The sequence below is a fragment of the Flavobacterium kochi genome, assembly GCF_048286715.1.
Lineage (GTDB): Bacteria > Bacteroidota > Bacteroidia > Flavobacteriales > Flavobacteriaceae > Flavobacterium.
Genome location: NZ_JBLVPW010000019.1, coordinates 1 through 57,671, shown reverse-complemented (window position 1 = coordinate 57,671; position 57,671 = coordinate 1). Strand labels below are relative to the sequence as shown.

Annotated in this window: 57 protein-coding genes and 1 pseudogene; 23 read left to right on the top strand and 35 right to left on the bottom strand. The window is 34.0% G+C overall.

Annotated elements, in window-relative coordinates; genetic code table 11:
* The first annotated feature begins 79 nt into the window (after positions 1 to 79).
* Complete coding sequence (locus ACNQGH_RS16460; protein WP_417957121.1) at positions 80 to 1,357, top strand: replication-associated recombination protein A; 1,278 nt, start codon at positions 80 to 82, stop codon at positions 1,355 to 1,357.
* Between the two features lie 294 nt (positions 1,358 to 1,651).
* On the opposite strand, the gene ACNQGH_RS16455 is transcribed toward ACNQGH_RS16460, so the two are convergent.
* Both ACNQGH_RS16455 and ACNQGH_RS16450 read right to left on the bottom strand, forming a co-directional pair.
* A complete protein-coding gene (locus ACNQGH_RS16455; RefSeq protein ID WP_417957120.1) occupies positions 1,652 to 2,266 on the bottom strand; it encodes a hypothetical protein in 615 nt (204 codons plus the stop codon).
* Positions 2,267 to 2,305: 39 nt separating this feature from the next.
* Positions 2,306 to 3,064, bottom strand: coding sequence for an alpha/beta hydrolase (locus ACNQGH_RS16450; protein WP_417957119.1), 759 nt, complete (start codon positions 3,062 to 3,064; stop codon positions 2,306 to 2,308).
* A gap of 521 nt (positions 3,065 to 3,585) precedes the next feature.
* Between ACNQGH_RS16450 and ACNQGH_RS16445 the strand changes: the two genes are divergently transcribed.
* Both ACNQGH_RS16445 and ACNQGH_RS16440 read left to right on the top strand, forming a co-directional pair.
* Complete coding sequence (locus ACNQGH_RS16445) at positions 3,586 to 3,729, top strand: hypothetical protein (RefSeq protein WP_417957118.1); 144 nt, start codon at positions 3,586 to 3,588, stop codon at positions 3,727 to 3,729.
* A 25-nt stretch (positions 3,730 to 3,754) separates the two neighbouring features.
* On the top strand, positions 3,755 to 4,003 hold the full coding sequence (locus ACNQGH_RS16440; RefSeq protein WP_417957136.1) for a transcriptional regulator: 249 nt from the start codon (positions 3,755 to 3,757) through the stop codon (positions 4,001 to 4,003).
* A gap of 284 nt (positions 4,004 to 4,287) precedes the next feature.
* Here ACNQGH_RS16440 and ACNQGH_RS16435 read toward each other — a convergent pair whose 3' ends face one another.
* The 3 genes from ACNQGH_RS16435 to ACNQGH_RS16425 form a co-directional block, all read right to left on the bottom strand.
* The gene (locus ACNQGH_RS16435; RefSeq protein WP_417957117.1) at positions 4,288 to 4,719 is read right to left on the bottom strand and encodes a toxin-antitoxin system YwqK family antitoxin; all 432 of its coding nucleotides are present in this window, start codon (positions 4,717 to 4,719) and stop codon (positions 4,288 to 4,290) included.
* An 819-nt stretch (positions 4,720 to 5,538) separates the two neighbouring features.
* Positions 5,539 to 7,998 (bottom strand): tetratricopeptide repeat protein, encoded by a 2,460-nt coding sequence (locus tag ACNQGH_RS16430; protein ID WP_417957116.1) that lies wholly within the window; start codon positions 7,996 to 7,998, stop codon positions 5,539 to 5,541.
* Entirely contained in the window at positions 7,998 to 9,170 is a 1,173-nt protein-coding gene (locus ACNQGH_RS16425; protein ID WP_417957115.1) for an nSTAND1 domain-containing NTPase, read from the bottom strand. The genes ACNQGH_RS16430 and ACNQGH_RS16425 overlap by 1 nt, the downstream gene beginning before the upstream one ends.
* 211 nt (positions 9,171 to 9,381) lie before the next feature.
* Here ACNQGH_RS16425 and ACNQGH_RS16420 point away from each other — a divergent pair, with 211 nt between their 5' ends.
* The gene (locus ACNQGH_RS16420; protein ID WP_417957114.1) at positions 9,382 to 9,672 is read left to right on the top strand and encodes a DUF3892 domain-containing protein; all 291 of its coding nucleotides are present in this window, start codon (positions 9,382 to 9,384) and stop codon (positions 9,670 to 9,672) included.
* Positions 9,673 to 9,866: 194 nt separating this feature from the next.
* On the opposite strand, the gene ACNQGH_RS16415 is transcribed toward ACNQGH_RS16420, so the two are convergent.
* Positions 9,867 to 11,552, bottom strand: coding sequence for a UvrD-helicase domain-containing protein (locus ACNQGH_RS16415; protein ID WP_417957113.1), 1,686 nt, complete (start codon positions 11,550 to 11,552; stop codon positions 9,867 to 9,869).
* Between the two features lie 431 nt (positions 11,553 to 11,983).
* On the opposite strand from ACNQGH_RS16415, the gene ACNQGH_RS16410 reads away from it, so the two are divergent.
* The 3 genes from ACNQGH_RS16410 to ACNQGH_RS16400 all read left to right on the top strand — a co-directional run bounded on the left by ACNQGH_RS16410 (position 11,984) and on the right by ACNQGH_RS16400 (position 15,440).
* Positions 11,984 to 13,162, top strand: a complete 1,179-nt coding sequence (locus tag ACNQGH_RS16410; RefSeq protein WP_417957112.1) for a hypothetical protein — start codon at positions 11,984 to 11,986, stop codon at positions 13,160 to 13,162.
* Positions 13,163 to 13,182: 20 nt separating this feature from the next.
* Positions 13,183 to 13,797 carry a hypothetical protein gene (locus ACNQGH_RS16405; protein WP_417957111.1) on the top strand — a complete coding sequence of 205 codons (615 nt, stop codon included), beginning with the start codon at positions 13,183 to 13,185 and terminating at the stop codon, positions 13,795 to 13,797.
* Positions 13,798 to 14,246: 449 nt separating this feature from the next.
* On the top strand, positions 14,247 to 15,440 hold the full coding sequence (locus ACNQGH_RS16400) for an ATP-binding protein (RefSeq protein WP_417957110.1): 1,194 nt from the start codon (positions 14,247 to 14,249) through the stop codon (positions 15,438 to 15,440).
* A gap of 1,149 nt (positions 15,441 to 16,589) precedes the next feature.
* Here ACNQGH_RS16400 and ACNQGH_RS16395 read toward each other — a convergent pair.
* The 7 genes from ACNQGH_RS16395 to ACNQGH_RS16365 form a co-directional block, all read right to left on the bottom strand.
* Complete coding sequence (locus tag ACNQGH_RS16395) at positions 16,590 to 16,820, bottom strand: hypothetical protein (RefSeq protein ID WP_417957109.1); 231 nt, start codon at positions 16,818 to 16,820, stop codon at positions 16,590 to 16,592.
* Between the two features lie 185 nt (positions 16,821 to 17,005).
* Positions 17,006 to 17,755 carry a hypothetical protein gene (locus tag ACNQGH_RS16390; RefSeq protein ID WP_417957108.1) on the bottom strand — a complete coding sequence of 250 codons (750 nt, stop codon included), beginning with the start codon at positions 17,753 to 17,755 and terminating at the stop codon, positions 17,006 to 17,008.
* Between the two features lie 3 nt (positions 17,756 to 17,758).
* Positions 17,759 to 18,448, bottom strand: a complete 690-nt coding sequence (locus ACNQGH_RS16385) for a YjjG family noncanonical pyrimidine nucleotidase (protein ID WP_417957107.1) — start codon at positions 18,446 to 18,448, stop codon at positions 17,759 to 17,761.
* Between the two features lie 8 nt (positions 18,449 to 18,456).
* Positions 18,457 to 19,149: a RadC family protein gene (gene radC / locus ACNQGH_RS16380; protein ID WP_417957106.1), complete on the bottom strand. Its 693-nt coding sequence runs from the start codon at positions 19,147 to 19,149 to the stop codon at positions 18,457 to 18,459.
* Between the two features lie 26 nt (positions 19,150 to 19,175).
* Positions 19,176 to 20,846: a hypothetical protein gene (locus ACNQGH_RS16375; protein ID WP_417957105.1), complete on the bottom strand. Its 1,671-nt coding sequence runs from the start codon at positions 20,844 to 20,846 to the stop codon at positions 19,176 to 19,178.
* 11 nt (positions 20,847 to 20,857) lie between these two features.
* On the bottom strand, positions 20,858 to 22,213 hold the full coding sequence (locus ACNQGH_RS16370; RefSeq protein ID WP_417957104.1) for a UDP-N-acetylmuramate--L-alanine ligase: 1,356 nt from the start codon (positions 22,211 to 22,213) through the stop codon (positions 20,858 to 20,860).
* 58 nt (positions 22,214 to 22,271) lie between these two features.
* A complete protein-coding gene (locus ACNQGH_RS16365) occupies positions 22,272 to 22,967 on the bottom strand; it encodes a tetratricopeptide repeat protein (RefSeq protein WP_417957103.1) in 696 nt (231 codons plus the stop codon).
* Positions 22,968 to 23,111: 144 nt separating this feature from the next.
* Here ACNQGH_RS16365 and ACNQGH_RS16360 point away from each other — a divergent pair, with 144 nt between their 5' ends.
* Complete coding sequence (locus tag ACNQGH_RS16360) at positions 23,112 to 23,927, top strand: UDP-2,3-diacylglucosamine diphosphatase (protein WP_417957102.1); 816 nt, start codon at positions 23,112 to 23,114, stop codon at positions 23,925 to 23,927.
* 50 nt (positions 23,928 to 23,977) lie between these two features.
* On the top strand, positions 23,978 to 24,970 hold the full coding sequence (locus ACNQGH_RS16355) for a glycosyltransferase family protein (protein ID WP_417957101.1): 993 nt from the start codon (positions 23,978 to 23,980) through the stop codon (positions 24,968 to 24,970).
* Between the two features lie 58 nt (positions 24,971 to 25,028).
* On the opposite strand, the gene obgE is transcribed toward ACNQGH_RS16355, so the two are convergent.
* From obgE to hpt, 4 genes are all read right to left on the bottom strand, one after another.
* Positions 25,029 to 26,030, bottom strand: coding sequence for a GTPase ObgE (obgE, locus tag ACNQGH_RS16350; protein WP_417957100.1), 1,002 nt, complete (start codon positions 26,028 to 26,030; stop codon positions 25,029 to 25,031).
* 66 nt (positions 26,031 to 26,096) lie between these two features.
* The gene (locus tag ACNQGH_RS16345) at positions 26,097 to 27,371 is read right to left on the bottom strand and encodes a hemolysin family protein (RefSeq protein ID WP_417957099.1); all 1,275 of its coding nucleotides are present in this window, start codon (positions 27,369 to 27,371) and stop codon (positions 26,097 to 26,099) included.
* A gap of 182 nt (positions 27,372 to 27,553) precedes the next feature.
* Positions 27,554 to 28,141, bottom strand: coding sequence for an adenylate kinase (locus ACNQGH_RS16340; protein ID WP_417957098.1), 588 nt, complete (start codon positions 28,139 to 28,141; stop codon positions 27,554 to 27,556).
* Positions 28,142 to 28,153: 12 nt separating this feature from the next.
* The gene (gene hpt / locus ACNQGH_RS16335) at positions 28,154 to 28,684 is read right to left on the bottom strand and encodes a hypoxanthine phosphoribosyltransferase (protein WP_417957097.1); all 531 of its coding nucleotides are present in this window, start codon (positions 28,682 to 28,684) and stop codon (positions 28,154 to 28,156) included.
* A 217-nt stretch (positions 28,685 to 28,901) separates the two neighbouring features.
* Here hpt and ACNQGH_RS16330 point away from each other — a divergent pair, with 217 nt between their 5' ends.
* From ACNQGH_RS16330 to purE, 4 genes are read left to right on the top strand one after another with little or no spacing between them, the layout of a single operon-like run.
* The gene (locus ACNQGH_RS16330; RefSeq protein WP_417957096.1) at positions 28,902 to 30,059 is read left to right on the top strand and encodes a 5-(carboxyamino)imidazole ribonucleotide synthase; all 1,158 of its coding nucleotides are present in this window, start codon (positions 28,902 to 28,904) and stop codon (positions 30,057 to 30,059) included.
* 59 nt (positions 30,060 to 30,118) lie between these two features.
* Positions 30,119 to 31,405 carry an AAA family ATPase gene (locus tag ACNQGH_RS16325; protein ID WP_417957095.1) on the top strand — a complete coding sequence of 429 codons (1,287 nt, stop codon included), beginning with the start codon at positions 30,119 to 30,121 and terminating at the stop codon, positions 31,403 to 31,405.
* 4 nt (positions 31,406 to 31,409) lie between these two features.
* Complete coding sequence (locus ACNQGH_RS16320) at positions 31,410 to 32,003, top strand: HNH endonuclease family protein (protein ID WP_417957094.1); 594 nt, start codon at positions 31,410 to 31,412, stop codon at positions 32,001 to 32,003.
* A gap of 28 nt (positions 32,004 to 32,031) precedes the next feature.
* Positions 32,032 to 32,514, top strand: coding sequence for a 5-(carboxyamino)imidazole ribonucleotide mutase (gene purE / locus ACNQGH_RS16315; protein ID WP_417957093.1), 483 nt, complete (start codon positions 32,032 to 32,034; stop codon positions 32,512 to 32,514).
* A 326-nt stretch (positions 32,515 to 32,840) separates the two neighbouring features.
* Here purE and ACNQGH_RS16310 read toward each other — a convergent pair whose 3' ends face one another.
* Positions 32,841 to 33,512 (bottom strand): hypothetical protein, encoded by a 672-nt coding sequence (locus ACNQGH_RS16310; protein WP_417957092.1) that lies wholly within the window; start codon positions 33,510 to 33,512, stop codon positions 32,841 to 32,843.
* 215 nt (positions 33,513 to 33,727) lie between these two features.
* On the opposite strand from ACNQGH_RS16310, the gene ACNQGH_RS16305 reads away from it, so the two are divergent.
* The gene (locus ACNQGH_RS16305) at positions 33,728 to 35,755 is read left to right on the top strand and encodes a M3 family metallopeptidase (protein ID WP_417957091.1); all 2,028 of its coding nucleotides are present in this window, start codon (positions 33,728 to 33,730) and stop codon (positions 35,753 to 35,755) included.
* A gap of 212 nt (positions 35,756 to 35,967) precedes the next feature.
* Here the strand turns inward: ACNQGH_RS16305 and ACNQGH_RS16300 are convergent, their stop codons facing one another.
* The 5 genes from ACNQGH_RS16300 to ACNQGH_RS16280 all read right to left on the bottom strand — a co-directional run bounded on the left by ACNQGH_RS16300 (position 35,968) and on the right by ACNQGH_RS16280 (position 38,715).
* Entirely contained in the window at positions 35,968 to 36,120 is a 153-nt protein-coding gene (locus ACNQGH_RS16300; protein WP_417957090.1) for a helix-turn-helix domain-containing protein, read from the bottom strand.
* On the bottom strand, positions 36,065 to 36,271 hold the full coding sequence (locus ACNQGH_RS16295) for a hypothetical protein (RefSeq protein ID WP_417957137.1): 207 nt from the start codon (positions 36,269 to 36,271) through the stop codon (positions 36,065 to 36,067). Before ACNQGH_RS16295 ends, ACNQGH_RS16300 begins: the two co-directional genes overlap by 56 nt.
* A 25-nt stretch (positions 36,272 to 36,296) precedes the next feature.
* Entirely contained in the window at positions 36,297 to 36,476 is a 180-nt protein-coding gene (locus tag ACNQGH_RS16290; protein WP_417957089.1) for a type II toxin-antitoxin system RelE/ParE family toxin, read from the bottom strand.
* 207 nt (positions 36,477 to 36,683) lie between these two features.
* A complete protein-coding gene (locus ACNQGH_RS16285; RefSeq protein WP_417957088.1) occupies positions 36,684 to 37,679 on the bottom strand; it encodes an ATP-binding protein in 996 nt (331 codons plus the stop codon).
* A gap of 223 nt (positions 37,680 to 37,902) precedes the next feature.
* Positions 37,903 to 38,715, bottom strand: a complete 813-nt coding sequence (locus ACNQGH_RS16280) for a UbiA prenyltransferase family protein (RefSeq protein ID WP_417957087.1) — start codon at positions 38,713 to 38,715, stop codon at positions 37,903 to 37,905.
* 136 nt (positions 38,716 to 38,851) lie between these two features.
* Here ACNQGH_RS16280 and gcvP point away from each other — a divergent pair, with 136 nt between their 5' ends.
* The 8 genes from gcvP (at position 38,852) to ACNQGH_RS16240 (ending at position 49,300) form a co-directional block, all read left to right on the top strand.
* The gene (gene gcvP, locus ACNQGH_RS16275; protein ID WP_417957086.1) at positions 38,852 to 41,701 is read left to right on the top strand and encodes an aminomethyl-transferring glycine dehydrogenase; all 2,850 of its coding nucleotides are present in this window, start codon (positions 38,852 to 38,854) and stop codon (positions 41,699 to 41,701) included.
* An 88-nt stretch (positions 41,702 to 41,789) separates the two neighbouring features.
* Positions 41,790 to 43,136 (top strand): M48 family metallopeptidase, encoded by a 1,347-nt coding sequence (locus tag ACNQGH_RS16270; RefSeq protein WP_417957085.1) that lies wholly within the window; start codon positions 41,790 to 41,792, stop codon positions 43,134 to 43,136.
* A gap of 23 nt (positions 43,137 to 43,159) precedes the next feature.
* On the top strand, positions 43,160 to 44,707 hold the full coding sequence (locus tag ACNQGH_RS16265; protein ID WP_417957083.1) for a DUF6770 family protein: 1,548 nt from the start codon (positions 43,160 to 43,162) through the stop codon (positions 44,705 to 44,707).
* A gap of 354 nt (positions 44,708 to 45,061) precedes the next feature.
* The gene (locus ACNQGH_RS16260; RefSeq protein ID WP_417957082.1) at positions 45,062 to 46,120 is read left to right on the top strand and encodes a 3-oxoacyl-ACP synthase III family protein; all 1,059 of its coding nucleotides are present in this window, start codon (positions 45,062 to 45,064) and stop codon (positions 46,118 to 46,120) included.
* A 220-nt stretch (positions 46,121 to 46,340) separates the two neighbouring features.
* Entirely contained in the window at positions 46,341 to 46,865 is a 525-nt protein-coding gene (locus tag ACNQGH_RS16255; protein WP_417957081.1) for a class I SAM-dependent methyltransferase, read from the top strand.
* Positions 46,865 to 47,713, top strand: a complete 849-nt coding sequence (locus ACNQGH_RS16250) for a glycosyltransferase family 2 protein (RefSeq protein ID WP_417957079.1) — start codon at positions 46,865 to 46,867, stop codon at positions 47,711 to 47,713. Before ACNQGH_RS16255 ends, ACNQGH_RS16250 begins: the two co-directional genes overlap by 1 nt.
* Before the next feature lie 79 nt (positions 47,714 to 47,792).
* On the top strand, positions 47,793 to 48,542 hold the full coding sequence (locus ACNQGH_RS16245) for an MlaE family ABC transporter permease (protein ID WP_417957078.1): 750 nt from the start codon (positions 47,793 to 47,795) through the stop codon (positions 48,540 to 48,542).
* Positions 48,539 to 49,300, top strand: coding sequence for an ABC transporter ATP-binding protein (locus tag ACNQGH_RS16240; protein ID WP_417957077.1), 762 nt, complete (start codon positions 48,539 to 48,541; stop codon positions 49,298 to 49,300). The genes ACNQGH_RS16245 and ACNQGH_RS16240 overlap by 4 nt, the downstream gene beginning before the upstream one ends.
* A 13-nt stretch (positions 49,301 to 49,313) precedes the next feature.
* Here ACNQGH_RS16240 and ACNQGH_RS16235 read toward each other — a convergent pair whose 3' ends face one another.
* Together ACNQGH_RS16235 and ACNQGH_RS16230 are read right to left on the bottom strand one after the other, a co-directional pair.
* Positions 49,314 to 49,916, bottom strand: coding sequence for a SprT-like domain-containing protein (locus ACNQGH_RS16235; protein ID WP_417957076.1), 603 nt, complete (start codon positions 49,914 to 49,916; stop codon positions 49,314 to 49,316).
* Between the two features lie 22 nt (positions 49,917 to 49,938).
* On the bottom strand, positions 49,939 to 50,616 hold the full coding sequence (locus ACNQGH_RS16230; RefSeq protein ID WP_417957075.1) for an SDR family NAD(P)-dependent oxidoreductase: 678 nt from the start codon (positions 50,614 to 50,616) through the stop codon (positions 49,939 to 49,941).
* 134 nt (positions 50,617 to 50,750) lie between these two features.
* On the opposite strand from ACNQGH_RS16230, the gene ACNQGH_RS16225 reads away from it, so the two are divergent.
* Complete coding sequence (locus ACNQGH_RS16225) at positions 50,751 to 51,320, top strand: GNAT family acetyltransferase (protein ID WP_417957074.1); 570 nt, start codon at positions 50,751 to 50,753, stop codon at positions 51,318 to 51,320.
* A gap of 6 nt (positions 51,321 to 51,326) precedes the next feature.
* Here ACNQGH_RS16225 and ACNQGH_RS16220 read toward each other — a convergent pair whose 3' ends face one another.
* The 10 genes and pseudogenes from ACNQGH_RS16220 to ACNQGH_RS16175 all read right to left on the bottom strand — a co-directional run.
* Positions 51,327 to 52,304, bottom strand: a complete 978-nt coding sequence (locus ACNQGH_RS16220; protein WP_417957073.1) for a M28 family peptidase — start codon at positions 52,302 to 52,304, stop codon at positions 51,327 to 51,329.
* 59 nt (positions 52,305 to 52,363) lie between these two features.
* Positions 52,364 to 53,005 (bottom strand): hypothetical protein, encoded by a 642-nt coding sequence (locus ACNQGH_RS16215; RefSeq protein WP_417957072.1) that lies wholly within the window; start codon positions 53,003 to 53,005, stop codon positions 52,364 to 52,366.
* Positions 53,006 to 53,009: 4 nt separating this feature from the next.
* A complete protein-coding gene (locus tag ACNQGH_RS16210; RefSeq protein WP_417957071.1) occupies positions 53,010 to 54,044 on the bottom strand; it encodes a D-alanine--D-alanine ligase in 1,035 nt (344 codons plus the stop codon).
* Between the two features lie 11 nt (positions 54,045 to 54,055).
* The gene (locus tag ACNQGH_RS16205; RefSeq protein ID WP_417957070.1) at positions 54,056 to 54,766 is read right to left on the bottom strand and encodes an NRDE family protein; all 711 of its coding nucleotides are present in this window, start codon (positions 54,764 to 54,766) and stop codon (positions 54,056 to 54,058) included.
* Positions 54,754 to 55,242, bottom strand: a complete 489-nt coding sequence (locus ACNQGH_RS16200) for a DinB family protein (protein WP_417957069.1) — start codon at positions 55,240 to 55,242, stop codon at positions 54,754 to 54,756. The genes ACNQGH_RS16205 and ACNQGH_RS16200 overlap by 13 nt, the downstream gene beginning before the upstream one ends.
* A 1-nt stretch (position 55,243) precedes the next feature.
* The gene (locus ACNQGH_RS16195) at positions 55,244 to 55,633 is read right to left on the bottom strand and encodes a DoxX family protein (RefSeq protein WP_417957068.1); all 390 of its coding nucleotides are present in this window, start codon (positions 55,631 to 55,633) and stop codon (positions 55,244 to 55,246) included.
* Between the two features lie 10 nt (positions 55,634 to 55,643).
* Positions 55,644 to 56,153: a YHS domain-containing (seleno)protein gene (locus ACNQGH_RS16190; RefSeq protein WP_417957067.1), complete on the bottom strand. Its 510-nt coding sequence runs from the start codon at positions 56,151 to 56,153 to the stop codon at positions 55,644 to 55,646.
* 106 nt (positions 56,154 to 56,259) lie between these two features.
* Complete coding sequence (locus ACNQGH_RS16185) at positions 56,260 to 56,529, bottom strand: Crp/Fnr family transcriptional regulator (protein ID WP_417957066.1); 270 nt, start codon at positions 56,527 to 56,529, stop codon at positions 56,260 to 56,262.
* Between the two features lie 297 nt (positions 56,530 to 56,826).
* Positions 56,827 to 57,012 (bottom strand): annotated as a pseudogene (locus ACNQGH_RS16180) (zinc ribbon domain-containing protein); the annotation flags it as partial.
* A 3-nt stretch (positions 57,013 to 57,015) separates the two neighbouring features.
* A partial coding sequence (locus ACNQGH_RS16175) for an RNA-guided endonuclease TnpB family protein (RefSeq protein ID WP_417957065.1) occupies positions 57,016 to 57,671 on the bottom strand: 656 nt, incomplete at its 5' end.

Sequence of the window (57,671 nt, the reverse complement as noted above, 5' to 3'; positions counted from 1 at the left end):
CGCTTGAAATAGCGCCTAAGAAAAATAAATTTTGACAATCTCAGGCACATACACCTTAAAAAAATAGTAATTTTACAAAATGGAAGCACCACTTGCAGAACGCATTCGACCACTAAAACTAGAAGACTATATCAGTCAATCCCATTTGGTAGGACCAAGCGGATCATTGACCCAACAAATTTCAAAAGGAATTATTCCTTCACTTATTTTTTGGGGACCACCGGGGACCGGAAAAACGACTTTGGCACAAATTATTGCACAGGAATCAAAACGACCTTTTTATAGTCTGAGCGCGATCAATTCGGGTGTAAAGGATATTCGTGATGTTATTGAAAAAGCGAAACAAAGCGGTGGTCTTTTTACAGCAAAAAACCCTATCCTATTTATCGATGAGATTCATCGTTTCAGCAAATCCCAACAAGATTCATTACTGGCAGCTGTAGAAAAAGGCTGGATTACATTAATAGGCGCCACTACTGAAAATCCGAGCTTTGAAGTGATCCCTGCACTACTCTCGCGCTGCCAGGTCTATGTTTTAAATGCCTTTACAAAAGCTGATTTGGAAGCCCTGTTGGAGCGTGCCATGAAAACGGATGCCTTTTTGGCAACAAAAAATATTGTTTTGAAAGAAACAGAGGCGCTCTTGAGACTTTCCGGAGGTGATGGGCGCAAACTATTAAATATTTTCGAACTTGTTGTAAACGCCTCAAATGAGGCCGAGATTATAATCAGCAACGATCGTGTTTTCGAACTGGTGCAACAAAATACCGTATTATATGACAAAAGTGGTGAACAGCATTATGATATTGTTTCGGCTTTTATAAAATCGATTCGCGGAAGTGATCCAAACGGTGCCGTGTATTGGCTGGCACGAATGATTGAAGGAGGCGAAGATGTAAAATTTATAGCCCGACGCATGCTCATTCTCTCCAGTGAAGATATAGGCAATGCAAATCCTACCGCTTTTATTATGGCCAACAACACCTTTCAGGCTGTTACCACTATTGGCTATCCTGAAAGCAGAATTATATTAAGCCAATGCGCCATCTATTTAGCAACCTCTCCGAAAAGCAATGCGTCCTATCTTGCTATTGGCACTGCTCAACAACTGGTGAAACAAACGGGAGATCTACCGGTTCCCATTCATTTGCGCAATGCTCCCACCAAACTAATGAAAGAATTAGGATATGGAGAAGAGTACAAATATTCACACGATTTTGCCAATAATTTCGCGGAACAGGAATTTCTGCCAACGGAACTAAGCAACAAACCCATTTACATTCCAGGAAATAATTCTAGAGAAAACACTACCCGTGAATTCCTGAAAAATCGTTGGAAAAACAAATATGGCTATTAAAAGCAACAGCTAAGGCCTCAAAATAAAAAAGAGATTGCCTCTTTGTTTTTTTTATTTCATTGACGAGAGAATCGACAAACCACGACTTTTTCTTCATTGTTCTCAGACCCCGATCCGGCAAAATCGCACTGACCTGTCCAACACGGCCATTAGCCAATTCTATTCATTAACATCATGCAAGTTCTACAAAATACTATTGTGACTTGTTAATACAAGTGGTACAAAGAGGTTTCTATATAAGCTTCATACTAAAAGGTGATTATTATAAAATCATCAGGAAAGTGGATTCAGTTTTTATTTAATTTTTATTCCAACCCCCAATTCCAAGGCAATGTTATTAACATTACCATCCAAATAGGAGCTATTGGAACCTTTAATTGGCCAAGGATATAACGGTATATACATACGATAGGTAAAAAAATATTTTCCTAATCCTTTCTTTAAGCTATACATCAATCCATAATCCGGACTGAACGAACTGATTGCAACACTTACCTTTTTTAAATCTGGTGTTTCAACTGTTTCCTTAAAACTTGTATACCTGGCACCAGCCATTAGCAGGAATGAATATGAACTTCTTTTACTATAGCAGGTATAACCGATTCCAATTTTTTGATTTATAGAATAATTATAGTTCGTTTTTATTCCGTTAAAATCCCGCTGAAATGGATTGTTGATATTAAGAGAACTATGAGAGGCAAGCGCAAGATTGCTGTATGGATTCCATTGAACCAGATTTGAAATAAGAAAATCTGTTCCAAAATTAGTATGGATGCCAATAGCTGGCTCAATTGTTAATTGATCTGCTGTTATTTTTTTTTCTGTTACTTCAGGCATTTGCCTTTGAGCAAAACTATAGTTGCAAGCCAAAAGCAAACCAAGGAAGAATATTAAGTTTTTCGGTTTCATATAAAGAAGTGGTTGGTTTTTAAATATCATAGGTCAGCATTACCGGTTTTGAAAATAATAGTTCAGACCTTTGTCTATATTGGGATACTTCGAGCCATTATGATCCAGATTTTTTTCACTATTTTTCGTCAATTTAAGATTAGAATAGTTCTCACGAAGCGTTTGATAAAACGCCTCAAAAGGAGCTTGCATTCTACCGCTGTTTTCAGCTTCGCCTATCCCCATGAATACTAATTGCCTTCTATTCCTGTTAGTATCACGATTATCCTTTTCAAGTTGCAAAGCGACCAGATTGTCAAACCATAATGAAGGGCTGAGCATAATGTAGTTACCAAACACTTCGTTCTTCACACTAAACGCATAGACTTCAAATAAGCCTCCGTAAGAATGGCCCACAAGTACACGACTATCTCTTGTTGTATCCACGCTATAATTCTGCTCTATTTTAGGAATTATTTGGCTTTCAATAAAATGTAAAAACGCTGGACCACCGCCAGTTTTTGAACTGACTGCTGTAGGGGTATAATCGATGCTTCGATCCTTTCCATAGCCGATACTGACTACCAGCACATTATCAACGTCATATTTATCAGAAATTTCACCGCACTTTCTGGTTACAAAATCAAAATCCTCCTCTCCATCTAAAACATAGATTGTTGCATATTTTTCGCTTACTGGATTATAATTTACTGGTAAACCAACTTTTATAGTATATGACGCGCCATTATCGCTTGATTGTAAAATGAATTTTTCCGTCAAAACAGGATTGAATTCTTCATTGTCACATGCAGTCGACAAGCACACAAGAATTAGTATACTAGTAATTATCCATAGCTTTCCCGGTAACTTTACATTATTTTTCATGACTGTAATAGCATTTAATATTTAATAACGCAAAAGTAGAAGAGAAAACAGAGGAGGTGTTACATCACTTTGGGAATCCTTTATAGAATTTTGGGTTACATCTTCTGTAGGATGTAACTAAGAACATACTGTTTAAGAGCATCAAAACTCAATATAGAAAAATATTTCAAGGGTGCTTGTGGCTCCTCTGAATCCTTATAGGCCGTACATTATGGAAATAGCCCAGAAAAAACATTTTCCGTTTACTAAATTTTATATCTCTGTAACAACCACTGAGTCAAAAACAGATTTCAACTTTCTGCCCCAACCTTTTTCTATAACGCTTCCGTTATTACGTGCAGATTTGGAATCACCAGCGAACTGAATTACTTTTTTTAATACCTCACTTAGAGACTTGTTTGCATGACCTAATTCATCCAGCAAATAATCTGTATCACCTTTGCTACAATAGCAATATGGGTAACAAAAACAATAGTGAATTACTTGCTGGAGCTGTTGTTAATTTAATTCAATCTGGAATAAACGCTGGTTATTTAGCTAGCCAATTTAAAAACAAAAAGAGAAAGAAAAGGAGAAAAGCATTGTCTAATGCACAATAATTAAATTAAAAATCATTGTTATTTGGTGTTGGAACAAATGGGTGAGCATATAAAACTAGCTCGTAAACGTCGAAAATTGACTACCATAAAAGTATCAGAATGTGCTGATATTGCTCATTCTACTTTATACCTCATTGAAACAGGAAATCCAAGCGTAGCTATGGGAGCCTATTTTAATGTATTGCGTCTCTTAGGTTTACAAAACGACGTTTTAAAACTGGCAGCTGATGATGAATTAGGTCATAAACTTCAGGATCTTGCCTTATTAAAATAAAAACACTAAAAGAGCTAAAAAGGCTGGTACCAAAAAAGACATTTATGTTTATGCACGTTGGCAAAGTAGGCCTGAACCTAAACTAATCGGAATACTATCTGCTTTACTAGGAAAAGGTAAAAAAGATTTTAGTTTTGAATATGATAAGGATTAAATAAAAACCTAAGTCTGTTTTTGCAATTAAGCTTCCAAGATCGTATTTTGGCAATAAGAGAATGACATGTGTACATTGGAAGAATTTAAACTGTGAAAATAATATTTCGACGAGTATGCGTAATAATTTATCAGTCTTTCATAAAATCTAAACTATCAATAATTTTACCTTTTTCATAGGTTTTAATACTAAACAATCTTCCTTTATCATCATAATAATGCCAATTTCCAAAATAATACCAATGATCACCGTTTTTATCACTTTCGATTTTTGTGTAACCTTTTTTATTCAACTTCCCGTTTGGGTAATAATATCTAGTATTACAAACATCTTTTTTATATTTTTCTTTTCTAATCATTTTTCCATTATAAAAAAAATGCCAAGTCCCTTTTTCTAATCCTTTATGGTATTTTCCTCTAATTTCATAGATATAATCCAAAGTATCAATTGTTATCCATTTACCTTCTCTTTCATTATTTTTAATTTGATTAATTTTAGTTTTACAACTAAAAAAAAACAAACAGATAACAACAATGTTTAAAAATAATGGCCGATGAGTCATAACATTTTTTTTAACTCTTTATAAAAATCAAATTATCTAAAATTATCAAATGTCGAAAGTATAAAGAAGAAATGGAATGTAGGTACAGTAATAAAAATCTTTAACAAAGAAGGGTGTTTATAAGCAAAGTATGTTAAAAATTATAGATTGTTGAATACTTGTTTTGTATCTTCTTTCATCAGGTACAATCATTCATTATTTCTCAGATCCTCCATGTATATTTGAAAAGTCTGCTCGCCGGTATAACTTATGTTGCGCACGAGGCAAAAGAGTGTTTTACTAATAGTGCTTCAGGAAAACAGTACGGCAATAAAACACAGGAAGAATTGGAGTAAAGCACCACCTATGAAAGAAAAATAGAAAATATTTTAGAACAGTCAAATTTTTAGAGAGTCATCATAAACAATAAAAATTCTTCCCAGTCCTATATTGGAAACCATCGACTATAAACATCTAAAATCAAGGCGTAAATTGTACCTTTCATACAATGAAATATTTACGTAATAATAGTTAAAAATAAGATATTCAAATCACAATACTTTAAAACCAAGGTTTTTTTAATTTAAAAATTTACTTATTTAAAGATCTTCATTAACACAAACAATTTTATACTAATCTGCCAGAAATTCATTAGATTTTTCAAGATTACCTGCTGCCAAGAAAGAGGCTATCCGAAAAGTAATTTTCGGACAGCCTCAGTTTTTAGTGTTATAATACTATAAATAGTTGATTTTCTCTAAATGTCATATGAAAGAGCCAGCTAAACACATCGATACATTACACCTTCTTGGATTACTTTTTCTTTAATATCATATTTATTTAGTACTTTTCCATAATTTCCATTATCTTCCTTGCCGGTTCTCGTATTTCAACAGCTCGACTATTTAAATAGGCTTCAATATCCCTCTCACTTAATGCTTTTATTGCTACATAATAAGGTGCTAATACCGTTTCAAGGCCTTTGGCTTCAAGGATGCTTAGAAACCAATTACCATATCCTAATTTAATAACAACCGCACCAAAACGCCACCAATCATCTTGGGTAGAAACCGGAAGAGATTGTTCTACTTTATTAAATGCCTTTTCAAGATCTTCTTTTGCAATACCTTCATTTCTCTTATATAATTCAAATAGAGTTTTATTTAGCCAATAACTATCCGCAGTCATTTCATCAATTTCTAATTTGCTAAAATACTCATGAGCCTCAGCAAGCTTATTCATTTTGTCTCTATATAAGAATACTAAATTGTATTTTGGCATATTTGAATCTAATTGTAATTCGATTGCCTTTTTATATGCTTTTTCTGCTTTTTCATAATCTTGCAAGTGGTCTTGATATAGATTCCCTAAAACATTCCAAACAGCCGAATTATTTGGATTAAGTTCAATTGCTTTTAAATATGCTTTCTTTGCTTTATCATAATTATGCAAATTTAGCATATATAATACTCCTAAATTACCCCAAGCTTCTGAATCATTCGCATCCAATTCAACAACACTCAAATAAAGTTTTTCAGCTTCTTCATATTTTTTTAATTCTGAATGACAGAACAATGCTAAATTAAAAAGTGAATTAGTACAAGTTTTATCAATTTCTATTGCTTTTAAATAAGCCTCCTCAGCTTTATCATTAAGTAAAAATTCATGCCAATAAAGGTTTCCTAAATTATTCCAAGCTGCTCCAATTTTGTCATTTAATTCGATTGTTTTTAAATATGCATTCTTAGACTGTAGATTTTTATTTAAAATTTGATAGATATTTGCTAAATTAAACCAAGCTTCGAAATTCTTTTCATTTTTCCCAATCTCTTCTAATAAGTGCTTTTCAATATTTATATATTCTTGATTCTTTTGGTTATCTACATTTACATCGTTCTCTAAACCAAACTGTTCATAAATACTAGGATTTTCTTTTACTTCATCCCTTAAGTCTTTATGACATTTATCTTTAAGTTGTTTTTTTAAGTTTTTGTCTTTCACTACTTCTGCCATTCCAAAATTTAAAGTAATATGATTAAGACTTCGACTTTCTCTTAATAAACTGTTCATTGCAACAGTATGCAAATCGTCTCTATAAAAAGTTTCCAAAAACTTCGACAGACAATAAAGCTCTTTCTTTTGTCTGCGACTACTTCGACGCATTAAAAACCAAATATTAAAAAAACGTTCACTAATTTGATAGGCACTCCCTTTAGCTTTGTATGCATCTAATTTTTCAATCCAGCCTAATTCTACTAGTCTTTTTAATTGAGGAGAAAGCTGATTGTTTTCAAGTCTTGTTTCGGTCCTTAATTGTGCCAAATTCATTGGATCCCAATGCAAAGCTACTGCATCAACAATAATTTGCATTTGCACAGATAACTCTTCAAATCTTGCTTTGTACAGAGGTGTTATTTCATCTAACAACGCCTCTAGATCATCATTAATTTCTTTTGAAAATCCTTTTATAATAATCTTGAATAGTATTACAGCTGTTCGTGGATTTCCACCAGTAAGTTGATGAATCGTTTTTAGACGGGCTATCTCTTCATGAATATCTTTTAAAATTTCTTCTGCATTAGTAACCTTTGCTAAATTATTCAAAACTTCAAGAAGCTCTTCAAAACTCAACTTATTTAAGTAACTAATTTGAAAGGCATCATAAAAAGGCGCACCATAATTGTAAGTTTCTTCAATTTCTACAGCACTTGCCCCGACAAGAATTGGCGCATCATTTTGCATGAGCCATGCACGTAACGTATGTTGCTCATTTTTATCTAATCTATCAAAAATAAAGCTCATGTTATCAATTAACAATACAGCTCTTTTATTAATTTTTTTAGATATCTGAATCAAAAATTGGAATGCTTGCTTAGCTAGATCTTCTTCATCTTTAATATTCTCAAGCTCTTTAACTTTTGAATCAATTAATCTCACTTCATCTTTCTTTTTTAGTACCTCCAAAACATCTGCCATTGCATCTAAACTGTTTAACCAAAATTCAGATAGTTTATTTAAGTTGTATTGCTCTTCAGGAAAAAGTAATGGAATAAATTTAGAATTGTCTTTCCTCAATTCCACCTCTAACCTTTTCAACAAAGTACTTTTTCCCATCCCTCTTTGACCAATAAACAAATAGTGTTGCGGAATACTGCCTGGCTTTTCCTTATTGATTTTATCAATCAATAATTGAAAATATTTTTGCCGTACAACAAATAAACTTTCTACTGTTTTATCATCCAATCTCTGTGGATTGTATAGGCCTAATTGACTTAATGATATATGTTTTACTTTATCCATTATTTTGAAAATCTTTTATACCAAAAATCTCTTAAAAGAGGAGAGCGAAAACTATATTTTGACTCTTCTTCAATTATATAACCATCATTTTGCAACATATATAAAATCTTACTTAAAATTGGATCTGTTTTTTCTTGATCATTAACCTTAGTATTTAAGAACGATAAAAGCACACTTCTACTTTCTCCCTCTTTATTATTCGAAAGTCTTTTTAGCAATTCTCGTGCATAATTCTCTAGTTGATTATATTCGTTCAATCGTTCTTCCCAAGTATTAAGATGTTTCTCGCTTATTAACAAATTATAAGCTTCATCAACAGTTTTAATTGCAATTTCTTTATCTTCAACCTGCACTAAATGATAGAATTTAAAAAATAAAATCTGTAGAAAGTAAGGAAGTAACCAACCTAATTTATCTAATATATATTCAATTATTTCATCCGAAAGTACAATCTCATCTGATTTCGCTAATTCTTCCAACATTTTTTTTGCTTTATCTCTTTTAAAGGCTCCAATTGGATAAGGATCAACATCATTAAGAGTATGACTCAACTGATGTTGACTTGTAAAATTATCAATACCTACAGAACTACAAAATATCCAACGAATTTTAGTCCCAGAAATCTGTCTAAAACTTCGCAACCAATTTAAAAAGAACTCAGCGTTCCTCTTTCCATTAGTTGGATCGCTTTCCATAAAACTATTTAACAGTACAGTTACTTCGTCGACCATTATTAATGTATCTTCTCCATGATTTAGTAACTTTTTTAAATTATCATAAGAGTCTTCTTTGCCTTTCTGGTATTCAAAACTACCTTTTACACCAAATGCTTCTCCCGAAAGTTTAAATCCAGATAATACCGTTTCAATTAATTCAGAAGATTTGCCTTTTGTCTTTTCCCACCAATCTTGTTTCTGCAATTCTTTTATAAAAACTTTCAAAAATCCCTCCTCAGATTTAATTTCTTCTAAATTGATTTCCATTGAATTCCACCCAGCATCTTTAGCTTGTTGTATTACTTTTTTTGCTAAAGAAGATTTACCAACTCTTCTTGGAGCAGAAAGTACTATTGAATTTCCTTTCTGAATATGTTTCCATATATATTCTAATTCTTTTTCTCTCCCAAAGAAATTATTTCCCTCTACTGGAGAACCCGTTATATTGTCAATCATAATTATACATTTTAGACACGTAAATATATATACAAAATTGCATATATACAAAATTGCATATATTATTTTAACATAAAATTAAAACTAGGTTCTGAATAAGGCGAAATCTCACCATATGTCAATAATGGTATTAATTTGAGAGTTCCGGAAAACCGTACAAATGATGCAAAACTAAAAAATACATTTGGCTCTTAACTTTAAATATGCAATTATGGCATCATTACATGAGATCAGATGTATCAACAAATCTGACAGGACAAACATTCATGAAGGAATCGTGAATATCGGAGGCATTAATCCAGACGGAAACCGTTGGAAAATCAGCCAAACAGAGGCAATTTCTGCTATTGAATCCAACAAATGGAATTTTTACGTAGGGCAAGGAAACAGCAGGATTGACGTGATAATTGCAGTCAGCGAAGCAGGCTACAAGTACCTCAAGACTAAAAACGACACAAGTACAAACAATAATCTTCTGAGCCTGCCTGAATGTCCTGCTTAAACAAAAATTATTGACTATCGCAACCTGTTGTTCCTTTATAAGTGCTTCAACAATTTCAACAAACATTAATGCTTCTTAAACTAATTTAGGTTCGAAATTAAATTAAAGTATATTTTTCGGCCTGTAAAATCAATCCTATTACAAAACTAGCGTCAAATTAAAAACTATTACCCCAGATCTGGTTCATTATTTTATTATAGTGGTAAATTGTCAATATCTTCTCCTAGATCACAAATTTCATCTAAATCGATATCTTCTAACACAACAGCGTCATTTTTGTTAGGTGGACTTTCAGTCTGATAAAGATTTACTTCTGCTCGTGTAATAGCAACATATTTAAGACATTTTTCTTGATATAATTGCCATTCCAACATATTTTCTTTTTTATATGGTAATTCATCATAACCAATTATAAACACGTTTCTTTTTTCTAATCCTTTTGCTCTATGAATTGAAGACAATATCACAGAGTTTTCATCTTTACAATCCATTAAGTTTTCTATGTATTCAAATAAGTCATTCAATGTTTTAGCATTCTGATTATGAAAAAAACATGTTTCAAGGATATTAATACCATCTCCTAAACTTTCTAGTTTTTCATAATTAGCTGGATTATTACCTAGCTTACTTTCAGCACTTTTATATATCAGTTGTAAATGATCCGGCAACACTTCATAATATTTTTGACTATAGAGTTTGTTATTGTCTATTATATCCTTTAAAGATTTCAATATTTCATTTTTACCAATTATTTTACATTTGATATTATGATACAAAAGTTTGAAAACCACTTCAAACAAATTGTAATTATGTCTTGACAAAACAAAATCACCTTTTTGTATATGCTTGGTTATATCATCAAATTTTATCCTTGCGATCTTTGATTCAAAAGAATTAGTAGTGGTAATATCTGGTCTAATCTCTTTAGCTAATTCTACTATATCACTTGAACACCTAAAGCAATTTGTAAGTTTAAACATTTTAGGTTTAAAGAAAATTTTAATGTTATTAAAAGATTCTGGTGAAGCCCCTGCAAAACCATAAATTGATTGAAATGGGTCACCCACTGCAAAAAATCTTCCGTCTTTTTTGAGATATTTTGTTATAGTTTTTAGTTGAGCATTTGATAGGTCCTGACATTCATCAACAAATACAACATCAAATAGATCTGATGAACGTAGCTTAAACTCACAAGGTAAAAAAATCATGTCTGCATAGTCATAGACACCTAATAATTTTGCCTTTATATTTCCATCAGATATAGCCAGTTCTACCAATTTTCTATATAGCTCCAATAGTTGGGAATTATTTGTGTCAATATCTATAGCATATTTTTCTACCAATTTTTGAAAGACACTTTCACCTTTTGCATAGCTTAATGTATATCTTAACAGATCAATTAATCTATAATAATTTGAATAAAATGTTTTATAAAAAACATCCGGCTCTTCTTTTTTTTTCTCTTTGTAGTATATCCCCTTTATTTCGTCAAAATACTTTGTGAATTTCGTGGATTCTTCATAGTTGTTATCTTTATCTTTTTTTAATTTTTCATTTAGAATATTATAATATTTTGACTTATCAAGATTAGGATTTCTATTAAATATCTCAAAATGATACTTCAAAATCCCAAGGCCTAATGCATACGTAGTTTTAACAATTACATTTTCTTTATTGATAGTTTTTTTATTTATTTCCTCTTGAATTTTTTTGTTGAATGCACAAAATAAGATTTTGCTTTTTTTATCAATATAATCAATTCCATTTACAATTGTACTGGTTTTTCCAGACCCAGCCACGGCATCAATCATTCCATTTTCTTTACCATTTTTAAAGAAATCAAAAATTTGTTCTTGTTCAAGAGTTGGTTTAAAAGGCATGATTGTAAATATTTAGAGATGAATCATCTGATTTTAAATATACATAATAGATATTCCGACGAAAGTACCCCACCATTCCGCGCTAAAGGTCGCCATTTATTCCGGAGCAAAGTACGCCAGTCAAACCGTCCTTTATCATCACTAAGTAAAGATGATATTTTTCAAAGTTAATAAATTTTTTGAGTTCTCAAAGATGTAACATGTTAGTGCAATTTTGTGTGCTGAAGCTGACAATCTGTCCATTATGGCGTCAGACTTATGTTAGCATTCGCATAAATCTTTTTTAGATCGAATTATTCACTCGGCAATACGTTTCGAAGAAGGGAGAATCGATGAGAAAAAAAAAAATGAAAAAATAGTAAAAAAATTTATCTGATTTTAAACCAAGAAATCATCAGTAAAATACCAGCAGAACACAAAGCGTGACAGCTATGGGGGATACCATGACCAGTGAAGAATTATATACATACACCAATCATCTACTAACACAAGTCAAGAAAAGGGGACATAATACAGAATACATTACCGAAGATAATATATACGATACTTTTGGTAATATTACCAAAAAAACCATGACAGCAGGATCTGATTCAAGAGTTACCAATTATGAATACGACCCATCGGGACGGTTTTTAACAAAAAGCATTGATATCGAGGGACTGGCAACAACATTTTCTTATAATACCTATAACGGTTTCTTAAATTCGAAGACTAACCCATATGGCTTAACAACCTCATACACTTACGACCCTTGGTTTAAGAAAATTAAGACGACCGATTATTTGGGTAAAAGCAATACGTATGCCTATTCCCGCAGCAATAGCGTATATACGCTTGTTACCACCACTGGCGATGACGGTAGCGGCAAAGAAGAGACATTCGACGATTTGGGTAGGAAAACAAAATCGGGGGTCAAAAACATAAACGGTACATTCTCCTATGTTGATTATTTATACGACATTTACGACAGGAATTACAAAGTAAGTAAGCCTTATTTTGGAGCCAGCCCGAGTCAGTGGAATGAAACCACATACGACATATATGGCAGACCAACTCAAAGCAAATCCTCTACACAAAAAACGGTTAGTATGAGTTATTCTGGGCTTACAACGACCGTAAATGATGGTGCAAAAACCAAAGTTTCTACTAAAAATGCGATTGGTAATGTGGTTTCAATGACTGACACCCCTGGAGGCACCATAAATTACACTTATTTTGCCAATGGTAATTTGAAAACTTCCGATTATGGAAGAGCAGTGACTACGATACTGCAAGATGGCTGGGGCAGAAAAACTAAATTGACGGACCCCTCGGCTGGAATATATTCCTACGAATATAATGGATTTGGCGAAACCACATCAGAAACTTCACCAAACGGCACAACGACTTATACGCTCGATATGGTGGGAAAACTAACGACAAAAACCATATCGGGTACTAATACCAACAGCAGCACTTCTTATGCGTATGATGCCACTACAAAACTACTTACTTCAGCACGTTTACAAACATACTGGAAGGTAGCGCCATTACCACGAACAGTTATGAATATGACGGCTCCAAAAGACTTATCAAAACTACTGAAACCACACCGTATGCTACATTTATAAAGCAACTTACTTTTGACCTTTTGGGTAGGGTAGAAAAAGAGACCAGTACAGCAGTAGTATTGGCAAACGGAAAAACAAGTATCAAAACCATAAAAAACACTTATCAAAATGGCTACCCTTGGCAGATACTCGACGATACCACCGGTCAGGCACTATGGCAAACCAATACGGTAAATGCCAGAGGACAGCTAACGACTGCCGCTATGGGCAATGGCAATATTGCAATTACTAATACCTATGATACCTATGGATTTGCAACTCAAATAAAACATGACAGAGTCGGTACAAGTTCAGGTAATGTGATGATTTTGAACACAGTGTTCGACCCGCAAAAAGGGAATTTGACCAGCCGTACCAACAGCCTGTTCAACTGGAACGAAAGTTTTTTATATGATAATCTGGACAGATTGACAAGTTTTACCAACGAACAAGGACTGCAAGAAACCCAAAGTTATGACGATAGAGGAAGGATAACCCAAAACAGCGCAGGAACCTACAATTATAACATAAGTGCCATGCCGTATCAAAATAGCTCGGTAACGGTTACGCCGGAAGCCAAAACGTATTATACGACAAGACCAACACAAAACATAAGTTACAACACCTTTAAAAGCCCTGTGCAAATAGAGGAATAATTTAAAATCTAGCACTCCTAATTCTATAGTCCACTCTACTCTTTTTTTTAAATCAGCTAAAAAATAGTTCGAAAATTGTCTTGTTAGGGTCAATATTTGATTATAGATAATAGTCAAATAAGATATTAGAATCACAACAATTTAAAAATTTACTTATTTAAAGATTATCATTACCACAAACAATTTTATAATAATCTTCCAGAAATTCGTTAGATTTTTCAAGATTACTCGCTACTAAGACAAAGCTTCAGAGAAATCTGGAGCTTTTTTGTTTATATTTACTTTTTTTAAAGAAGCTAATTTTGGATCAAGACGAAAACCTGTGGGAAAGCTTTTAAATGAACCAATCTTCTATTTTGCGTTTTGTAAAATACACAATATTCTTATTTTGTATTTTATAGAATACATTTTTTTACTATTTTTGTATTATAAAAAATACATTTTTAAAAATGAAGGCCTTATTCCAAAGACATATTAGCTTAGTAAACCAATCTCAATTCAAATTTGAGCGCTACTTATTGAATCAACTTCCTTGGGATCAGCGCTTATTGGGTATAAAAGGAGCCAGAGGTGTGGGAAAAACGACTATTTTTTTGCAATACATCAAAAAAAATTATGGCCTTTCAAGCAAAGCCCTGTATGTATCATTGGATAATATTTATTTTTCAGACAATCGTTTGAGTGATTTGGTTGAAGATTTTGTAAATCAAGGCGGAGTGCATTTATTTGTAGATGAAGTTCATAAATATCCTGATTGGTCTGTTGAATTGAAAAATATCTACGATAATTACCCTAATTTAAAAGTAGCTTTCACAGGTTCTTCCTTGCTTGAAATATTAAATTCTCGTGCTGACCTTAGTCGTCGTGCTTTAGTTTTTGAGATGCAAGGTTTGTCGTTTCGTGAATATTTAAGTTTTAGACATCGAATCGAAATCACTTCACTAACTTTAGAAGAACTACTAAATAATCACACCCAAATTGCACTTCAACTAGATTCTCAGTTCAAGGCTTTACCCTTGTTTGAAGAATATTTACGGGTGGGATATTATCCTTTTTATCAGGAAAACCCTAATTTGTATTATAAGCAATTACAGGAAGTAATCAATATGATATTAGAAATTGAACTGCCTTTGTTGCGCCGTACAGATACAAATTTGATTTTCAAAATTAAGCAGTTACTTTATATAATAAGTCAGTCAGTCCCTTTTAAACCAAATGTTTCGGCCTTGGCTAATAAAATCCAGGTTACTCGAAAAACAATTATAGACAATCTTTTACATCTTGCTGATGCGAGTGTAATCAATACGATTTACAAAGATCAATTTGGCGTGAGTTCATTGCAAAAACCAGAAAAAATTTATCTTGAAAATACCAACTTTATATACGCCTTAAGTCCAGAAGAACCCAACATAGGCAATGTGAGAGAAACTTTTTTCCTGAACCAATTAAGACAAAATCATCGTGTAACTTACCACGATAAAGCTGATTTTACGGTAAACGAAAATTATGTTTTTGAAATTGGAGGAAAAAACAAAGGTAAATCGCAAATAGCCGGTTTAGATAACGCCTATATAGTGCAAGATCAAATTGCTTTTGGAATTGACAACACCATTCCTTTGTGGTTATTTGGTTTGTTATACTAAATTAATGTAGTAATACTATTCCGTAAACTGAACCACAGATCCTTTAAAAAGTTTTAACACATCAATAATTAAATTGTGTGGTACTATTTCTTTTTCAAAGGGCAAAATAAGTGCGGGTTGTTTGTATTCGAAATAAAACAAACCACACAAAGTCATCTAAATTTGGCTAGACATGTGTAATAAATATCACACATTACTTATTTTTAAATATATAATTTTTTCAATATAAATCATCAAAAGGACTTTTAATTTAGTGTATGCTTTGGAACGGACATGCAAACGCAGAGAAAAGTTAAGCTACATATTTTTGTAATTAATGAATTTGCTAAATTCTTTAAATAGTTTCATATTTCAAAGCAGAGTGAATTGTTTTATTCTTCAAAACAAATTATTGTAATATTTTAAAATTATGACGCGCATGCTATAATACTATAATAATCATCTATAAACTGGTTAGATATTTGAATGCTTCCCGCTACTGAGGAACCCATCAACATTTTGATGGGTTTTTTGATTTTTACCACCTTCACCACCCCCTGTCACCACTGCGATTAAGTCAAAAACACCGTTCACTTTTTTGGTTAGATACTCTTTATTTTTTGCCCTAATGGACATTAATCGTTTAAACATGAAAAATATACAGTAATTTTAATAAAAAAAACACTCTTATAAAATACTGTAATCCAGGAAAACTTCACCAAAAGTTAATGTTGGCGAAAGCCGATGGTTCTATTTCAGGAAACTCAGTAAAATTGAAAATCATGATTTACTCATTATCGAGGATTATGTAATGTCCGGGATAAAGTGAACACCCCATTCCGGGTTCTAATAAAAGTTCGTATTTCTACAAACAAGGCTGCATACAAAAAAACAATCCAGAGGCTGTAAAACAAGGCTTTTTTGTTTGCAAACATATTGAAAAGTTATTTTTTAGCAACCAAAAAAGTATTATATTTTTATTCTCAAAGCGTTCAAAGCTGGAGTTCCTGCAAAGAAACCTGCAAAGAGAACCATAGCTAATCCCTTATTTTTCAATATGTTTTTCTTTGCAATCATTTTTTTATTTTATACGTTCTTTGATTGTGTTTTATCTCTCTCGCAATTTCCACAAAATTCTTTTCTATCATCTCAGCAAAAAGCCTTGATATGTTAGGACACATCCGAATCAGGTAGATTAAGCAACTTTCTTGCAGCTTCATTGTCTATTTCATCTGCACCATCAAGGTATCTGATAATAGCTTCAATTTGTCTGGCTTTCTCTTGCTTCTTTAATTTAGAATAGCTAATTTTATCTTCTGTCGATGCTAATTTATTTTTATGTATGATATATTTTACTCCAGAAGTTTTTCCTGTAGTTTCTATAAATTCTATCTCTTGCAATTCTTTTAGTATTCTTCTTAATTGGTATTGGTTAACAAATGGATTAGCTTCCAGTTGTTGAAAAGTTTGTTTCTTTTCTGTATAAATATGTTTTCGACATCTCCTCTCCGTTCCAAAGGAATCTTTTTCTCATTAAGCCAATTGCTTTCGCTCCCCTTTTCTTTGCAAACTATACCATTTAAAAGCTAAAATTTCACGTCTACTCTTTCAGAAATTAATTTGTCATTCAAGTAATATTCAAAAAACCATTGATTACCGATTGCAATTAAAACACCCTGTAGCGTTCCTTTTGTGGCAATGAAAACATCTTTTCTGGAAGTAGCAGTTACTTTCATAATAACTTTTGGTGTACTGTCGATTAATTGAAATCCAGTAGCCGTAGGTTGTGCATAAAGCATTTTTGAACTATCGACCATTGCATTCTGTGCAGTAACCACTTCTTTTATAGGCACAGCCACTGGAGCCGCTTGGGAAACTGGTGACGGACCTTGATTAGAAATTAAGCCTGAATTACCGTTGTATTTATATTGCAAAGCATAGATAGATACAAAAGCCTTGTTCAATGCTTCTGTATAAGCCAATTGATAGTCTTTTTCTTTGCTGATACCGGTATCCGATTTAAAAATGATTTTTCCGTTACAATCCTTAAAAGTAACATGCAATTTAGTAGTTAAAAATGACTTTTCATTGACAACATCAAAATACAACGAACTGCACCTGTCACCATTCTCCTGTGACAATGTTTCATTAGCATAAAAGGCCTGAAAACCCGCTTTATTTAAATTAAACTTAGACAAAGTGGCAAGCCTATATTGATTGTCCGTCTTAGTAAAGTCAAATTTTAAAGGAATAAGTACTGCTTTATAATCGTTGACAGATTGTGAGAAACAGTAACTTGAAATTAATACTACCAGCAATAGGAATCTTGTTTTCATAATTTATAAATATTTTTTTAGTTCTAATAAATGATTTACTTGTTTAATGGTATGCGGTACAGGAATGTTACTTCCATTAAAAAAAATCGCATCCAATCCTGCGTCAAGCGCTCCCTGAACATCTGCTTCAATACAATCCCCAATCATAATACTATATTCTTTTTTGGCTTTGGCCAGTTCAAGCGCATATTCAAAAATAACGGGATTAGGTTTTTTTACGCCTGCCATTTCAGAATTGGTAATCGTTCGAAAATAACTTCCAATATTTGAATTATTTAATTTTTTAAATTGAACTTCTGCAAAACCATTGGTAATGATATGCAGCTTGTATTTTTCATTTAAATAATCCAAGACCTCAAAAGTCCCATCAAAAAGATGATTGTTTTCGGGTAATCGTTGAATGTATTCCTGCGCTATCGTTTCAATCTCTTCATCAGAAATAGCGTAGTTAATGGCGTCAAAAGAATGCTTCAGACGAGTGTAACGCAATTCATCATGCGAAATTTTGTCGTACTGGTATAATTTCCAACACGCCTGATTTATTGGCACATATTTTTCAATGAATTCCCTGATCTCAATTGTTGGATGATTTCTATTGAAAATAGCCTCAAATGTCAATTCAGAATTTTTATCAAAATCCCAAAGTGTATGATCCAGATCAAAAAAAACGTCTTTTATGATATTATGTTTCATTTTTTATTTTAAAATATTCCTTCATCAACAAAGCTAAAATAATTAGCTTCTGTGACAATAAGATGATCTAAAACTTTTATTTCTAAGCTCTCCCCGGCTAACTTTAGCTTCCTCGTAATTTGTTTGTCGGCGTCACTGGGAACTAATGTTCCGGAAGGATGATTGTGACATAAAATTAATCCTGTTGCACCCATTTCAAGCGCTGTTTTAAAAACCAATCTCACATCAACCAAAGTTCCAGTGATTCCGCCTTTGCTCAATTGCGATTTTGAAATAACTTTGTTTGAATTATTCAAATATACAATCCAAAATTCCTCGTGTGGCAATTCACCAATAATTGGCTGCATGATTTCGAAAATGGCCTTACTGGAGGTGATTTTTGGTAACTCCACCACATCCTCTGCCCTTCTTCGTCTTCCCAGTTCTAAAGCAGCAATAATTGAAATGGCTTTCGCCTCTCCTATTCCCTTAAAATTTGTCAATTGTGAAATCGATAATTTCCCTAACGCATTCAAATTAGTATTGACACTCCCTAAAATTCGTTTGCTTAGATCCACTGCCGATTCGTTACGACTTCCTGAGCCGATCAAAATCGCAATCAGTTCCGCGTCACTCAAAACACTTTTGCCTTTCAGCATCAGCTTTTCACGCGGTTTGTCATCATCGGCCCAGTTCGTTATGGGGAAATTATTTTGTTCCACCTTTTAAAGTTTAAAGTTGTTCCAAATTAAGCATTTATCTTCTTAACCATTTCTTCATAAAAAATCGTGTTTCCATACTGACTCCTGTTCTTAAGAAAGGTGTCAAGTACTATTTTGTCATATCGGGTCAAAATCCAATCTATTATCATATCCCTGTATTCGAGATTCAAACTGTCGTTTTCATAAAAATACCATTTGCTTTCAATAGTGGCTAATTTTCCCAACAAACCAAGCTTATCGGTCAGGTACAATTCTTCTATATAGTCATAAACCGTATAATAACCCGTCTGATAAGAAATAAGATCTATCATTTTAATAAAACTTTTTTCGGAAAACAAAACCTTAAAATAAAACACCACTGCTGGTTTGCTATTATCAAAATTCCTTTTGGCCCTACCCAATAAATTAGATCTGAATTTTTTAAATTCCTCTGCGGAAATCGTCTCCTGTATCATCAGATAATCATCAAAATCAAAGTCAATATTTATCGTATTCAGTAGTATAGGCACGAGCTTTTCTATATCTTCTGTAAGAATATAAATTGCTTTTAACCGCATCCAATAGGCTACGCTATACTCGACATAAGAGTTATTAGTCACTTGCTCCTGCGCAAATTTTTCAGCTACAGCAATTTGATCTATTACAATGAGATTATCTATTAAGCTCAGGTTAAAATCATTCTCATATCGAATCGGATTAAAGTACAAAAAAACTTCCTCAAAAAGATTATTCTCTACAAAAACTTCCAATAAAAAATTAGAAATGGCACCGTTTAACCGTAATTTATTATTGTACACCAGCAGAAAAAACTCCTTAAATTTCTCGGCAAAATATTTTTTTCTTTCCGCATTTTCTGTGCTTTTATAAATGGAGACGATATATTCAAAAGCAACAATTTTTAAAGATCGTATGGCATCAAAAAAAACAAAATTAACGTTCATATCAATAACAGCCTTCCAATCTGTAAAATCTCTTATGGATGAAATTTCAACTAGTACTTCATTTAAAATCTGCTCTAGATACCGAGTAATCCTGACGCTATTCGAATAAATTCTATTATCAAAATCTTTCAGTTCATCAAAAATGAGCATCCAGATTTCTACTGATTCTTTCTCAGAAAGATTGTTATTACAATATTGGATTACCGGTTTTAGTGTAATATCAAGCAAGTCAATAATTTTTTTTAACTCACTTATTTCTACATTTTTTTTATTCTTTATTACTGATTTTATAGCATTATTGATCAACAACTTCACTTCTGCTGTAGTGTATTCCGTCTTAGCAAGAGAAAATTCATTGACAAACAACAGTTCTAAATCTTTGTTTTTATGCAAGAGCTGAACTACCCATTTTTTTAAGGCATCAGGGTCTAATCCCGCTATCAATTCTTCAGATTGGGATACTTTTTTCTTCCTTGAAACGCTTTCTTTTTTGATTCGTTTTTTTGACAAATAATTCGCTAACGCCATTCTGTGAATACAAAAACCACCACCGTTACAATCGCATCTTGAATTAATTATTTCTCTTTTATCAGAAACTTCGATGGCAACATCATAACTATCATCGTTTTGATCGACATAAGCTACAAAGAAATTTGCTTTTTCTTCATCGATATCTCTAACGACTAACTTTTCCGCTTTTTTTAATACCGAAACAGAAATGTGTTTTTTTAAATTTTCTAAAGTGATTGCTTCCATTACAATAAGCGCTACATCATTAATTCCTTAACTTCATCAAAATTCAATCCGCCATAGTTCCCTGAACTCATTAATAGCAATGCCGAATTATCAAGATTTAAGTTGAATAAGTACGCCTTAAAATCTTTTGGATTCGTATAAATAATTAAATCTTTTCTGTTGAATGCATTTGCGATTTGTTCGTAAGTCACTTCTTCCAATTGCTTAATCTTTACGGCATCCGGCGAATAGAAAACAACCGCTTTATCAGCATATTCCAAAGCACCTTCGTATTCTTTTAAAAATTCAGCATTCAGGCTGCTGTACGTATGCAACTCTAAACAAGCTACCAAATTCCTGTTTGGATACTGTTCTTTCACTGCCTTTGTAGTTGCTGCCACTTTGCTCGGAGAATGCGCAAAGTCTTTATAAGCCACTTTCGTTTTACTTTCAGCAATTTTTTCCAATCGTTTCGATGCGCCTTTAAAACTAGCGATAGCTTCATAAAAATCGGCCTCATCAACACCCATATTCTGACAAATCCATTTGGCTCCGGCCAAATTATTAAGATTGTGTGCTCCAAAAACTTCTATTGGCATGTCGCCTTCCGGAGTTTCGAGCAGCGTAATACCATCGCTTACCGTATATTTTGGTGTATGATAGGCTAATTTTCGGATCGGATTTGTAGCAGCTTCGGCAACACGTTTTACTTCGGAATCGTCTTCATTGTATACTAAAATCCCACCATTGGTAATTTTACCAATAAAAACTTCAAACTGTTCTACGTAATTTTCATAAGTCGGAAAAACATTGATATGATCCCAGGCTATTCCGGAAATCAAAGCAATATTGGGCTGATACAAATGAAATTTTGGTCTTCGGTCAATTGGCGAAGACAAATACTCATCTCCTTCTAAAACGATAAAATCATTTTCTTCGGTAAGATGAACCATCGTATCAAATCCTTCCAGTTGTGCGCCAACCATATAGTCTACCGCTATATCGTGGTAATGCATTACATGAAGAATCATTGACGTTATGGTTGTTTTTCCATGAGAACCGCCAATTACAACGCGTGTTTTATTTTTAGACTGTTCGTAAAGAAATTCAGGATAGGAATATATTTTCAACCCTAATTCCTGTGCTTTCAACAATTCCGGATTATCCGCCTTGGCATGCATTCCCAGAATTACGGCTTCAATATCCATCGTTATTTTTTCAGGAAACCAACCCAGTTCCTCAGGCAGAATCCCTTTTTTGTCTAATCTTGATTTTGATGGTTCAAAAATGGCATCGTCGCTTCCTGTAACCTGATATCCTTTGTTGTGTAAGGCTAAAGCGAGGTTGTGCATGGCACTTCCTCCGATAGCTATAAAATGAGTACGCATTTAGTTATAGTTTATAGTTGTTGTATTCGAAACAAGTCAGCAATTAATCGCAACTCATTTATCCTTTTTTATTTTTATATTCTTCTAAAATTGATTTGGCTTTTCCCGGGTCGTTCATTTTATTTTTGTACAAATTGGCCAGCATTTGATAACATTTCTTTGAACCGCCTACGGTAATTGCTTTTTTGTAATTTTGCTCTGCTACTTTATATCTTTTAAAATATTCATCAATATGGCCTTTGGACAAATAACCGTCAACAGGTGACAAGCGTAACAATTCATTGGAATATTTTACAGCCTTAGACTCGCTGCCGCCAATGATTCCTGGCAGCTGGATATACACCTCAATTAATGCCCAACGTGCCTCAATATGCTTCGGATTGAAAACAATCGCTTTTTCAAAAGACTCCTTAATTTCATCAATCATTCCAAAAGCCTTGAATTTACTAACCTGAGTTGCTTTCATCCCAAGGGCACCTCCATATTTATAATAATAATTGGCTTCTGAAGGTTTCAGTTGTTTTAGTTTTTTATAATATCCGATCGCTGTATCCCAAGATTTGTTTCGTCCGGCAATATCTCCCAGATATTCGATGGTTTTAAGATTAGATGGATTACTTTTTAGAAAATTTTCAAAAATAGGTTGCGCCTGATCAAATTTTTCTTCTTTGAACAATTTTTCTGCCGTATCATAACTGGATTGTGACCAAATCATCAAAGGAAGCAATAAAAAGAAGCAGGTTATTTTTTTCATCTTTCAAAAATAAGGAAATTTTAAAGTATTCAACAGATTTTTTTAATCTTAAAAAAAATAACCACTCCCGTCATCCTGAGAGAAATAATAACAAATAAGAAACACTATCGTAACACAGAGTAATTAATTTCGTCAAAACAAATTATGAAAAAAAAGAGAAAAATTCCTTTAGTGGTAATAAGCGATGTGCACTTAGGAACTTATGGTTGTCAAGCCAATGAACTGCTAAATTATTTAAAATCCATTCAGCCAAAAATGTTGGTTTTAAATGGGGACATCATTGATATGTGGAGTTTCAGTAAAAGCTACTTCCCTGCTGCTCACATGAATGTACTGAGACAAATCATAAAAATGTCAAATCAAGGAACCCGCGTTATTTACATTACGGGTAATCATGATGAAGCTTTGCGAAAATATTCCGATTTTATTTTAGGGAATTTTGAACTGGCAGATAAATTAATCCTGGATTTAGATGGCAAAAAGACTTGGATTTTCCACGGGGACGTTTTCGATTCCTCTACTCAGGGCTATGCGAAAATACTAGCCAAACTTGGTGGAAAAGGATATGATGTATTAATTCTGATCAATAGCTTTATCAACTGGGTTCTGGTACTTTTGGGAAAAGAGAAAAGAAGCTATTCTAAAATGATCAAAGACAGCGTCAAGAAGGCCGTTTCATTTGTATCCAATTTTGAAACTACCGCAGCAGAAATTGCCATCCAAAAAAAATACAGCTATGTAGTTTGTGGACACATACACAAACCTCAAATGAAGGAAGTCGAAAACGAACACGGGAAAGTTCTATATTTAAACAGCGGTGACTGGGTGGAAAACCTTACTGCATTGGAATACAAAAAAGAAAAATGGAGTCTTTATCATTATAAAACAGAGCACTACAAAGATGCTGACGTCAATGAGGACAAAATAATTAACGACATCGTCACCAAAATCCTCTCTTAAAACAGATTCAGAAAAATACCTAAGCGTTCTTACAATCAAAATATACAGCAATGAAAATATTTTATGCCATTCAGGCAACGGGCAATGGTCACATCAGCAGGGCTATACAATTACACCCCTATCTGCAAAAATTTGGCGAAGTTGATTTTTTTATGAGTGGTAACAATGCCAGTCTGGAGGTCAATTTACCTATAAAATTCAAAAGCGAAGGCTGCAGCTTGCATTACAGTAAATGTGGCGGTTTGAATTATTGGGATATCGCCAAAAACATAAAACCAAAACAAATATATAAAGACGCAAATTCTTTACCGCTGAAAAACTATGATGTAGTCATCAATGATTTTGATTCTATTACTTCCTTAGCTTGCAAATTACAGAACGTGCATTCGATCCAATTTGGACATCAGGCCAGTTTCATGTCCCCTTTAACTCCCAGACCTGAAAAAAAGAGCCTTATGGGAGAAATGATCCTGAAACATTATGCGCCTTCTCCACAATATATCGGATTGCATTTTGACAAATACGATTCCTTTATACTTCCTCCAATTATCAAAGATGAAATCATAAATGCCGTCCCGAAAAACAAAGGTCACATTACCGTTTATTTACCTTCTTTTCAAAAAGACTGTTTAGAAAAAGCATTCAACAAACTTCCTAACTTCACTTTTCATTGGTTTTTGAATGATATACAAACCAAACATACGATCAAAAACATCACTTATTTCCCCGTTAATCAAGAGTACTTCAATAAAAGCCTCATCAATTGCGAAGGAATTATTACTGGTGGAGGATTTGAAACGCCTGCTGAGGCATTGTATTTAGAAAAAAAAATACTGTCTATTCCTATTCGAAAGCATTATGAACAGGAATGCAATGCGGCAGCTCTCAAAAAAATGGGTGTTCCTGTGCTGTATGATGTTGGAGATGATTTTTATTTAATAATCGGAAATTGGCTTGATTCCACTTTAAAATACCCTAAGATACAAGCCAACAACATCCCTGAAACCTTGCAGTTTTTATTTGACACTTATAACAGTAACTAATCAAAACAAAAAAAGATACTCTTTTCAGAACATCTTTTTGTATAAAATTTTTTAAATGTTAATCGTTCAACATTTTCCACAACTTGTCTTTCAAGTCCGTCAGTCCTTGTTGGGCAACAGAGGAGATAAACATATAAGGAATATCTTTGAAAGCAACATCCAATTCCACTTTTAACTCTGCTTTCAGCTCATCATCGAGCATATCGCATTTTGAAATCACCAGCAAACGCTCTTTGTCCAGCATTTCTGGATTGTATTTTGTCAATTCATTTACCAAAATGTCGTATTCGGCTTTAATATCCGGCGTATCCACTGGAACCAAAAACAACAACGTTGAATTACGTTCAATATGACGCAGGAAATAATGCCCCAGTCCTTTTCCTTCAGCAGCTCCTTCAATGATTCCAGGAATATCGGCAATCACAAAAGATTGAAAATCCCTGTACGCCACAATTCCAAGATTTGGTTTTAACGTAGTAAAAGGATAATCCGCGATTTTTGGTTTAGCAGAAGTCAATACAGACAGCAATGTTGACTTTCCTGCATTAGGAAAACCTACCAGACCAACATCGGCCAGCACTTTTAATTCTAAAATCACATCCATTTCAGCACCTGGCAAACCCGGCTGTGAGTATCTGGGAGTTTGATTGGTTGAACTTCTGAAATGCCAGTTTCCTAAACCACCTTTTCCACCGCGAGAAAGTATTTGTTTTTCACCATCTTCAGTAATTTCAAATAATATTTCCCCAGTTTCTTTATCTTTTACAACAGTTCCTAATGGAACCTCGATGTATTTATCATCTCCGTCAGCACCTGTACTTCTGTCGCCACTACCATCTCCACCATTACCGGCTTTGATATGTCGCGCAAATTTAAGGTGAAACAACGTCCAAAGACCTTTATTACCAACCAAAAAAACATGACCACCACGACCACCATCACCACCATCAGGACCTCCTTTTTCAATAAACTTTTCTCTATGCAAATGCGTAGATCCTTTTCCACCTTTTCCGGAAGAAACATATATTTTAACGTAATCTACAAAATTCCCTTCAGTCATTTTTTCTACTATTCAATGTTCAGCTTTAGTTTAGTACTCATTTTGAGCAATTTAATCCTAAGCTATTTAATTTTTTAATGCTTTCACCATCACCTTATCAATCTTCACGCCATCCATATCAATGACTTCCAACTCAAATTTTTGCCAAATTAATTTCTCCCCCTGTTTAGGAATATGGGAGAGTTCCGTCATTATTAAGCCACTCACCGTCGTTACTTCGTAATCATTGATTAATTCATCCAATTCAAAGTAAGTCAAGAAATCATGCAATGAATAATGTCCGTCAACCAGCCAACTGCCATCTTCTCTTTCAATCAACTGAAAATCATCTTTATAAAAATCAGAAGCATCTCCTACCAAGGCTTCCAGAATATCATTCAAAGTAATTACACCTTGAAAAACACCGTATTCATCAGTGACAAATGCATAATGAATACCTGTTTTTTTGAAGTTTTCTAAGGCTATATAAGCAGTGGTTTGCTCCATCATAAAAGGAGCTTCGGTCATTATATCCGCCAAATTGAAGTTTCCATTCTCAAAATGAGCAAAAATATTTTTAAGATTAACGACCCCAACAATATCATCGTAATTTTGACTATAGACGGGATAAATAGAATGCAATTCTTTTAGCATGAATTCCTTAACCTGTTCTTTATCAGAATGCAAAGGTAAAAAAACTACTGACTTTCTATGCGTCATCAATGAGTTTATTTTTCGGTCCCCAATATGAAAAACACGCTCCACTATATCCTGCTCTATTTCCTGTACCTCTCCGCCTTCGGTTCCTTCTTTGATAATGGCCTTGATCTCCTCTTCGGTTACCCTACCGTCAGCAGTGGGTTTTATTTTTAAAATATCCAATAAAAAATCTGTTGAAGTGGTCAGCATCCAAATGAATGGCGCTGTAACAATTGACACCACTTTCATGGGTAATGCCACAGCTTTAGCAATGGATTCCGGATGATTCAATCCTATTCTTTTAGGTAATAACTCCCCTAAAACCAAAGAGAAAAAAGTCAGGATCACTACCACAATTCCAACAGCCACAGGATGTGCATAGGGTCTTAATAACTCGATTCCCTTTACAAATGTTTCTACATCTGATGTTATTTTATCACCACTATAAATACCGGTAAGAATCCCTATCAGTGTTATTCCTATTTGTACTGTCGACAAAAATTTATTTGGAGAATTGGCCAAATCCAATGCGATTTTAGCACTTTTATTTCCTTTTTTTGCTGCGGTCTCCAATCTGTTTTTTCGAGCAGAAATCAGTGCGATTTCAGACATAGAGAAAACCCCATTTAACAGTATTAGAAAAAATATTATTAGTATTTCCAATTTTTTAGTTGATTCGTTTTTTGTTTAAAATCTGATTCCTGAATTTTTACTTTCTGAAATTTGCAACCTGGATTTTTATCCGGATGACAGTGCACTAGCTCAGGGGTTAAAAAAAAATGATTTTTCCTGTCAAAAAAGAGCGACCCAAGGAAGCCCTTTATGACTTAGAAAAATAGTTTTTTTTACGAGGTCTTGTAATATAAATTATCAATGACGTTACTTACTCTTTCGGTAATTTCAGCAATTGAACCTATTCCGTTTACAGTGTGAAATTTCCCTTGCTCCTGATAATAATTCATCAAGGGCGCTGTTTTTTCATTATATTCCTGGTAACGATTTCTGATTTTTTCTTCATCCTGATCGTCAATTCTACCACTTGTTTTCCCTCTTTCCAACAAACGCTGAATTAGAATCTCGTCATCGGCTTCCAGTGCAATTGTGGCAGCAACCTGAGACCCGATTGAAGTAAGAAACGCATCTAAAGCTTCGGCTTGTGAAATTGTTCTCGGATAACCGTCAAACAAAATCCCATTTGTGTCCGGGTGTTTATTTACCTCATCGATTAGCATTTTAGTAGTCAATTCATCTGGCACTAGATCCCCAGCATCCATATATACTCTTGCTTGCTTCCCAAGTTCTGTATCGTTTTTTAAATTAAAACGAAATACATCACCAGTGGAGATATGCGTTAATTTGTATTTTTCTTTTAAAAATTCTGCCTGAGTTCCTTTACCTGCTCCTGGTTTTCCAAATAAAACAATGTTAGTCATGTTGTTGTGTAGTTATTCTTTTAATTTATATACTTCGGGTAAATTCCTTCCTAAACCATCATAATCTAAGCCAAAACCTACAATAAATTTGTTTGGAATTCTGATTCCAACATAATCTATTTTCATGTCCTTTGTATAGGCTTCCGGTTTAAAAAAAAGTGTTGCTATTTTAAAATGCTTTACATTTTGTTTTTTGAATGCTTCTTTCAGCGCTACTAAAGTATTCCCGGTATCTACGATATCTTCTATTATAATAACAGAGCGTCCGGTCAAATCCTGATTCAATCCTATTAATTGTTTCACTTCGTTAGTGGAAGAAGTTCCCTCGTAAGAGGAAGTTTTTATGAAAGATACCTCACATGGTTTTTTATACAGTTTCATAAAATCAGAAACTACCATAAAAGAGCCATTCAGGACACCTATAAATACTGGTATTTCATCACCAAAATCAGCTTCTATTTGAGCAACCATTTTTTCGATTGCAAAGTCAATTTCTTTGGCAGAAATAAACGGAACAAATTGTTTATCGTGAAGTTGTATCATTATTTTCGTGTTTAAAATAATGCGCAAAGATACAGAATTCGGATTTGACAATTGATAAATGGGCATTAATTTGTAATTTTAAGTAAATTTCACAAAAAACCAACTTAAAATGTAGTAAAAGCAATAAATGATGCAACATAAATTCCGAAGAAAATAAAATAGCATTTTCCTATTCGATCATTATGAAGTATCTTTGCTCATAATAAACAATCTCGTAATGAATTACTTTTCTTCTGATTTCAAACTGGGAATTCTCGGTGGCGGACAACTCGGCAAAATGCTGTTGCTTGATACCCGAAAATTCGATATACAGACCTATGTTCTTGATCCAAGCGATGAAGCGCCATGTAAAATAGCTTGTAATAGATTCTTCAAAGGGGATTTAATGAATTTTGAAACGGTTTACAATTTTGGAAAACTGGTTGACGTTTTAACTTTTGAAATCGAGTTGGTTAATCTTGAGGCTTTGACAAAACTTGAGGAAGAGGGATTAAAAGTATATCCATCTCCCAAAACATTGAAACTGATCCAAAATAAAGGAATTCAGAAAGATTTTTACACAAAACACGGTATTCCGACTGCAAACTACAAACAATTTGCTAATCTAAAAAGCATGGTTGTTGCTATACTGGATTCCAAATTAAAGTTGCCTTTTGTTTGGAAATGCACCGAATTTGGTTACGACGGAAATGGCGTTAAAGTTATTAGAGAAATTTCAGATTTGGATAATTTAGCCAATGTAGAATGCATTGCTGAAGAAATGGTTCCTTTCAAAAATGAGCTGGCCGTTATCGTTTGCCGCAATCCATCGGGTGAAATAAAAACCTATCCTGTGGTAGAAATGGAATTCCATCCTGAAGCCAACCAAGTGGAATACGTGATTTGTCCTGCTCGTATCGATGATACTGTTGCTAAAAAAGCGATCGCCATCGCATTAAATGTTTCTGAGAAATTTAATCATGTTGGACTTTTGGCAGTCGAAATGTTTCAAACTGAAGACGACGAAATCTTAGTTAACGAAGTCGCTCCTCGCCCGCACAATTCCGGACATTATTCCATTGAAGCCAGTTATACTTCACAATTCGAGAATCATTTACGCGCCATTCTCAATTTGCCTTTGGGAAATACCGCTAGTAAAGTTGCCGGCATTATGGTAAATTTATCTGGCGCAGAAGGTTTTTCTGGTGATGTAGTTTACGAAAATATTGAAAAAATATTAAGTTGGGACGGCGTTACACCTCACATTTATGGCAAGAAAGAGACACGCCCGTTTAGAAAAATGGGACATGTTACCATTGTAAATAAAAATATTGATGAAGCTAGAAAAATTGCCGAAAAAGTAAAAAATACGATTCGGGTGATCAGTAATCGATAATCTGTTTTTAATTTTTAGTTCCAGTCTCAATTTCACAACCCCAATTCAAAATTCAATACGTGAAAATTTCAAAATTACATATCGATCAATTTATACATTTAGAAAATCTAACGTTTGATTTTACGTATCAAAGCGGTGACCGTAAAGGACAGCCTTTGGATAAAATATGTTTTATTGGACAAAGTGCAACTGGAAAAATGAGTTTGTTGGACTTAATTTATGATTATAACAAGGTCGCTTTAAACCTGGAAGTAATAAATGGAGAGCATCTATCAATTAGAAATAATAAAGCGGGATTAAACGGAGAAATTGAATTTACAATAAATGACACTGTTTATAAACAAAAAAATGACGAGTTTTTTTTTAAAAACCAACATTATAAATACGGAAATATAGGTGGAGGAGTAACTCCCTTAATACCTATTGACACTAAAAAAGATGTTTTTTATTTTAAAGCCAATTTAATCTCTAAAAAAAACATTGAACTTTTTTCAAAAAATCCAATTGACTTAATAGAAAAACATAGCGTTGAACTTCAAAATATAGAAAGCTGTATTGAATATAAGGAGTATGGTATATTATTTAACGATGATGTCGAACCTCAAATCTGGCTTTTTTTATTAAACGAAATTTTAAATTATCGTAAAAGTTTCACAAAAAAAATGTCTGAATTAATCCATAAAGGTTTACTTGCTAATGCCAAAAAGTTAGATTCAGAATTTCAAAAATGGCAAAAAGATAATCCTAATCAATTAGAATCTTTTGCTAAAAAAATCAATCCAATTTTAGAGAAATTATTTTTAGAAGTAGATCTAGTTGATACCGAATATTCAATACCTATAAAAAATAAAAGAACTGATGAAACAATTCCAATTCAAGATACAAGTACTGGAACTAAAGGTTTGTTACTATCATTATTACCTCTTTACAAACTAGACACAAAAGACTCTATTATTTTGATGGACGAACCCGAACGCTCTTTATATCCAGATATGCAAATGGATTTAATGGACTGTTATACAAATCTGGCTCCGGAAGCACAATTTATTGTAGCCACTCACTCTCCCTTTATAGCAGCTGCTTTTGAGCCGGACGAACGTTTTATTCTTTATTTTGACGAAAAAGGTAAAGTTGCTGTTCGTAGAGGAAGTTCTCCAATTGGTGATGATCCAAATGACATTTTGTTTAATGATTTTGGTCTTACTCAACTTATTAATAAAGCAGGTCAAGAAGTTTACAACGATTATCTAGAAAAGAAAAGACAAATGCTTTTTGAAGAAAATACAACAAAAAAGAAGCAACTTCAAAAAGAAATTGAAACTATAGGGGACAAATATAATTTTTAGTTTTATGAAAAAAATATTTAAAAACCCTTTTTTATCAATAGTATCTGACAACTTAACTTACAATTCCAATAGAGATAATTCTAGATTAGGAAGCATGCTCCTAAAAGAACAAAAAAATTTCTGCACCTATACCGAACAATATATTTCATCTGATGACGCTAATGATATTGAACATTTTAATCCAAATTTAAAAGATTCAGAAAATGACAATTACCATAATTGGTCCAAAGTTAAACACCTTCCAAATCAAAGAAAAACTAATAATTGGCTAGAACCAATATTAATGCCATATGCTGATGATTTTGAACAAAGGATTATCTACTCTGATGTCGAATATTTTGCCAAACCAGGAGATAATGAAGCAAACAATCTAATTAATTTGTTGGACCTAAACAATCATAAAAGGGCTGAAGACCGAAAAAACTACATTAAACGCAGAAAAGAGGCAATTAACGACAGGGGACTTCAAAGTGAAGACGATATAAAAAATTATTTTCAAGATAAAATTGATATTGAAATAAAGTACATCTCTTATTTAAGAGCAATTCAGGAAGAATTCAAAATAGACATTTGGGAAATGCTTCCAGAACTGCAATAAACACAAAACAAAAAACAAAAAATAAAACATGAAAGTAGCCGTTATAATGGGAAGCATTTCTGACATGCCCGTAATGCAGGAAGCAATAGACATTCTAAAAGCATTTGACATAGAAACAGAAGTTGATATTGTTTCCGCACACAGAACTCCGGAAAAATTATTCGATTTTAGCAAAAATGCACATCATCGTGGAATTTCGGTTATTATTGCCGGCGCCGGCGGTGCTGCACATTTGCCAGGAATGGTCGCTTCAATGTCTCCACTCCCAGTAATTGGAGTCCCGGTGAAATCCAGTAATTCCATCGATGGTTGGGATAGTATTTTGTCTATTCTTCAAATGCCGGGTGGTGTTCCTGTAGCAACAGTGGCACTAAACGGAGCTAAAAATGCAGGAATTCTTGCCGCTCAAATTATAGGAAGTCACAACAAAAATGTCCTTGACCGAATAATATTGTATAAAACAGGATTGAAAGAAGCCGTAGATATTGCCTCAGAAACACTCCGTAAATAATAGTAAGACAGGCGCTTTTTTCAGAACGGTTTTTTAGTCAAGCCTCTTTCTAATTGAAACGTAACTAAGTGACAGCAATTTAAGTCCTCTTTTTAGAGGACTTTTTTATGTTGAATAACTACAACCTTATATAACTAAGGCTTAAAATTCAAACAATCTATTATTCAATAGTTTACATGTTTAAATTAACAAAAACCTATTCCTTAATTTATTATATTCGCATGATAGGCTAATTTACGTACAACACTGTAGGCTAATTTTGATGCAAAAACAGGGACTTCCAAAATGAGAGCTTTTCTGTTATTGATTTCAAAATCTATGCTTCTTTATTCCATGTTCACTTCAACTTCCAGAACTCCTTCAAATTCTGAAGCAATTATATCTTTCTTACTCAACCAATATTCCGAAGTGGTTGCAGCATAATTTACATTATCCGAGGTGGTTAAATTCCACAAAATAGCTTCCGCTTCCGGAAAAGGTGCATTTTCATTCATCGCATGATCAAACAATCTTTTGATAAGATTACTATCAGACAAACCATTGCTTAATAATTTTAAAACATTTTCTTTCGTTAGTTCCATTTCACTTTCGCCTTCTAATGGTGTAATACTACACTCAATAATTGTGGCTTTTGCATTAGGAAACTTACCGTTATATGCTTTAAAAAGCAATTGGTTCACATGAAACAGCGTCGAATGCAAACCTATTTCAGGATATTCTTCACAGACTTTGTCTAAAAACATATCGTTTGAGATCTGTTGAATCTGACCTTCGTTTAAATCCTCTGACAATTTGTATTCCAATACAATCACAGCAGCATCTTTAGGTTCAAAATCAGAAATTGCCATAAATAACAATTCTCTTAAACTGGCCGCATCAGCATCTGAAGCATCCGGATAATCGAATTTTTCAAGCAGTTTGATATAATCTTCATTTGTCCAATACTCCTCGATTTGATCAACAGTGTTGGCACTTTTTATTACAATTTGATAATTCATACTTAATTTCTTTTTTTGATTCGTTTGTTCAAAAACCAATCTTTTTTTACAATTTAAGGGTTTATTCCTTCGATATGAAATAAATAACATTTAAATAACACAATCCACTCGAGCATTTTAAGGTAAATCAATAGCTGCTGCAACTCCATTTTTTTCATTAAATCCATACCTTTGTTATCTTAAACATCGAATTATTTTTACTAAAAAAATTACAAATGAGTATACTGACCCACCATTTCAATACAAAATATAATACGGCCCCTTTTTCAAAAATAAAGAACGAAGATTTCCTTCCTGCTTTTCAAAAAGGAATCGAATTAGCAAAATCCGAAATCGATGCCATTGTAAGAAATCCGATAAAACCAACTTTCCAAAACACTATTGAAGCATTGGCCTTCAGCGGAGATGTTTTGGATAGAATCTCAAGTATCTTTTTCAACTTGAATTCAGCAGAAACAAATGATGAAATTCAAAAAATTGCTCAGGAAGTTTCTCCTTTATTATCTGAATTTGGAAATGATGTTCGTCTTAATCCTGATTTATTCGCCCGGGTAAAAACCGTTTATGAGCAAAGAGAAAAGCTGAATCTAAATCCGGAACAAACCACGCTTTTAGATAAAAAATACAAAAGTTTTTCCAGAAACGGAGCTAATTTGCCGGAAGACAAAAAGAATCAATTAAGAGAAATCGACAAAGAATTATCGAAATTGAGTTTACAGTTTGGCGAAAATGTTTTAGCCGAAACTCACGCTTTTCAATTGCATATTACGGATGAATCCGATTTAGCTGGTTTACCGGAAGGAACTGTCGAAGCCGCTCGCTCTTTGGCTAAAAGCCAAGAAAAAGAAGGATGGATTTTTACATTGGATTACCCAAGCTATGTCCCTTTTGTTACTTATGCTGACAATCGCGAGTTGCGCAAGAAAATGGCAATCGCTTTTGGCGCCAAAGGGTTTCAAAATAACGAATTTGACAATCAGGAAATTGTGCTTAAAATTGCCAAATTGCGTTTTGACAGAGCACAGGTTTTAGGTTATGCTACGCACGCTCATTTTGTACTTGAAGAAAGAATGGCAGAAAGTCCGGAGAAAGTAAAAACATTTTCGAATGACTTATTAGAAAAAGCCAAACCGGCAGCTTTGAAAGAATTTGCTCAATTGACTGCTTTTGCAAAAGAACTAGATGGTATTGAACAGCTTGAAAAATGGGATAGTGCCTATTATTCGGAGAAACTGAAACAACAACTATTCAATTTGGATGATGAAATATTAAAACCGTATTTCCAATTGGAAAAAGTATTGGACGGTGCTTTTACCGTAGCACAAAAATTATATGGAATCACTTTCGAAGAAATTTTCGAAGTGGACAAATACAATGAAGAAGTAAAAACGTACGAAGTAAAAGATGAAGACAATCAATTGGTTGCTGTATTTTATGCTGATTTCTTTCCAAGAAAAGGCAAACGTAACGGAGCCTGGATGACCTCTTTTAAATCGCAATACATAAAAAAAGGAACTAACGAAAGACCGCATGTTTCCATTGTGTGCAATTTTACGAAACCTACCGAAACGAAACCATCGTTATTAACTTTTAACGAAGTAACGACTTTGTTTCATGAATTTGGTCACGCCTTGCACGGCATGTTAGCCAACACAACGTATCCTAGTTTATCAGGAACAAGTGTGTACTGGGATTTCGTAGAATTACCGAGTCAGATTCTGGAAAACTGGTGTTACGAGCCGGAAGCACTGGCTTTGTTCGCCTATCATTATCAAACCGGCGAAATGATTCCAATAAAATTGGTTCATAAAATTAAAGAAAGTGCCAGTTTTCAGGAAGGAATGGCGACGATGCGTCAATTGAGTTTTGGTTTGTTAGATATGGGATGGCATGCACAGGATCCATCAAACATCAAAGACATCAAAGCTTTCGAAACAGAACAATTTGCAGCCACACAATTGTATCCTGATGTAAAGGAAAATGCAATGAGCACTTCTTTTTCTCATATTTTTCAAGGCGGTTATTCTTCTGGTTACTACAGCTACAAATGGGCGGAAGTTCTTGATGCTGATGCCTTCGAATATTTCCAGGAAAAAGGGATTTTCAATAAAGAAGTAGCAACCAAATTCAAGGACAATGTACTTTCGAAAGGCGGAACAGAACATCCGATGATTTTGTACAAACGCTTTAGAGGACAAGAACCAAAACCGGAAGCGCTATTGAAAAGAGCGGGGTTACTATAAAACTAAAAAACCGAAGTTTTTAAAGCTTCGGTTTTTTTTTAAAATTCCTAAGTTTATTTCTTCACCAATCTATTAGAGAAATCCAAGATTACATTTTTCTATTATTGCATTGGTCGTTAAAACATATTGGGTTTTTCTTTATGTCTCACTCATTTTACTTTCAGTTGCCAATTGCCCAAATCTATTGTAGCAAGTGTTGATGGGTGGTGCCTTTATTCGGTTAAACTTAACTTTAAGTGTCCCCCTAAACCTAGCCTAATTATTCTCATTAATGTTGAAAGTCTTATGCCACTTGCGTTATTTTCAATTTTAGATATATACGATTTTGTTGTTCCACATTTTGATGCCACTTGTTCTTGTGTCATTCCACGTTCTTTTCGCATTTCTTGCAACAAACACCATGTTCAAATATCTCGTACTCTTCTTCGTATTTTTCACGGTTTCGGTTCCTATTTTTCCGTATTGAGCATCTAAATGCTCAGTAAATGATGATATTTTTTTATTTTCAGTTTTCATAATCGTTACTTTTTATATTTATATTCTAAATATTCTGCTTTGAGTTTTTCAGCAATTTTAATTCTGATTTAGGTGTTTTTTGCGTTTTCTTCTGAAATCCGTTAACTAAGACAACAATTTTTCCTTTGTCAAAAAAGCTAAAATCTCTAAAAATATCTGAACCAACTTCAATACGAACTTCAAATATTTCGTCAGAACCAGTCAAATGTTTAAAAAATTTTTAGGGAATTCTCTATTGAGTTGAAATTAACTGTAATGTACCAGTTAAATTTATTCTTAACGTATTCTTTTTGAACGTTAAAAAAATCAAGATAATAATCTTCGTAATAAACGACCTCTCTAATAAATTTCTGATTCATTTGACACAGTTAGTCAATTAGATAACTTTGTGTATTTTAATAAAAAAAACGATTTACTTCAAAAACTCTCTGAAATTTTCCTTATTTACCACCAAAAAACTGGGTTGATATGCTTCTTGAAATGATTTAGGCAACTTCGCTTTTTTAGTGGAAGACCATTTGAATTCAAAAGCACTGACTGCATCAGCATTAGTTTCAATATAATCTATTTCCTGCTGCTGTGTGGTTCTCCAAAAGTAAGGTTTTGACAAACTTTGAGAATAAGACAGCCTTTTAAATCGCTCTGAAATTAAAAAATTTTCCCACAAGAGTGAATTGAAATTTCCAATCAACATATTCCGAACACCATTGTCGTAAAAATAGATTTTCCTGTTTGCCTTTATCTCATTTCTCAAGTTTTTACTAAAACTATTTAATCTAAAAATCACAAAAGCCTTCTCCAACAAATCTATATAATTATTAACCGTATTTTTATCTATACCAACTAATTGTGCTATTTCATTATAGCTTACCTCACTACCAACTTGAAAAGCTAAGGCTTGCAATATTTTTTCTAAAACGTCCGATTTCCTGATACCCGCTAAACTCAAAACATCTTTATATAAGTAGCTGGAAACAAGGTTTTTCAAAATTTCATATTCATTACCAAAGTTATTTATCACATCTGGATACATTCCATAAAGCAACCGCAACTCCAATTGCTGTTGCGCTTTTATATAACCTACATTCGTTTCAAATTCGTTCCAGGAAATGGGATATAAACGGTATTCAAATTTGCGTCCCGTCAATGGTTCTTGTGTGACATGATTAATATCAAAAGCTGAAGAACCGCTGACAATCACTTGCACATCTTTGATTTGATCAACAATATTCTTTAGTTTTAAGCCAATAGTAGGAATCCGTCGTGCCTCATCAATAAAAACGTATTTATAATTTCCAATAATATTTTTTAAGGTTTCAGTATTTGCATTTGCTAAAGAATCAACTACAATGGTATCCTCACCATCAAGAAACAGAAACGAAATGTCCTTTAATAAAGAGTTAATCAATGTAGTTTTACCAACCTGTCGCGGAACCTATTAATACAATAATTTTGCCCTTCCTTAAATTCTTCTCTATTATTGACGTTAAATCTCTAGTAATCATAACTGTAAATTTTAAAGAAACATACTACAATTATATCGTATTCACCAAGTTTATAGTTTTTTTGGTGAATACGTTCACCAAATTCATACTGTTTTTGGTGAATACATTCACCAAATTTGAGCTTTACTAAAACAACAAAACCATCAGCCACCAAACAATGGGTATACTTTCTACCCAAAAAGAAGTATAATATTTCGAGCGTTTTTCATTGGCAAAAAGCAGAAATAACGAAATCATAATCACTAATACCAGGTTTACAATTAACTGGTTTTCATCAAAATTACTTTTTAGAAATTCCAGAAAATAAAACGGAATCAGAAGTAACGATCCCAAAATTTTCGTTCGCTTCACCCCTATTTGTTGCGGTACGGTTTGCAAATGCGGATCATCATTCGCCAAATCAATAATTTCAAAAACAAGCACCAATACAAAAATCAGGATAAAGCGCTGCATGCATTTCAGATAAAAATCAAGCGCAATTGAAACACCTGCATTCAAAATTGGCAGAACTAAAGTCGCTCCTACCCAACACAAAGCCACAATATAGATTTTTACACCAGCCCAGTTTCTGGCATTTTTTCTGTTTGGAAAAAACGGAAGCGTATACAATAAAGTGATACTCAAAAAAGCTACCGCTACGATTTGGGTAATCCGCTGCAGCTGAAAAAAATAAAAACCTACCAAAATAAGTGCGAAAAAACTAAATCCAGCGATGATTTTCAACTCTTTACGCATCTTTAGTTTTTTAGCTCTGGCCAACGCATCATATTTTACGAAATTATATCCTACAATTGTTCCAAAAAAAACAAAATTAGCTATCGGTTCATCACACGAAATATGGAACATATGTTGCGTCATTCTCACCAGGGCATAACACGACAACCCCACATGAATACTGCTGTTGATATAAAAATTGAGTAGGTGTTTAAAAATCTTCATTAGACAAAATTAATCAATTGTGAGCAAATACATCATTTAGTTGAAAAATTGATAAAAAAGTAGCCCTAAAATACCTTTTAGATTATTAATAATACTTAATTTTGCACCACTAAAAAAACAACACCTACATTTTTATATGAAAACAGATGCTTTTGCTTTAAGACACATTGGTCCAAGAGAAAACGACCTACAACATATGTTGAAAACGATTGGAGCGGAAACGCTTGATCAATTGATTTTCGAGACAATTCCAAGTGATATTCGTCTAAAAGCTGATTTGGATTTAGATCCGGCAATGACCGAATATGAATTTGCAAATCACATTCAAAAATTAGGGAATAAAAATAAAGTTTTTCAATCCTATATTGGTTTAGGTTACAATGCAGCTATTATTCCTGCAGTTATTCAAAGAAACGTTTTTGAAAACCCAGGATGGTATACTGCTTACACGCCTTATCAGGCTGAGATTGCTCAAGGTCGTTTAGAAGCAATTTTGAATTTTCAAACTATGGTGATTGAATTGACCGGAATGGAAATAGCTAATGCTTCTTTATTGGACGAAGCAACTGCTGCTGCTGAAGCAATGGCATTGCTTTTCGATGTTCGTTCTCGTGATCAAAAGAAAAATAACGTTTGCAAATTCTTTGTTTCAGAAGAAATATTACCTCAAACTTTATCGGTTTTACAGACACGTTCTACACCAGTTGGTGTCGAATTAATAATTGGAAACCATGAAGATTTTGACTTTTCAACGGAATATTTTGGAGCTATTCTTCAATATCCGGGAAAATTTGGACAAGTTCATGACTATGCCAGTTTCATAGCTAAAGCTGCTGCAAACGAAATAAAAGTAGCTGTTGCTGCTGATATTTTGAGTTTGGCAAAATTGACTCCTCCTGGAGAAATGGGTGCTGCCGTCGTTCTTGGAACAACACAACGTTTCGGAATTCCGTTGGGTTATGGTGGTCCACACGCTGCCTATTTTGCTACAAAAGACGAATACAAAAGAAGCATGCCTGGAAGAATCATCGGTGTAACAGTTGACACTAACGGCAATCGTGCGTTGCGTATGGCGTTGCAAACGCGTGAGCAACATATTAAACGGGACAAAGCCACTTCAAATATCTGTACGGCACAAGTTTTATTGTCCGTTATGGCAGGAATGTATGCCGTTTATCACGGACCAAAAGGCTTGCAATATATCGCTGATAAAGTACATGCTTCGGCAGCTACATTGGCAAACGAATTAGAAAAATTAGGTTTCCAACAAACCAACACTGCTTTCTTTGACACCATAGTTGTTCAGGCTGATGCTAAAAAAGTAAAAGCTATTGCAGAACAAAACGAAATCAACTTTTATTATATTGACGAAAATACCGTTTCCATCTCTTTAAACGAGACAACAAGTATTTTCGATTTGAATAAAATTATTACTGTTTTTGCTTCCGCAAAAGAGACTCAGGCAACAACAATTGAAAGTTTATCGGAAACCAATCATTTTCCAGAAAGCGTAAACAGAACATCAACGTTCTTACAACATGATGTTTTCAACAAATTCCATTCGGAAACCGCTTTGATGCGTTACATCAAAATGTTAGAACGAAAAGATTTGGCTTTGAATCATTCGATGATTTCACTAGGTTCTTGCACAATGAAACTAAACGCTGCTTCAGAAATGCTGCCTTTAAGCATGCCGCAATGGAATAACATTCACCCATTTGCACCACTTGATCAAGCACAAGGATACCAGGAAATGTTGGCCAAATTAGAACAACAATTAAATGTTATCACTGGTTTTGCAGGAACCACTTTACAACCCAACTCAGGTGCTCAAGGGGAATATGCAGGATTAATGGTAATTCGCGCATACCACCAGTCAAGAGGAGATCACCATAGAAACATTGCTTTAATTCCATCATCAGCTCACGGAACAAATCCGGCTTCAGCAGCTATGGCAGGGATGAAAGTTATTGTTACCAAAACTTTAGAAAACGGAAATATCGACGTTGAAGATTTACGTGAAAAAGCAATTTTACATAAAGATAACCTCTCTTGTTTAATGGTAACGTATCCGTCAACTCACGGTGTTTTTGAAAGTGCCATTAAAGAAATTACACAATTAATTCACGATAACGGTGGACAAGTTTATATGGACGGTGCCAACATGAATGCTCAGGTAGGATTAACAAATCCTGCAACTATTGGCGCTGATGTTTGTCACTTAAACTTACACAAAACCTTTGCTATTCCTCACGGTGGTGGCGGACCAGGTGTTGGCCCCATATGTGTTGCTCCGCAATTGGTTCCGTTCTTACCGTCAAACCCGGTAATTCCTACGGGAGGAGAAAATGCAATCACAGCCATTTCTGCAGCACCTTGGGGCTCTGCATTAGTTTGTTTGATTTCTTATGGTTACATTTCAATGTTAGGTGCTGAAGGATTAAAACAATCTACTCAATATGCCATATTAAACGCAAACTATATTAAAGAGAAATTAAACGGTCACTTTGATACGTTGTATTCCGGAGAAATGGGTCGTGCAGCTCACGAAATGATTTTAGAATGCCGTCCTTTCAAGCAAAAGGGAATTGAAGTGACTGATATCGCAAAACGTTTAATGGATTATGGTTTCCACGCTCCTACTGTTTCTTTCCCAGTTTCAGGTACCTTAATGATTGAACCAACTGAAAGTGAAAACTTAGAAGAGTTAGACCGTTTTTGCGACGCAATGATTTCAATACGTAAAGAAATTGAAGCTGCCACTCTTGAAGATAAAAATAATGTTCTGAAAAATTCACCACATACTTTAGCAATGCTTACAACTGATGTTTGGGACTTCCCGTACACTCGTGAACAAGCAGCTTTCCCATTAGATTATATTGCGGAAAATAAATTCTGGCCAACTGTTCGCAGAGCGGATGATGCTTATGGGGACAGAAATTTGGTTTGCTCTTGTGCGCCAATTGAAGCGTATATGGAAAACTAAAAGTAAAATATTTCAAAAAAAACAAAAATGCCTCGATTTATCGGGGCATTTTCATTATACTTGTATTAGCAAAATAAATCTTACAAGCTTGAAAACAAACCTCTTATGCTTTCTGCTGCTATCGTATTTTGGAATATGCCAGGCCCAGAATTATGGATTTAGCTATTCCCCTAACAGTATTGATTCGTTAGAAACCTACCTTACTAAAAGAACCAGTACTAAAATAAACGAGTTTGACGTTGGTCAGCAAAAGAAAGTAAAAGAAATACTTTTAGAGAGAAAAGCCTCTTTTCTAAAAAACGTACAGGATAGTACCTTTATTTTTGACAAAACCATTAATGGGTTTCTTCAAAAAATACTTACTGCAGTGTACCATTCCAATCCCCAGATTGACACAAAAGATTTTTACTTTCTGATTAACAAATCACTGGTTCCTAATGCTGCCTGTTACGGAAACGGAATATTCTCAGTCAATTTAGGGTTATTCGCACTTATTGAAAGTAATGATGAAATGGCTTTTATTATCTGTCATGAATTATCTCATTATCTCCTAAAACATAATGACAAAGCCCTCGAAGAATACATCAAAACATTCCGTTCCAAGGATGTTAAACAGCAACTAAATACTGCTTCCAATCAGAAGTATGGTCGAAGATCAGCCGTGACCATGGTACTGAAGGATTTGAAATTTAATTTCATGAAACGAAGCAGAAGTGCAGAAACCCAAGCGGACTCCCTGGGTTATACTTTGTTTAGCAATACAAAATACAACAAACAGGCTTCGGTAAATATCCTGAAAAAACTGGACAGGACTGATGGTATGCTTTTCAACAGTCCGACCAATTTAAGACAAAATTTTACATTTGAAGAATATCCCTTTAAAGAAGCATGGATTGAAAAAGAAACCAAAATGTTTGATATTACTGAAAGTGCCAATGATTTAGAAGTTGATAAAGATTCCCTGAAAACACATCCGGACATTCCACTGCGGATAGAAAACATAATGCACAATTATAAAATTACCACGACCAATGCAACTACAACTGAAATAGGCCTGGTGCAGAAAAAAACAGCTGAAAACAGCATTAAAATCTTTTTTGACGACTCGAAATTAGACTTTGCCTTGTACCAGTTATTATCCCTTCACGACAAAAATGAATTGGATAACAAAACCTTTACCAGTTATGTCGCTTACTTATTACAAAAAGCATACATTTTAAAAGAAAGACATGTTTTTGGAAAATATGTCGGACCGGTAAACTCTTTTTCCGACGAAAAATACATCAACGAAATAAGGTTGTTTTTAAACAATCTTGAACTAAAAGACCTCAGGAAAATTGGTTACTATTTTTGTCAAAAAAACGAATTGATATCCAAAGGCGATGCTGAATTTCAGAATGCACATACTTTTTTCAAGAGTTTAAATAATTATTAATACAAATCAAACACCCACCAATTATGAAAAGAATCACTACTTTACTTTTAATCTCCTTTGTGGCCAATCTGACCATGGCACAAGAAAAAAAAATCAATGAAGTCAACACTTTTAAAGTAAAGAATTCAGGGGCAATCCTGGACAAAGAGAAAAATGTTGATGGTTATTTCTTTTTCTATGAAATAGACAAACTAAAAAAAGGAGACCGTGAGTTTGCAATTCAGGTTTTAGACAAAAATCTGGTTGAAGTTGCCAAGAAGACTTACATTGACAATAAAAATACTTTTTTAATGAAAAGTAGCTTTAACAATCAGGGGATTATGTTTGCTATGGCTAATTTTAAAGAAAAAAAAATCAGCCTGTTAAGCTACGACAAGAAAGTCAATCAATTGCCAACTATTGATATCCCTTTAGAGAGTAAAGAAATCCGCTATATTCAATATATGCAACAGACCGGTGATTTTAATATTATATTTCCTGTTGAAAATAAAGGATTCATTTTCAACAAGTTTGAAGATAATAAAAAAATAGGATATTCTTTGAAATATTATCCGACAGATGGTGGCAAATCATGGGAATATAATTCTCCTGAGGACTCGAAAGAAATATTGGCCATCAATCCTATTGAAGTTAATGACAAAGTAATTGTTGCTTTAGAAACATCTAAAACAAGTCTTTTATCCAGAAAACTTACTCTAAAAACAAAAATTATTGATGTAAATACCGGAGTGCTTTTATATGAAAAAGAATACAGCAAAGACAGTAAACCCAGATTAATCAATAATGCATTCCTCGACAAAGACAGCAATGTTGTTTTAATGGGAGAATATTTTAAAGAAGGCGATAATATTATTAGCGATAAAAGTTTAGGTCTGTTTACGGAAGTTGTTGACTCATCTGGGAAAACGTTAAAGGAAAACTTTACAAGCTGGAAAGAGGATGTTGCAAAAATTGCAAAAGTAAGCGGGAATTACATTGAAGACAAAGGATACATCTATTTTCATAATATTGCAAGAACAAAAAACAATGACTATTATGCTATTGGAGAGTTCTATAAAAGAACTGCAAATGCCGGAGGTATTGCACTGACCACACTATCGATCTTAGCCGGCGGCGGTAGTGGCTCAAGTGTTACACAACTTACAATTACAAATACAGTAGTCTTTAAATTTAATTCCAATTTTGAACTTACAGGAATTCAGGAATTTGAAAAAGGAAAATCAAGAGCTCCAAGTTTATCTGATTTCGGAAGCCCTCAGTTAAATGCACATGCATTAAAAGCATTTGGAGCGTTTGATTATGAGTATACGCAGCTAGACAAAGCAAATGATCGTTTCTACGCCTGTTTCATTGATTACGAAAGACTAAAAGGAGAAAAAAACAAAAATGCTTTTAAAACTATAATTTGCGATAACGGACAACTATCCGAAGATAAAATTTACCTGGAAAGTGACAATAACAACAATGATTTCAGGGTGCTGCCGGCAAAAGTCGGAAATGTTTTATTACTGGAATATGATAAAAAATTGAAAGAAATAAACGTCCATTTAGAAAAAATAAATATAAAATAGTCCCTTGAGAGCCACTTCATTAGTGGCTCTTTTTATGGCTGTACCTAAAATCTAATTAGAATTACTATTACTTTATGCTATAAAAAGAAATCCCGGCCTGCAAACAAACACATACTAGCATTGCAAGCATTTAAACTCGAGGAGAACTTCAATCACAAACTATTACACCTCCCTATTATCAATTGCAATAATTAGCAAATAAATATCACATCTATTTTTGCAATTCGTAATAAAATAATCAATATTTTTGCCAATAAATTATTATTTCATAATTATATGCGTGCATAACAAAAATTATGAGTGTACTAATTTTTTAATCATTAAATTAGCCTGAATTTTTGGAAAAATAACCCGATGAAAATAAAAATAACTGGAATAGGAAGTTATATTCCTGAGAAAAAAATAAGCAATACTGACTTTGGCGAACACGTTTTTTTAAACGAAGATGGAACCGCATTTGGTTATCCAAACGAAGTAGTCATTAATAAATTTAAGGGCATAACCGGAATCGAGCACAGACGTTACGCCGAAAACCAACATACCTCCTCCGATCTGGCTTTTTTTGCTGCTCAAAAAGCAATAGAAAATGCGGGTATTGATCCAGAAACAATTGATTATATTATCTTCGCACACAATTTTGGTGATGTAAAATACGGAACGTCTCAATCGGATATGATTCCTAGTTTGGCCACCCGTGTGAAACATAAACTTCAAATAAAAAACCCAAAATGTGTTGCCTACGATATCCTTTTCGGCTGTCCGGGCTGGATAGAAGGCGTTATGCAGGCAAATGCTTTCATCAAATCAGGTATGGCGCAACGCTGCCTGGTTATCGGTGCTGAAACCCTTTCAAGAGTGGTTGACGCACATGACAGAGACTCCATGATCTATTCTGATGGTGCAGGCGCTTCTATTATTGAAGCTTCTGACGATGAAACAGGAATGCTGGCGTACGAAAGCGCAACCTATGCGAATGACGAAGCTAATTATTTGTTTTTTGGAAAATCATACAATCCTGATTTAGATCCGGATACTCGATACATCAAAATGTATGGCCGCAAAATCTATGAATTTGCATTAAGCCAGGTTCCAGCGGCAATGAAAAGTTGTCTGGACAAAAGCGGATTGGGCATCGACGACGTGAAAAAAATCCTTATCCATCAAGCCAATGAAAAAATGGACGAAGCGATAATCCAACGTTTTTACAAATTACACGACAGACCGGTACCTAAAGACATCATGCCGATGAGTATTCACGAATTGGGAAACAGCAGTGTTGCCACCGTGCCTACACTTTATGATTTGTTAATTCGAGGAGAAATAGAAAACCAATCCATACAAAAAGGTGATATCCTTATCTTCGCCTCCGTGGGAGCAGGGATGAATATCAATGCGTTTGTTTACAGATACTAATATCATTTGGAGCTAATCCAACTATAGATTACAATTCCTCACTACAATACTTGTTTTTCTAAGGTGCAAAAGAACTTTTTTTAGTCGCTTTTTGCACCTTGAAAAACTACTTTTTGAAGTCCCGCGATTTTCATTCCTTTCCGGGTTAAAAAACAATGTCCAAAAACACATTTATTACTATATTTGTGCCTTCGTGCCTTCACGGCAAAATAAAAAAAACATGTACGAAAAAACGTTTCCAAATAAAAGATTCAAACATACTTTAGAATTCCTAAAAAAACACATCTCGACAGACCAAACCATATTAGATTTAGGTGTCGAAAATCCCTTTTCTAAAATCATGAAATCAGAGGGATTTGTTGTTAAAAACACAACAGGTGAAGACTTAGATATCGACCAAACTGTCCTTTCAAATGAAAAACAGGATGTGGTAACCGCTTTCGAAATCTTTGAACATCTGCTCAATCCGTTTACCATTTTAAAAGAAATAAAATCCGATAAGCTTTTTATTTCCATCCCAATGCGTTTGTGGTTTTCGCCAGCATACAGAAGCAAAACAGATATGTGGGACAGACATTACCATGAATTTGAAGATTGGCAATTAGACTGGCTATTGGAAAAGACAGGCTGGAAAATAATCGACAGAGAAAAATGGACTAATCCGGTAAAGCAATTTGGCTTTCGCCCCCTGTTGAGAAAGTTCACCAACAGGTATTATATTGTTTATGCTGAAAAAATAAAATAATGGATTATTATATTGTTATTCCGGCTCATAATGAGGAGGCATTTATTGCTTTAACTTTGGAATCTTTGATTTCTCAAACTATTTTACCAAAAAAAGTGGTCGTTGTAAATGACAATTCTACTGATAGAACGGCCGAAATTGTAACTGATTTCGCCAAAGAAAATCCGTTTATCACTTTGGTAAACAAAACTTCAAGCGCCATACATCTTCCGGGAAGCAAAGTCATTCAGGCTTTTCACAAAGGTTTTGAAACACTGGATGAAGACTACGACGTTGTCGTAAAACTAGATGCCGATTTAATTCTACCGAACAACTATTTTGAGACTATTCTAAGCATTTTCGAAAAAGATGCAACAATTGGAATGGCTGGCGGATTTGCCTACATCGAAAAAAATGACGAATGGATTCTGGAAAACCTAACGGATAAAGACCACATTCGTGGCGCATTCAAAGCGTACAGAAAAGCCTGCTTTCAGCAAATAGGAAATTTAAAACCTGCTATGGGTTGGGACACCGTTGATGAGCTATTATCTAAGTTTTACGGATGGAAAGTAGTTACTGATGATTCATTGATTGTGAAACATTTGAAGCCAACAGGTGCTAATTACAACAAAACAGCCCGTTACAAACAAGGCGAAGCATTCTATACTTTAGGTTACGGATTTTTAATTACGTCGATTGCTTCGGCAAAACTGGCGATGATGAAGAAAAAACCTGGATTGTTTTTGGATTATATCAGAGGCTTTTGGAAAGCCAAAGCTGCTAAAACCCCTTTATTGGTAACAGATCAGCAAGCAAAATTCATTCGAAAGTATCGTTTAAAAAAGATAAAAGAAAAGCTTTTTTAGCCTCACGAATCAAAAAATTATAAACCGTAAAGTACAAACCTGCTAACTAATCCTTAATTTAGCCCATAATCGCAAAACTATGATGCTCATCCGATATATAACGCAGATAGGAAGATACTTCTTAATGCTAAAAGAAATTTTCAATAAACAGACCAAATGGTCTGTGATGAGAAACCTGATTTTCAAGGAAATTGATGATTTAATTATTGGTTCTTTGGGTATTGTAGCTTTTATTTCTTTCTTCGTTGGAGGTGTGGTTGCCATTCAAACAGCATTAAATCTGACTAATCCTTTAATCCCTAAATATCTTATTGGTTTTGCTACCAGACAATCCGTAATATTAGAATTTGCACCGACCTTTATCTCAGTGATTATGGCCGGAAAAATGGGTTCTTTTATTACCTCAAGTATCGGAACCATGAGGGTGACAGAACAAATTGATGCGCTGGAAGTGATGGGAGTCAATTCCTTAAACTACCTTGTTTTTCCAAAAATAATGGCCTTATTACTGTACCCGTTCCTTATTGGAATTGCAATGTTTCTAGGTGTTTTGGGTGGCTGGATGGCAGGGGTATATGGCGGTTTTACGTCAAGTTCAGAATTTATAAATGGTGCCCAGATGGAATTCATTCCTTTCCATATCGTTTATGCTTTCATTAAAACATTAATATTTGCCATGATATTGGCCACTATCCCTTCTTTTCATGGGTATTACATGAAAGGTGGCGCACTTGAAGTGGGTAAAGCCAGTACCGTTTCCTTTGTTTGGACATCAGTTACCATAATATTATTCAATTATATATTAACCCAGTTGTTACTAGGATCATGATAGAAGTAAAAAACGTAGAAAAATCATTTGGCGGTATCAAAATTCTTAAAGGTATTTCAACGGTTTTTGAAACTGGAAAAACAAATTTAATTATTGGACAAAGTGGATCTGGTAAAACAGTGCTACTAAAAAGCCTTTTAGGTATACATACACCAGAATCGGGAACCATTTCATTTGACGATAGAATTTATTCGGAATTAAGTCCTGATGATAAACGAGATTTACGAACTGAAATAGGAATGGTTTTTCAGGGAAGTGCCTTATTTGATTCCATGACTGTAGCTGAAAACGTTGGCTTTCCATTAAAAATGTTCACTAAAGATAATAATGCAAAAATTCAGCAACGCGTAGATTTTGTGTTAAAAAGAGTCAACCTTACCGATGCACATAAAAAGCTACCATCGGAAATTTCAGGAGGAATGCAAAAACGTGTGGCCATAGCCCGCGCTATTGTTAACAATCCGAAATACCTGTTTTGTGATGAACCCAACTCTGGACTAGATCCAAACACAGCCATATTAATCGACAATCTTATCAAAGAAATCACGGAGGAGTACAATATCACAACGGTTATAAACACGCATGATATGAACTCTGTGATGGAAATTGGGGAGAAAATTCTATTCTTAAAAGATGGCTTAAAAGCTTGGGAAGGAACTAAAGAAGAAATTTTCAGAACCGATAATGAAGCTGTTGTAGCCTTTGTCTATTCTTCTAATTTATTCAAAAAAGTAAGAGAAGCCTATTTGAAGGAGTAAAATTACGCCTTACTTAATTTGTTTTCAATAACTCTACCTCTGCATTAGGATTAAATAAATACGTTTTGCCGGAACTCATTTCCAGGCATTCGAAACGCTTTGTTCTAATCGCTATTTTCTTGAAAATTTTTCCGTTTTGGATTCGAAAAACACTGCCATAAGGAATTTCGAACACATAATTTTTATCATTTTGCTGGTCAAATTGTTTTAATGCCAAAGCCAATGTAGCATCGGTATCACTACTGGCTGTTGGATTTTTGAAATGTCTTGCCAACAACGGCAACAAATGATTTGGGAAAATCTCCGGACGAATATAGGGAATCATCAACCTTTGAAATGAATACTTCCACTCGTTTCCATGCGGCTTGATATGCCTTCCGAATTTTTCAAACGCAACCAAATGAGAAATTTCATGAATCAGCGTAATCAGAAACTTGTATTTATTCAGGTTTGAATTGACCGTAATTTCATGCTTCCCATTCAGGCCTTTTCGATAATCACCATGACGCGTTTGTCTTTCATTTACAATCTTAAGGTGCACCTGATTGGCAACAATAAGCTCAAAAACTGGTTTCACAGCGTGTTCTGGAATATATCTTGAAAGCGTTTCACTCATAACTTACTTGTATAACTCTTGGTTACGGATTCGTTGAAGACACTTGCAGCACTTTTCCGTTGAAATATTTATTCCCAGTCAGCGTAAAATTAAAAATATAATCTGCCATTTCACTTGCTGTAATTGGCGCCTGATACCCTGGAAAAGCTTCCGCTAACATTTCTGTCTGAACGGAACCTAAGGCCAAAACATTAAAAGAAATACCACGGTCTTTATATTCCTCAGCTAATAATTCTGATAACGTAATAACAGCCCCTTTACTGGAGCTATAGGCTGCAAGTCCGGCAAACTTTAAACTTCCCTGAATTCCACCCATAGAACTGATGGTTACCACATGGCTTCCCTTTTGTAAATAAGGCAAACAAATACGAGTCAAATTAGCAACCCCAAAGACATTGACTTTGTAAATATTTTCAAAATCTTCCTGAGTCGTTTCCGAAAATGGTTTCAACAATAAACTTCCGGCATTATGAATGACCGCATCAATTTGTTTCCACGACATAGAAAGAAAATCGTCCACTTTCTTCAATTCTGATTCATCGGATAAATCGACAGACAGACAGGTAATATTTTTATTTCCCAATAAGGCTTGAGGAATTTTTCTGGAAAGAGCCAGAACCTGATGTCCAGCGCCAGCAAATTGTAATGCCAGCTCAAACCCTATCCCTCTACTAGTTCCTGTAATAATAATATTTTTCATGTAGCAAAAATAAACAAAAACACTAAAAAAAGCATCATTTTAGCCAGTGGTATTGTTTCGAATATAAAAATAAGGTTTTCTATAATTTTACTTAATTTTGCCGAAGCAAAATACGATTTGAATTCGAGAAAAAAATGATAGAAAACCTACAATTAGAAATAGCAAAACACAATGATATTAATGGAATACTAGCCTTACAGGAATTGTACCATGTATCTAATTTATCAGAAGAAGAAAAAGCTTCAGGCTTTGTAACTACGCTATTTTCAAAGGCTCAGTTAACTGAAATCATAGAACAGGAAGGCCTATTTCTTGCTAAAGACAACACTACAATAATCGCTTATATTTTTTCAGGTGGCTGGGATTTTTTCAAGCAGTGGCCCATATTCAATTATATGACTACATTATTTCCTGATCTTACCTTTTTAGACTTCGATATTACTGCAACCAATAGCTTTCAATACGGTCCTATTTGCATCCATAAGGACTATCGGGGAAAAGGATTGATAACACCTCTTTTTGAATTCATGAGAAAACACGTTGTCAAAAGATATCCGCTGGCTTTGACCTTTATCAACAAAACGAACATCCCATCAGCAAAAGCGCATACCGAAAAACTAAAATGGACAATTATTGCGGATTTCCAATTCAACGATAACAACTATTTTATTTTAGCCTATGACATGGCTCAGCCTGTTTCTTAAAAATCACTAATTCATATGAATTTCATGTGTTGGAGCATTAGCCATCTGCGTAACCGCAGGTAATAATTCCTGAATAAATGAGGTCATGTGATGCAAATCCATCACTTCAAATTCATCTGAAACATGATGATAGAATTCAAAATTTTCAAAATCGAAAGTACTCACAGACTGACAAGGCACATGAAATACATTGTAAAAAGAATAATTATCTGATCTATAAAACAATTGATATTCGGCTTCTTTAGGAAGAAAACCAATCGTATTTTTCCCTGTATATTCATTAATTTTACTTGCCATATTAGATTTATCAAAGCCGGTAATATACGCCAGATATTCTCTTTTCATTGGCACTCCAATCATCTCAATATTGAATTGCGCGTACAAATTAAAGTTTTCTGCCTTCAGCTTTTTTGCCAGATGCTTAGACCCTAATAATCCTTTTTCTTCACCAGCAAAGAACACAAAAAGAATACTTCTCCTATTGTTTTTGACGCTACTGAAATATTTCGCCATTTCAGCAACTGCAGTTGTTCCCGAAGCATCATCATTGGCTCCATTATTTATAAAGTCTCCATTAACTCCTTTTTTGTCGATCCCTATATGGTCATAATGCCCGCTAATAATAACAAATTCGTTTTTAAGAACAGGATCATTTCCTTCAACAAAACCTACCACATTAAAAGAGGGTTCCTTGAAATTAGATAACGTATCGCGATAACTTGAAAAATAAGGTTTGACGTTATTGTCTTTAAAAAATTGCTCCAGATAATCTGCCGCTTTTACCATTCCTTTTGTTCCGGTTTCCCGGCCTTCCAATTCGTCCGAAGTCAAATATTTTAATGTCTTTGCAACATCACTTTCTTTGACTTTATAGGCTGCTTCGATTAGCTTTAATCGGGTATCTTCAGTCGCCTGGGCAATGACAGAAGTAGTTGGTATGCATCCCAATAGGACGAACGCAAGAAGTAAAAGTGTGTTTTTCATAGTTTACGGTTCTTTGGTTAAAAGAAGTATGTCTTCTTCAAATAGATCGAGTCAAATTCTTATTTCTTGTAATACTTTCTGTAGACGGTATACATTTGAATTAAAGCTAAAACTACAAAAAATAATGGAATAATTACTGGCAAAATATATCTTGAAAAACCAGCCGTATTTTGCAAAAACAAATTTAAAATAGTTACTAATGCCAGCATGCCAAAAAAGGTCCCTAACAACGTTCCAAAAATGTAATAATATTTAAGTCTTTTCTCGATGGTAATATAATTCCCATTAATCAAATAGAGATTCCATCCCGTCCAGAATGGCACTTGAAGAAAATTGATACCATTTAAAAACACACCAATAAGAAAAGGCGAATACTTAATAAATCTTTCCAAATCACTATGATTTGCAGCTCTTTGATTCGAATGAGCATAAAAGGAATAGCCCACCAACAGCAAAAATAAAATGGCAAAAAAATCGATGGCTTTCATCAATTTTTTATTGTTTACCAATTGATTTGCAAAAATCAACGTGAAGTAAATCACAAAAACCTCAACCGAAATAACACCAAAAAAATAGAAAACTAAACTATTAATCCCTAATTCAGAATAAATTTCGACCCCAATAATATTTAAATATCCCAATGGGATTGAACCGATAAAACTCACCAAGAAACCAACGAGAATATTTTTTATAACTTTCATTGTATTAGAAATTTATTATTCTTTTGCTTTGCTCTCTATGCAAACGATATTCTTTCATACCTTCTTTATGAGACAAATAGGAACTTCCTGTTTTATGATTTTCGACACTTATTTCATACATATAGGTAATGTGTCGAGCCAGTTCTTTCCAGGCAAATAACAAAGAATGTTTCGGGTCGTAAATATGGGTAGGTTCACTTGCCGCCCCATTCAACTCCACAATAGAGAAGTTTTTCCCTTGTTCTAATTCACCCAAAGTATGATACATCACATCCAGCCTTCCAAAATAAAACCCCGGAATCTGCAAACACATTTCATTAATGGCATTGGTTAATTTCGGGCTTATCCAACGACTTCCATCTATAAATTTCGCGCCACGGGCATGATTGCCATAAGGCACTAAGTTTAGTTTTTCGCCTTTAGCCAGGATCTCGAATAATTTCTTGCCGTATTCTCGTTTCAATACTTTAAGTTGCAATTCGTAACGCGGATTTTTTCTTAATAATTGTTCTGTAGTTGAAGTTCCGTCGCCTGTGATTATTAGAAATTCTTTCGAAACTACCCCTGTTATTCTGCCCTTTTTCTCGTGTGGATAGCGCACATAAAAAATACCAACTTCATTTTCAAAAGGAATTAAATCCTGTACTACAAAATCAAAATTTGCCTTTTCAGCATATACTTTTAAGTCCCCGACAGTCTCTATTTTTTTGACTCCTGAACCACGCAAGCCAATATCAGGTTTTGCAATCAATGGATATTTTATTGCTGAAAAACGGATTACTTCTAAAATTTCTTCTAGTGAAGTTCCTTCTTTTATCAGTTCCGTTTTCGGATAATACCGTTGTGGAATCAAATCGTAAATCGCTTTTTTAGACTCCATCATAAATCCACCATTTTTTATCGTTGGATTAGCAGCGTTAAAGAAAAAAATGGATTTTGCTTTAAGCGAATAAAATGCCCAAAGAAAATAAATTGGAATATAAACAATTTTAAACGGCCAATATTCCCAATGAGTAATCTTATGTAAAAGTAATTTCAATTGAGAAAATTTTAAATAGTGATAAATGAGGTCCGATACTCTTTTTGTACAATCAAATCGCAATGCAAGATAGCAACTTTATTTTTTTTCATCACATATTGGGTAATACTCAAGGTTTTCAATTCGTCATTTCGATTGATAATCAATCCATTTTCTTGGTTTTTCTCTTCGGTATAGCGATGAAAACGAAGCATCTCCATTTCTGAAATTTCCTGATTCGCATCCAAAAAACTATAAAACCACTTCGAACGTTGCTCCCGAATCGCTGTCGGATACAGCGTCGACGAGGACCAAATGTGATTTTTACGACTATCTAAAGAAGTTATTTCTTTCTGATTTCCATTCCATTGCAATTGAAACAGCGCTCCATTTTGGAATAAAACCAGTGTAAAAGGTTCTATATTTTCCAAATCAATTTCATCCCAAAAATCCTTTGGCGATGGCCTGCCGATAATATCCAAAACAACTAAACCTCTACTTTTGCTATAAGGAAGTGCTACTTTGTGTTTTTCATCAGCCCCATTTAATAAAACCAAAACAGTTCCATTTGCATCGACAACAAACCAAGTTCCTCCGGCTTTTGGATCTTTTGGAAAAATGACATTCTTTCCATTTATGGTATACTCTTTTGGTGGTATTGCGGATGGTCTGATTATTTTTTCATCTCGATTTGAGGTAATGATGACTGTGTCATTGACATTGACAAAACTTACTGTGCACATTGGTTTCTGTATTCGATTGTTGAACGTGCTACACCAAAATTTTCATCAACGACAACATTTTCACATTGTAAAACAGCCACTTTTATCAGCGCCTGATGGTGAATGCAATGCTCCAAATTGTAAAGTAATTCTCTATGATAATTGCTTTGAATTCGAATTTCCTCGCCATCAATAATCTGTTGTAAATCAATAATCTTATTCTCCCTTTCTAAATTATCCTGAATAATTCGAATATGCCTGATGGCATATACCGCATCGGTTTGAATCAAAATATTGCGCGCCCTTTTATCATAATTCACAATCCCCAAATCGTATTGATTTTCAAGGCACTGAAACATTTCGATAATATGTCTGCTGTGTTCTCCAATACTGGAATTACTTAATTCAGCACATGAATTTGAGTATTCCGCTTCAGATAGTTGATTCAGTAAATGAATCAATTCATTTAGACTATTATTAATGGCAGGTATCAGCATATTATAGTTTTATTTTCAACAAATTTGGTATTTTATCCTTATTTAAAAAAATTAAAATAAGACAACTAAATAAGGTTAAGTTAGCCAACGCAAATAGCGTTCCACCATCATTTTCTATTTCAATTCCAAGAACGAGCAGATGTGAAAAAATAGCGCCAATCATTATTGCGCAGCCTAATAATGCTCCGGGTAATACCGTTCTGGGTATTAAAATTAGAACTACAGTAATCAATTCTAAAATTCCAGTACCAATTCTTCCATAAGGTTCTACTCCCAAAGTCGTAAAAATATAAATACTTTCCTCTGCACCGGTAAATTTAAAGTATAACGTTTGTGCCAAAATCACTGCCACTGCGAGACGCAAAATCCACGATAAAATTGTTGTTTTCATCACTACTGTTTTATTCGATTATTTTTTTCCAATTAATTGCTGCCTTTGACTTCAGATTAGCTTCATCTTTATTCCAACTTTTTAATGTATTATTAAAAAAAGCATTGTAAAATAAATATAATTTCCCATCAACAATTTTAAAGGTTTCTGGGTTTATCGTCACTTTTTCACCAGAAAACCCCATCGCGTACGCGCACCAGCCCCCAAATTGCGGTTGATATCGCAAAGGATTGCTTAAAAAATATTCTTTATTTACGGCTATTGAAAAATTATAGGTAACACCTTCGTACGTTGCGGTTAGTTCTTTCTTCCCCTTTACTGCTTTTCCTTGCTTAAAATAAGCGACCGGATCGTAACCTTGCAAGGCAACTTTACGTTCTAAATTGAAATGAGTTAATTGTTTATTTTGGGTTTGTGCCACTGTTGTTAGCGAAATAACACTAACGAGCATGTAGAGAATTTGTTTCTTACCCCACCATCTAAAATTGCTTTTTTGGCATTCATGAATCTTCGATTTCATTGTATTTTAATTTAAAAAGAGACTTCGTTTATTTCTTAAACAAAGATATTTAGAATCAAAAAAGCCATTTGTCAGCTACTTTACAGTACGTACGAAATAATTGAAACTACAGTTTTGAAATATCGGAAATAATGATTTCTTTTCGGTTATAAATCAGTGTTCCATTCGTTTCCATTTCATTGAGCAATTGCGTTGCCGTCTGTCTGGAAGTACAAATAACCTGTGCAATGTCATTTTGCGTCAGATAATTTTCAATCACGACGGTATTACCCACTCTTTTACCTTCTTTTTCTGCCCAATCCTTTAGAAACTGAAACAATCTGGTTCTAGCATCTTTAGAAATCAAATTAGAATAATTGTTCTTGATCCGTTTCATTTTTAAACCCACGAATTTGAGATAAGATAATGCCAAACTGGGATTCCGCAACAATAAATCTTCAAAGTCAGCCAGTATAAAACTACAAGTTGCTACATCTTCAGAAAGTACTTTTGCATATTCATTGATTTGATCATCCGTTTCTAAGGTTAATTCCCCGAGTGAACTACACCGAGGCTAAAGCCGTCGGTGCTTCGTAAGTCATCACTCCAACTAATGTTGGCAGTTCTTTACGATTTTTAAGTCTGTGTCCCACAGACAATTATTTTTTAATCCAAAATTTTTAATATTTATAGCTGCATTTAAGTCTCTATCGAGTACTGTCTCACAATTATCGCACGTCCAAAACCTGTCTTTTAAGGCAAGTTCTTTGTGGATGTTGCCACAGCAATTACAAGTTTTTGAGGAGGACTCAAAACGACCTATTTTAACGATATTATTACCGTACCATTCGCCTTTGTATTCTAGAATAGTCACAAACATGCCTCAACCACAATCCGTTATGGCTTGAGCTAGGCAGTGGTTTTTGACCATGTTTGAAACTACTAAATCTTCAATACAAATAGTTTGCTTCTCACTAATTAATTTTGAAGTTGTTTTGTGTAAAAAATCCTTACGTTGGTTCGCTACTTTTTCGTGTAAAATTGCTAAGCGATATTTTCTTGTTTTGCTTTTGCCTTTAGAATATTTCCGCTGTACATATTTTAATTTTGAGAGCTGTTTATTTAAATATTTTGGATTCTCAAATTCTTCCCCATTGGAAGTGACTAAAAATGTTTTAATGCCTAAATCTATTCCTATTGTGGTTTCAGGGCTAATTATAGGTTTACTTTGAGTTGTTTCTTTAGTGTCAACCAGAATAGATGCACAATATTTTCCTGTTGGTGTTTTACTAATGGTAGCCTGTCTAATAGCTCCGTTACATTCTCGATGCAACACAATGGCAATGCCCTGTTTGAATTTTGGTATAATTAATTTCCCTTTTTCCAAGACTACATGCTGGGGGACATTGAAAGATTGTTTTAAAGATTTCTTTTTGAATTTAGGAAAACTGGCTTTGGTTTTAAAAAAATTTGCAAAAGCAACATCTAAATTTAAGATTGACTGCTGCAAGGTTTGTGAATTAACTTCTTTTAACCATT

Bases quoted from the DNA above. Each gene is read 5' to 3' on its own strand.
- ACNQGH_RS16460 (WP_417957121.1), top strand. From the start codon at position 80: ATGGAAGCACCACTTGCAGAACGCATTCGACCACTAAAACTAGAAGAC.
- ACNQGH_RS16455 (WP_417957120.1), bottom strand. From the start codon at position 2,266: ATGAAACCGAAAAACTTAATATTCTTCCTTGGTTTGCTTTTGGCTTGC.
- ACNQGH_RS16445 (WP_417957118.1), top strand. From the start codon at position 3,586: ATGGGTAACAAAAACAATAGTGAATTACTTGCTGGAGCTGTTGTTAAT.
- ACNQGH_RS16435 (WP_417957117.1), bottom strand. From the start codon at position 4,719: ATGACTCATCGGCCATTATTTTTAAACATTGTTGTTATCTGTTTGTTT.
- ACNQGH_RS16430 (WP_417957116.1), bottom strand. From the start codon at position 7,998: ATGGATAAAGTAAAACATATATCATTAAGTCAATTAGGCCTATACAAT.
- ACNQGH_RS16425 (WP_417957115.1), bottom strand. From the start codon at position 9,170: ATGATTGACAATATAACGGGTTCTCCAGTAGAGGGAAATAATTTCTTT.
- ACNQGH_RS16420 (WP_417957114.1), top strand. From the start codon at position 9,382: ATGGCATCATTACATGAGATCAGATGTATCAACAAATCTGACAGGACA.
- ACNQGH_RS16415 (WP_417957113.1), bottom strand. From the start codon at position 11,552: ATGCCTTTTAAACCAACTCTTGAACAAGAACAAATTTTTGATTTCTTT.
- ACNQGH_RS16410 (WP_417957112.1), top strand. From the start codon at position 11,984: ATGGGGGATACCATGACCAGTGAAGAATTATATACATACACCAATCAT.
- ACNQGH_RS16400 (WP_417957110.1), top strand. From the start codon at position 14,247: ATGAAGGCCTTATTCCAAAGACATATTAGCTTAGTAAACCAATCTCAA.
- ACNQGH_RS16390 (WP_417957108.1), bottom strand. From the start codon at position 17,755: ATGAAAACAAGATTCCTATTGCTGGTAGTATTAATTTCAAGTTACTGT.
- ACNQGH_RS16385 (WP_417957107.1), bottom strand. From the start codon at position 18,448: ATGAAACATAATATCATAAAAGACGTTTTTTTTGATCTGGATCATACA.
- ACNQGH_RS16375 (WP_417957105.1), bottom strand. From the start codon at position 20,846: ATGGAAGCAATCACTTTAGAAAATTTAAAAAAACACATTTCTGTTTCG.
- ACNQGH_RS16370 (WP_417957104.1), bottom strand. From the start codon at position 22,213: ATGCGTACTCATTTTATAGCTATCGGAGGAAGTGCCATGCACAACCTC.
- ACNQGH_RS16365 (WP_417957103.1), bottom strand. From the start codon at position 22,967: ATGAAAAAAATAACCTGCTTCTTTTTATTGCTTCCTTTGATGATTTGG.
- ACNQGH_RS16360 (WP_417957102.1), top strand. From the start codon at position 23,112: ATGAAAAAAAAGAGAAAAATTCCTTTAGTGGTAATAAGCGATGTGCAC.
- ACNQGH_RS16355 (WP_417957101.1), top strand. From the start codon at position 23,978: ATGAAAATATTTTATGCCATTCAGGCAACGGGCAATGGTCACATCAGC.
- obgE (WP_417957100.1), bottom strand. From the start codon at position 26,030: ATGACTGAAGGGAATTTTGTAGATTACGTTAAAATATATGTTTCTTCC.
- ACNQGH_RS16340 (WP_417957098.1), bottom strand. From the start codon at position 28,141: ATGACTAACATTGTTTTATTTGGAAAACCAGGAGCAGGTAAAGGAACT.
- hpt (WP_417957097.1), bottom strand. From the start codon at position 28,684: ATGATACAACTTCACGATAAACAATTTGTTCCGTTTATTTCTGCCAAA.
- ACNQGH_RS16330 (WP_417957096.1), top strand. From the start codon at position 28,902: ATGAATTACTTTTCTTCTGATTTCAAACTGGGAATTCTCGGTGGCGGA.
- ACNQGH_RS16320 (WP_417957094.1), top strand. From the start codon at position 31,410: ATGAAAAAAATATTTAAAAACCCTTTTTTATCAATAGTATCTGACAAC.
- purE (WP_417957093.1), top strand. From the start codon at position 32,032: ATGAAAGTAGCCGTTATAATGGGAAGCATTTCTGACATGCCCGTAATG.
- ACNQGH_RS16310 (WP_417957092.1), bottom strand. From the start codon at position 33,512: ATGAATTATCAAATTGTAATAAAAAGTGCCAACACTGTTGATCAAATC.
- ACNQGH_RS16305 (WP_417957091.1), top strand. From the start codon at position 33,728: ATGAGTATACTGACCCACCATTTCAATACAAAATATAATACGGCCCCT.
- ACNQGH_RS16300 (WP_417957090.1), bottom strand. From the start codon at position 36,120: ATGACACAAGAACAAGTGGCATCAAAATGTGGAACAACAAAATCGTAT.
- ACNQGH_RS16295 (WP_417957137.1), bottom strand. From the start codon at position 36,271: ATGAAAACTGAAAATAAAAAAATATCATCATTTACTGAGCATTTAGAT.
- ACNQGH_RS16280 (WP_417957087.1), bottom strand. From the start codon at position 38,715: ATGAAGATTTTTAAACACCTACTCAATTTTTATATCAACAGCAGTATT.
- gcvP (WP_417957086.1), top strand. From the start codon at position 38,852: ATGAAAACAGATGCTTTTGCTTTAAGACACATTGGTCCAAGAGAAAAC.
- ACNQGH_RS16265 (WP_417957083.1), top strand. From the start codon at position 43,160: ATGAAAAGAATCACTACTTTACTTTTAATCTCCTTTGTGGCCAATCTG.
- ACNQGH_RS16260 (WP_417957082.1), top strand. From the start codon at position 45,062: ATGAAAATAAAAATAACTGGAATAGGAAGTTATATTCCTGAGAAAAAA.
- ACNQGH_RS16255 (WP_417957081.1), top strand. From the start codon at position 46,341: ATGTACGAAAAAACGTTTCCAAATAAAAGATTCAAACATACTTTAGAA.
- ACNQGH_RS16250 (WP_417957079.1), top strand. From the start codon at position 46,865: ATGGATTATTATATTGTTATTCCGGCTCATAATGAGGAGGCATTTATT.
- ACNQGH_RS16245 (WP_417957078.1), top strand. From the start codon at position 47,793: ATGATGCTCATCCGATATATAACGCAGATAGGAAGATACTTCTTAATG.
- ACNQGH_RS16240 (WP_417957077.1), top strand. From the start codon at position 48,539: ATGATAGAAGTAAAAAACGTAGAAAAATCATTTGGCGGTATCAAAATT.
- ACNQGH_RS16235 (WP_417957076.1), bottom strand. From the start codon at position 49,916: ATGAGTGAAACGCTTTCAAGATATATTCCAGAACACGCTGTGAAACCA.
- ACNQGH_RS16230 (WP_417957075.1), bottom strand. From the start codon at position 50,616: ATGAAAAATATTATTATTACAGGAACTAGTAGAGGGATAGGGTTTGAG.
- ACNQGH_RS16225 (WP_417957074.1), top strand. From the start codon at position 50,751: ATGATAGAAAACCTACAATTAGAAATAGCAAAACACAATGATATTAAT.
- ACNQGH_RS16220 (WP_417957073.1), bottom strand. From the start codon at position 52,304: ATGAAAAACACACTTTTACTTCTTGCGTTCGTCCTATTGGGATGCATA.
- ACNQGH_RS16215 (WP_417957072.1), bottom strand. From the start codon at position 53,005: ATGAAAGTTATAAAAAATATTCTCGTTGGTTTCTTGGTGAGTTTTATC.
- ACNQGH_RS16205 (WP_417957070.1), bottom strand. From the start codon at position 54,766: ATGTGCACAGTAAGTTTTGTCAATGTCAATGACACAGTCATCATTACC.
- ACNQGH_RS16200 (WP_417957069.1), bottom strand. From the start codon at position 55,242: ATGCTGATACCTGCCATTAATAATAGTCTAAATGAATTGATTCATTTA.
- ACNQGH_RS16195 (WP_417957068.1), bottom strand. From the start codon at position 55,633: ATGAAAACAACAATTTTATCGTGGATTTTGCGTCTCGCAGTGGCAGTG.
- ACNQGH_RS16190 (WP_417957067.1), bottom strand. From the start codon at position 56,153: ATGAAATCGAAGATTCATGAATGCCAAAAAAGCAATTTTAGATGGTGG.
- ACNQGH_RS16185 (WP_417957066.1), bottom strand. From the start codon at position 56,529: ATGAAACGGATCAAGAACAATTATTCTAATTTGATTTCTAAAGATGCT.